Source organism: Candidatus Frackibacter sp. WG13, from assembly GCF_900114655.1.
GTDB lineage: Bacteria > Bacillota > Halanaerobiia > Halobacteroidales > Acetohalobiaceae > Frackibacter.
The window spans coordinates 1-57,671 of record NZ_FOTT01000018.1; the positions used below are offsets into that span (position 1 = coordinate 1).

Below are 57,671 nucleotides of genomic sequence, written 5' to 3' on the forward strand. Positions count from 1 at the left end.
TAAATAGTATTAGAACTATGGATTTGATTTTAACTATTTTAATCGGCTTTATAGCAATATTTTCAGAAAAAAGAAAAACTACTAAGTTAAGCTTATGGATTTCTAAATTATCTAAAAGAATTTATGAAATACCTAAATTTGATTATTATGCAATAACAGATGGTATTTTTACTATTTTGAAGAAAACAAGAAAAGGAATCCAAAGCTTTATAGATAAAAATCTCAAATTTAAAGCATCACAACAGCTCAATCTGCCAAACTTACTATTATGATAAGGTTTAAAGGTAATTGCTATTTTGATTTTGGGGAAACTCTATTAATTAATAAGTATTGACAACTCTTGCTAAGTCTGATATATTTAATACAAAATTAAAGATAAGCTGTGTAGAAGAAGAGGAGTAACTAAAGTTTGATTATCATAGCGAATTAGGGACAGTGGAAGCCTAATATAATCACTTAGTGAACGGCACTTTGGAGCAGCATCGCAAAGAGAATTATCTACTAATAGATAATTAATTAGGGTGGAACCGCGGGAAAACCTCGTCCCTGATAGTAATTGACTGCTATCAGCGACGAGGTTTTTTAGTTGACAATATAAAAGCTTATTCTAACAATTTCTAAGGAGGAATATAAACGATGAATTTCCAAGATATGATTCAAGCACTAAATCAATTCTGGGCAGATCAAAAATGTATTATCCAACAGCCTTATGATATCGAAGTAGGTGCAGGAACGATGAATCCAGCGACTACTTTACGAGCATTAGGACCGGAGGATTGGAATGTAGCCTATGTAGAACCGTCTAGACGACCGACTGATGGTCGTTATGGAGAGAACCCAAACCGATTACAACATTATTATCAATATCAGGTGATTATGAAGCCATCACCAGAAGATATTCAGGAGATCTATTTGGATAGTTTACGAGCATTAGGGATTGAACCTGAAAAGCATGATATTCGTTTTGTAGAAGATAACTGGGAATCACCGACTTTAGGTGCCTGGGGATTAGGCTGGGAAGTATGGTTAGACGGCATGGAGATTACTCAATTTACATATTTTCAGCAGGTAGGAGGCTTTGATGTAAAGCCGGTTTCAGTAGAGATTACTTATGGTTTAGAAAGGATTGCCGTCTATCTACAGGAAGTGGATAGCGTCTTCGATATCGAATGGGTTGATGGTATCTCTTATGGCGATGTACATCATCAAGGCGAGGTTGAACATTCTAAGTATAACTTTGAGGTAGCTGATATAGATACTTTATTGCAGTTATTTAACCTCTATGAAGCAGAAGCTAAGCGAGCAATGGAACATGACTTAGTTCTACCAGCTTATGATTACGTATTGAAATGTTCGCATACCTTTAATCTCTTAGATGCCCGGGGAGCTATCAGTGTAACAGAAAGGACTAGCTACATTAAACGAGTTAGAGATCTTGCTAATCTATGTGCGAAAGGATATGTCGAGCAGCGAGAAGAATTAGGACATCCATTACTTAAGAAGGCAGGAGGGACTGAAGATGAATAAAGAAGATTTATTATTAGAAATAGGAACTGAAGAGATTCCCGCTGGATTTATGAAGCCAGCTTTTGAACAGCTAGAAAGATTAGCTAATAATTTATTCGAACATTATCGGATTGATTTTAATGAGATAGAGACTTATGGTACTCCAAGAAGATTAGTACTCCTTTTAAGAGGGGTTAGTAGTGAACAGCAAGACTTAACCAAAGAAGTAAGAGGTCCTGCTAAGAATATTGCTTTTGATGACGACGGAAATCCTAATCAAGCAGCCAAAGGTTTTGCTAGAGGACAAGGGTTAGATGTTGAAGACTTAGAAGTACGTGACACTGATAACGGAGAATATCTATTTGCAGTCAAGACTGAAGAAGGAGAAGCAACTCAAGGACTATTATCTGAAATTCTAGATAAATTAATTAATGACCTAAGCTTTCCTAAAGCAATGCGCTGGGCTAATAAGGATATGCGCTTTGTCCGACCTATCCAATGGTTATTAGTTCTTTACGGAGAAGAACAGATTGATTTGGAGATAGCAGGCACTAAATCTGATAGATATACCATCGGTCATCGTTTCTTAAGCAAAGGAAAAATTGAAATTGATTCAGTAGATGACTATTTTGATACATTACAAGAAGAGTATGTAATAGTAGATCAGGATAAGAGAAAAGAAATGATCGTTGAGCAGATTACTGAATTAGCAGAAGAAGTTGGAGGAGAAGTCCTAATTGATCAAGGTTTACTGACCGAGGTTAATTATCTTGTTGAATATCCAACTGCTTTAATCGGTAGTTTTGAATCTGAATTCTTAGAGTTGCCACGAGAAGTATTAATTACATCGATGCGTGAGCATCAGCGTTACTTCCCCGTGGAAGATGAAGATGGAAGTTTAATGCCACGGTTCATTACAGTACGAAATGGTTCCGAAGAATATATTGATATCGTTAAAGAAGGTAATGAGAAGGTGCTTAGAGCAAGACTAGCCGATGCTAAATTCTTCTATGATGAAGATCAAAAAGAACATTTATTCGATAAGGTAGATGAATTAAAAGATATTATCTTCCAAGAAGATTTAGGGACTATTTATGAAAAAGTAGAAAGGTTAGTTAAATTAAGTGAAGAATTTGCCCAAACATTAGATTTAGATGCAGCCAAGATTAATCATACTAAACGTGCAGCGTACTTATGTAAAGCAGATTTAGTAACAGAGATGGTAACTGAATTTGCTAAATTACAAGGAGTCATGGGGCGTGAATATGCCAAGTTATCTGGTGAAGAAGAAGCTGTAGCAAATGCTATCTTTGAACATTATCTACCTCGTCATGCAACAGATGAACTGCCAGTAGGTATACTAGGGCAGATAGTTAGTATCGCTGATAAGATAGATAATATCGTAGGGTGTTTCGGTGTCGGATTAATTCCAACCGGTTCTCAAGACCCTTATGCTTTAAGAAGACAGACCCAAGGGATCGTAAAGATTATCTTAGAAAACGAATTAGCACTAAATTTAAATGATCTAATCGATAACTCTCTCAAGCTATTTGCTGACAGCGGTAAGTTAACTCGTGATGCTAAGGAAGTAAAGATAGATGTATTAGACTTCTTTAAACAGAGATTAGAAAGATTATTTAAAGAAGCCGAAATTCGTTATGATGTCTGCGATGCTATCTTAGCAACAGACTTTACAGATATTAACGATGCTTTAGAAAGAGCCCAAGCATTAATGGCATTTAGAGAAAAAGAGCAATTCGAAAATCTAATCACTGCCTATAATCGTGCAGGCAACTTAGCCGAAAAGGCAACAAGCGATGAAATTAATCCAGATCTATTTGTAGATGATTCAGAACAAGAATTATATAATGCTTACTTAGCTACTAAAGAAGAAGTAGAAGCCTTATTAGCAGATAATAACTACGTAGCTGCTTTAAATAAATTAGTAACACTTCAGCAGCCAATTGATCAGTTCTTCGACTCAGTAATGGTCATGGCTGATGATAAAGCAGTAAAAGAGAATCGTTTAGCACTACTAAGAAACATAGTTGACATCTTTACAGAAGTAGCAGACTTATCACAAATTGTAACTGACTAACTTTAATTGATAATGGACAATTGATAATTGACAATTGACAGTTGACAGTTGACAGTTGACAGTTGACAATTAATAATTAATAATTCGGAGTTAAACTTATATTCATAATCATTCATAATTGATTGTTTATAAGTACTTGATTAATTGAACTTCATAATTAGATTTCAAGCATAATTAATTGATGTAAGCCACTTAAAAATGTAGCAGGTTGGAGTAAATAAAAGCATGATTAGGTTGTTTTTTGTTCGACCGTTAGGGAGTTTAAAACAACCCATGCTTTTATTTGCGGAAGCCGTCGCGGAATTTTTGGGCATCAGCAATTAATTATGCAAGCACTCAATATTTCAAATTAATTATGCTAAAACCCGAAATCCTCTTTAGGAGCTGATACTCAAAATGTCCAAAGCAACCGTCTTTATAATTTCAGATTCAATCGGTGAAACTGCACGCCAAGTTGTACAAGCAGCTGTTACTCAATTCAATAGCTCTACTTTAATCAAAACTAAAAGATTTTCTTATGTTACAGAAAATGATGATATTGACGAAATAATTAATGAAGCAAAGGACCAAAAGAGCATCTTAGCCTTTACTCTAATTAACCCAGAACTAAGGAGTTATTTAAGATTACAGGCTGACGAAGCAGAGATTCAATATGTAGATATTATGGGACCAATGATGGATGCTTTAAAGGAGGTATTAGATGTATCTCCCAAATTACAACCTGGGTTAGTAAGAAGGTTAGATGAAGAGTACTTTAAAAGAATAGATGCTATTGAATTCACAGTTAAATATGATGACCGTAATGATACAGCAGGAATTAAGAAGGCAGATATAGTCTTAGTTGGTATCTCTAGAACATCTAAGACGCCATTATCTATCTATCTTTCTTACCGTGGGTATAAAGTAGCCAATATTCCATTAATTCCAGAAGTAGATCCCCCAGATGTTCTATTTGGTAATCCCAATTATAAAGTAATTGGTCTAACTATCTCCCCGAATGCATTGAATGAGATTAGACAAGAAAGATTAAAAGCTTTGGGATTAGATTTAGAATCGGATTATGCTTCTATGCAGCGTATTAATAGAGAATTAAGCTATGCCCATCGAATTATTGATAAGATAGGTTGTCCAGTAGTTGATGTAACTAATAAGTCAGTAGAAGAATCTGCTAATCTTGTATTAAAATTAGTAGAAGAATAATATAATATCTATGACAAATATAAAAACCCTGAGCTATAAATTATGTTCAGGGTTTTTAATTATGTTGCACAAATTAAGAAAAAGTTTATATTAAAGAAGGAGAATCGACCCTTAATCTAGTATATAATAAGTGAAAAGTATAATATGTTACACTTTTTAGTGATTATGAGGTTAATAGTACAACATATAAAAGTAGAGTGACACATATATTAATATTGAGGGGGGATCGAGAATTAATTTAAGCAAAAGACAGAAGAAGATCATTGAGATAGTAAAGAATAATGAACCAATTGCCAGTAAAGATATAGCTAATAAGTTAGATTTGACTCGCAGTGCCCTCCGTTCAGATTTATCGGTTTTAACGATGGCTAATATATTAGAAGCCAAACCAAGAGTTGGATATTTTTATGCACAGGATAATACTTCTTTAGCTAGTTTTTCTGAATTATATGATAGAAAGGTTAGTGAAATTAAATCTGTACCGGTAGTAATTAAAGAAGAGACTTCAGTCTATAACGCAATAGTGACCCTCTTTTTAGAAGATGTAGGTTCATTATTTGTTATAGATGATGAAGATGAGACTTTGATTGGAGTTATCTCTAGAAAAGATCTATTAAAGATTGCCATGGGTGAAGCAGATATTAACCAAGTACCAGTTAGTGTTGCTATGACTCGGATGCCAAATGTAATTACTATTGGTGATGATAATACAGTCTTTCAAGCGGCTAGACGATTAGTAGATTATGAGATTGATGCATTACCAGTAGTAAAGAACTTAACTAATGAATCAGGGGAACCACTAGAGGGCAAATTAAAAGTAATTGGTCGAGTTAGTAAAACTAATATTACTAGAGTCTTTGTTGACTTTGGGTTGGAGATATAGGGAGGTAAAGGAACTTTGCTAAAAGAGACAGTTAAAGACGTTTTAACCGTATTCATCGTATCAGATTCTATTGGTAAAACAGCAGAAACAGTAGTAAATGCAGTAGCCAGTCAATTTAATACTGATAAGATTAAATTAAAGAAGTTTACTAATGTAACCAGCATAGCCAAATTATCAGAAATAATAAATAGAGCAGAATCCAATAATGTAGTCTTAGCTTATACTATTGTTTTACCTGAATTAAATGAATATATAAAAGATGCAGCTAAGCAGTCTGATATTCCAATTATAGATATTATGGGACCAACTATGTCCAAGTTTTCACAAGCATTAGGACAAACGCCCCAATTGGAGCCAGGGTTAAATCGTAAGATTGATCAAGCTTATTTTGAAAGAATAGCTTGTATCGATTTTGCTATTAGATGTGATGATGGAAAAGACTTAACGAAACTAAAAGAAGCAGATATTGTAGTGATCGGGGTCTCGAGAACTTCTAAGACTCCATTAAGTATGTACTTAGCACATCAAGGCTATAAGGTTGCTAATATTCCAATAGTGCCGGAGGTAACTCCGCCCCAAGAAATATTTTCAGTAGAAGCTAAAAAAGTAGTTGGATTAACGATTTCGCCTACTACTTTACAGGATATTAGACAGCAGAGACTAAAAGCAATGCGATTTGATAAGCATGCTGATTATGCAAAAGTCGATAGAATTTTAGAAGAATTAAATTTTGCCGAAAAGATAATGAAGAAGATAGGTTGTATGGTTATTGATGTAACGAATAGGTCTATTGAGGAGACTGCCAGTGAGATATTATCCGAAAGGAGTGGACTATAAATGGAAAGAGAATTAGCTCTAGAATTTGTTAGGGTAACTGAAGCGGCAGCATTAGCGGCTGCGCCGTGGATGGGTAAAGGTGATAAGATTAGTGCCGATCAGGCAGCAGTTGATGCTATGCGAGCTGTCTTTGACACTGTCAATATTAAAGGGACAGTAGTAATTGGTGAGGGTGAGAAGGATGAAGCACCGATGCTATATATTGGTGAAGAGATTGGATGTAGTGAGTCACCGGAATTAGATATAGCAGTTGATCCTGTAGAAGGAACCACTTTAGTTGCTAGGGGATTGCCAAACTCCTTAGCAGTGGTAGCAGCAGCAAAAAAAGGAAACTTACTTAAGACACCAGCTTGGTATATGAAGAAGATTGCCGTAGGTCCACAAGCAAAAGGAGCAATTGACATTCAAGCTACTCCTACTGAGAATTTGAAATCAGTAGCTGCAGCTAAAGGGAAGAAAGTTGAAGACTTGACAATAATTATTCTCGATCGACCACGCCACGAAGAGATTATCAAAGAAATTCGTGAAGCAGGTGCAAGAATTAAACTCATTACTGATGGTGATGTAGCAGGAGGAATTGCTACAGCTCTTGAGCATACTGGAGTTGATATATTAATGGGAATTGGTGGAGCCCCAGAAGGTGTGCTAACTGCAGCAGCCTTAAAATGTTTAGGTGGAGAGATTCAAGCACAGTTACGTCCGCGAGATGATGAAGAATATGAAGAGGCCAAAGCAGAAGGATTAGCCGATCCGAAAAAGATATTGACTACTGATGACTTAGCTAAAGGTGAAGATGTAATGTTTTCAGTAACTGGTATAACTAATGGTGAACTGTTAAAAGGGGTTCAGTACCATGGTAATCAAGCAGAGACTCACTCTATTGTGATGCGTAGTAAAACAGGAACTATCAGAAATATCAAGGCAGAACATAAGATTAATCAAAAGCCATCTTATTTTAAGAAGCAAGTAATTAATAATATTTAGTGGTGTAGATATCTTATTCAATAAAAACTTATAATCTTAAAAAGGAGTTGTTAATAATAATGACCTCGGAAAAGAAGTATATTTATTCGTTTGAAGAAGGTTCTTTAGATCTAAAGCCAATCTTAGGAGGAAAGGGAGCTAGTCTAGGTGAGATGACTGGTTTAGATTTACCAGTACCTCCAGGAATGACATTGACTACAGAAGCTTGTAATCTATATTATGAAAATGATGAGACTTTACCTGAATTTTTAGCCGAAGGAATTAAGGAGTATTTAAAAGAGGTAGAGGAGAAGACTGGTAAGAACTTTGGCGATAATGATAGTCCTTTATTGCTATCAGTTCGTTCGGGAGCAATAATCTCTATGCCTGGTATGATGGATACTATTCTTAACTTAGGCTTAAATGATCAATCAGTAAAAGGGTTGGCTAAAGAAACGAATGATGAACGTTTTGCTTATGATTGTTATCGCCGTTTTATCCAAATGTTCGGTGATGTAGTATTAAAGATCGAAGGCTACAAGTTTGGTAGGACATTAGATGCCTTAAAAGAAGAAGTTGGAGCAGAGGATGATTTAGACTTAACTACTGAGGATTTACAAGAATTAGTTGTTAGATATAAGGCAATTATTAAAGATGAAGCCGGAATTGAATTTCCACAGGATCCTATGGATCAGTTAATTACTGCTGTAGAGGCTGTATTTGGTTCATGGAATAATGAACGAGCTATTATCTACCGAAATGCTCATGATATTGCTCATGATTTAGGTACAGCAGTTAATATCCAGACTATGGTATTTGGGAATATGGGTGATGATTCTGGAACAGGAGTTGTCTTTACAAGGAATCCATCCACAGGAGAGAATGAGTTATACGGAGAATACTTATTAAATGCACAAGGAGAAGATGTAGTAGCCGGAATTAGAACACCGAAATCTATTCAAGCATTAGAAGATTCAAAACCAAACGTCTTTAAGCAATTAGTAGAGGTAACAGAGACTTTAGAAGATCATTATCAGGATATGCAGGACATTGAATTTACTATTGAAAAAGGAAAGTTATACTTATTGCAGACACGAACTGGAAAACGAACTGCAAAAGCAGCGATTAAGATAGCTTCTGACATGGCTGATGAAGGGTTAATTACTAAAGAAGAAGCATTACTTAGAGTAGAGCCGAAGCATGTTGAAAAGGTATTACATAGACAGATAGACCCTGATGCAGAACCAGAAGTGATTGCTAAAGGATTACCAGCATCGCCAGGAGCAGCAGCAGGCCAAGTTGTATTCTGTGCTGATGAAGCTGAAAAGTTAGCTGGAGAAGGAAAGAAAGTAATCTTAGTTAGTTTGGAAACAACGCCAGAAGATATCCACGGAGTTTTAGCTTCCCAAGGAGTGTTAACTACTCGTGGTGGAATGACTAGTCACGCAGCAGTAGTAGCAAGAGGTATGGGTAAACCTTGTGTCTGTGGTTGTGAAGAGATAAGTGTTGACTTTGAAGCAGAAGAGTTCTTAGTTAGTGACCAAAAGATTAGGAAAGGCGATCATATAACAATTAACGGTGGAAATGGCGAAGTAATTGTCGGTAGTGTAGATATGACAGAACCGAAATTGAGCAAGGAGTGCCAACAAATATTAAACTGGGCTGATGAGCTAAGAGAATTAGAGGTAAGAACTAATGCTGATAACGGTCCAGATGCTGCAAAAGCAGATGAATTTGCTGCCCAAGGAATTGGACTCTGTCGAACAGAGCATATGTTTATGGCGGCGGATAGAGTGCCGATAGTACAAAAGTTAATCTTAAGTGAATCAAAAGAAGAAGAAACCGAAGCTTTAGCTCAATTAGAGCCGATGCAAAAAGATGACTTTGAGGAGATCTTCAAAGCAATGAAAGGTAAACCAGTAACAGTTCGTCTATTAGATCCACCATTACATGAGTTCTTGCCTGATTTACCAGAGTTGATTAAAGAAGTAACTGAACTGGAGAATGCAGGAGATGAAGAAGAATTAAAAGAGAAGCGAGAGTTATTAAGAAAAGTAAAAGATATGAGCGAATCTAACCCAATGCTAGGGTTTAGAGGTTGCCGTTTGGGAATCATGATTCCAGAAATCTATGAGATGCAAGTAAGAGCAGTCTTTAAAGCAGCAATCGAATTAGTTGAAGAAGGGGTAGAGGTTAATCCAGAAATCATGCTTCCGTTAGTTACTCATGTTAACGAGTTTAAGATTCTTAGAGAAAAAGTAGAGAATATAGCTGATCAATTATTAGCAGAAGCTAATCTTGACTTAGAATATAAAGTAGGAACTATGATTGAATTACCAAGAGCATGTATGACAGCAGACCAGATTGCCAAAGAAGCAGACTTCTTCTCCTTTGGGACTAATGACCTAACTCAAACTACATTTGGGTTCAGTCGTGATGATGCAGAAAGTAAGTTCCTACATTATTATGTAGACGAGGAAGTCATTGAAGATAATCCATTTATTTCTTTAGATGCTAATGGAGTTGGTAAATTAGTTAATTTAGCAGCAGATTCAGGACGAAAAGTTAATCCTAATTTAAAAGTTGGAATCTGTGGAGAACACGGTGGAGAACCAAAATCGATAGCTTTATGCCACGAATATGGATTAGACTATGTTAGTTGCTCTCCGTATCGAGTACCAGTAGCACGTCTAGCAGCTGCACAAGCTAAGATTAATAGTGAAGAATAAATAGTAATATAACCTAACTAGCAAATGAACAAAAAGATAAGGGGAATTTCCCCTTATCTTTTTGTTTTAAATACTAATTTTTATACTTTTTTCTTTTTAAAAAGTAATTCTTATGACTGTCGTGTAATAATAATATAACAGTTGAAAGGAGTGGTTTTTTAATGTTGATTATTGGTCTTAATGGTAGTCCAAATCAGGACGGAAATACAGAATTATTATTAAATAAAGCATTAGATGCTGCAGAAGAATTAGGAGCAGAAACAGAAATTATTCAGGTTGCCGATAGTTTAGAAGAGTTAGAAGAACCATACTGTACTAGTTGTTCACAGCCATGTGCTAAGGTTTGCTATGAAGGAACTAAATTAGAGGAAGACTATGACTTACTGACTAAAGCTGATGGAGTTATCATTGGTAGTCCGGTCTACTTTGGAACTGTTAGTGCTCAATTAAAAGGTTTTTGGGATATGACTCGTGACTTACGTAAAGAGTTTAGTTTACTTAATACAGTAGGAGGAGGCGTAACTGTTGGAGCAGGTAGATTCGGAGGTCAAGAGACTACTTTAAATGCTATACATGATATGATGTTAGTTCAGGGTATGATAGTTGTAGGTGATGGTGATGATGAAAGTGATGCTGGTCACCAAGGAGCTGCTGCTCAACGTTTAGCTGCCGAAGATGAAAATGGACAGTTAAGAGCAGAGATTATAGGAAGAAGAGTAGCGAAAGTAGCTAATGCTACTAAAAGTTTACGATAGCTAAAAACTAAGGAAGGTGAGTTATAATGACTCACAGAGAGAGACTAGAAAAAATAGAAGTAGAGCGTCTAGCTGATAATGCAGCTTTAAGTATTGAAACGAAAGGAAGACAGTATGAAGAGCCAAAGTGCCAAGTAAGGTCAGCCTTCCAACGAGATAGAGACCGTATTATTCATTCTAAAGCTTTTAGGCGTTTAAAACATAAGACGCAGGTCTTTATTGCGCCTGAAGGAGACCATTATCGTACTCGTTTGACTCATACTTTAGAAGTGTCTCAGATTGCTCGAACCATTGCCAGAGCTTTATATTTAAATGAGGATTTAACTGAGGCAATAGCCCTGGGTCATGACCTGGGGCATACTCCTTTTGGGCATGCTGGGGAAAGTGCTTTAAATGAAGTCTATCCTTTAGGGTTTGAGCATAATAAACAGAGTTTAAGAGTAGTAGAATTATTAGAAGTTAAGTCTGATAATTATTCCGGGCTTAACTTAACTGTCGAAGTTAAAGATGGCATCTTAAATCATACTGGTTCTAAAGAACCTATGACCTTAGAAGGACAGATTGTAAAGATAGCAGATAGAATAGCATATATTAATCATGATATAGATGATGCGTTGCGAGCAGGGGTTATATCCAAAGAAGATTTGCCCCAAAGTCCTTTAGAGGTTTTAGGTCAAAGTAGTGCTGAAAGAATTGATAATATGGTAAAAGATATTATCAAGAATAGTTGGCAGACTGATAAAATAAAGATGAGTAAAGAAGTAAAGGCAGCAACAGATGAGTTAAGGAGTTATCTCTTTGCTCATGTGTATATCGGTTCAATGGCAAAATCAGAAGAAGGAAAAGCGAAGAAATTATTGAAAGAACTATTTATATACTATAATCAATATCCCGAAGAATTAACATCTGAATTTAAAGATAAATTAAATGAATATACTATAGACCGAATAGTTGTTGATTATATTGCGGGGATGACTGATAGATATGCATTAAAGATGGGAGAAGAGTTATTCTTGCCTAATCCATGGCTTGGATAATCCAATGCATAATTTTATAAAAAATGGAAATAATAGACTCAAGCTCTAATTAGAGAGGTATAATATATATTTATTGAAGTTCATAATTGAATGTTAAGTATGCTTAACATTATAAGAGTTTTATACCAATAAATCATAAAATTAGCTATTATAAAGAAGGAATTTAGTGATTTTTATCGAAAAAAGTTTATTGCTGCCTATAATGATTGGAGAATTTAAAATGAAAGTTTTAGTTGATGCAGATGCGTGTCCAGTTAAAGATTTAATTATTAAGTTAGGGACTAAGACTACTTACCAATTGATAATGGTAAGTAGTGTAGCCCACTGGTCTAAACAAACAAAGAATGAAGAAGTAGATTATATTACTGTTGATAATAGGCCAGAGGCTGCGGATATGAAAATTATTAATTTAGCTAATACTAGTGATATAGTAGTAACACAGGATTATGGATTAGCAGCACTATTGTTAGGTAAGGGAGTTAAAGTACTATCACCAAGAGGAAAACTCTTTACAGAAGCTAATATTAATTATCTTTTAAGTAGAAGACATCAAACAGCTAAATTACGAAGAGCTGGCGGAAGAAGTAAAGGGCCTAGCAAATATTCAGAAGCTGATAGGGAACGATTCGAGAATAATTTTAAAAAATTACTTGGACTACTATGATTAAAGGGTGAGTTAGATTGGCTTATATAGATGATAATTTTATAGATCAAGTTAGATTTGGTAACGATATAATAGATGTCATTTCTGAGTATTTGCAACTAGAGCGTTCTGGTAGTGATTATAAAGGCTTATGTCCTTTTCATGATGAAAATACTCCATCATTTATGGTTAGTCCAGATAAACAGCTATATCACTGTTTTGGTTGTGGTGCTGGCGGGAATATATTTAACTTTATAATGGAGATTGAGAATGTAGAATTTATAGAAGCTGTTGAAATCTTAGCCGAAAGAATCGGTTTATCATTACCAGAAAAGGATAATTATAATGATAAAAAACGGTCTAAAAAAGGAGAGATATATGAGATTCATGATTGGGCCGTTAAGTTCTTTAATTATTTGTTGACTGAAACTAAGCAGGGGGAAGAGGCTTATAATTATTTAAAGAATCGTGGTTTCGATGAGGAAATTATAAAAAAATTTCAATTAGGTTATGCGCCTGATAGTTGGGATGCACTCTTTAATTTCTTAAAAAAGAAAGGTTATTCAGTAAAGCGTATTCATCAGTCGGGCTTAATAATTCCTCGTAAAAAAGGTAATGGTTATTATGATCGTTTTCGTAATAGACTTATCTTTACGATCTGTAATCCACGGGGACAGACAATTGGTTTTGGCGGTAGGGTTTTAGATGATTCACAGCCTAAATATCTTAATTCACCAGAAACTATAGTCTTTAACAAGCGAAACAATCTTTATGGTTTACATTTAGCGAAGAAAGCAATTAGAAGGTCAGGTAGTGCTGTTATAGTTGAAGGTTATACAGATATGATTACCGGATATCAATTTGGTATCAAGAATTTAGTAGCGTCACTGGGGACCTCTTTAACTAAGGCGCAAGCTCAATTATTAAAACGCTATGCAGAACGAGTATATATAGCTTATGATGGTGATACTGCTGGTGAAAGTGCTACTTTAAGAGGGCTAGATATCTTGAAAGAAGTTGGGGTTGAGGTTTATGTAGTTAATCTACCTCAGGATTCTGACCCTGATGAAGTGATTAGAGAGAGGGGAAAAGAAAATTTTGATTCTTTATTAGAAGAGGCTGTCTCATTAATTGAATTTAAGATGAACTGTCTATTAGAGGATAAAAGGTCAGGTAAGGTTGAAGATAAAGTAAAAGCAGTTGAACGAATAATACCTATCTTAGCACAAATTGAGAATCAGGTTGAGCGTGAGGAATACATTAAGCAGGCAGCTAATAAGGTTGAAACGAATCCAGGAGCAATTAAAGCTCGGTTAAAGAATTATATTTATCAAAATAATAAAGTTAAGTCTAGAAAACAGGATAGAAATTATAAAGATTGGAATAATAAAGATAAATTTGAAGTAGAATCTGATGATAAAATAAATGATATTGAAGATATTTACTTAAAATCAGCAAAAGATTTATTAAGATTAATGTTAGATAACAGGCAAGTCTTAAATTTGGTAAAAGAAGAGCTTGAATCAGAAGATTTCATTATAGATAAATATAGATTTATTGCAGAGTTAATCTATAATTCTGAGGCTGATAATTTTGATTGGGCAAAGCTTATAGAAGAGGTAGAAGATCAAAAGATAAAAGAGTTAATTACCGAATTAGCATTAGTTACTGATGAGATAGATAATTCTAGCGATTATCAAGAGGATATTGCAAAAGGTTATATTAAAAAAATAAAGGAGTATCAACTTAAGATGAAGAAAAAAGAATTAGAGGAAGAAATACAGAAATATGAAACAAATAATGATTTTTCTAAAGTAAATGATCTTTTACGAGAATATCAAGAATTATGCAAAGAGGAAGTTCTTATTAGGAAGGAGGGAGATTAATGACCGAGGCAACTCGAGATGTGATTGAGAAGGAAGTCAAGAAGTTGATTGAAAAAGGGAAAGAAGATGGGACTTTAAGTTATGAAGAGATAATGGATGCTCTTTCTGAAATTGAGTTGAGTTCAGAACAGATCAATGATATATATGAAACTTTGGCTGAAATGGGGATTGAGGTTACCGATGATAGCGAAGAAGATGAAGCTAGCCAAGAAAAGGGCGAAGATGACGATGATGATTCAGGGAGCAGTTTAGACCTTAGTGTGCCCGATGGTGTAGGGATTGATGATCCAGTAAGAATGTATTTAAAAGAGATTGGCAAGGTCCCTTTATTAACGGCAGAAGAAGAGGTTAAGCTAGCCAAAAGAATGGAAGAAGGCGATGAGGAAGCTAAGCGAATGTTAGCAGAGGCTAATTTGCGTTTAGTAGTAAGTATAGCTAAGAAGTATGTTGGTAGAGGAATGTTATTCTTAGATTTAATTCAAGAAGGAAACTTAGGTTTGATTAAAGCTGTAGAAAAGTTTGATTATACTAAAGGTTATAAGTTCAGCACCTATGCTACTTGGTGGATTAGACAAGCTATTACACGTTCAATAGCTGACCAAGCACGAACAATTAGAATTCCTGTTCACATGGTAGAGACGATTAATAAAGTAATTAGGGTTTCAAGGCATCTCCTGCAGGAACTTGGTAGAGAACCATCTCCGGAAGAGATAGCAGAAGAGATGGATTTGACCGAAGAAAAAGTAAGAGAGATTATGAAGATTGCACAAGAACCGGTTTCATTAGAGACACCGATTGGCGAAGAAGAGGATAGTCATTTAGGAGACTTTATTGAGGATGAGGACGCCCCAGCACCTTCGGCTGCGGCTTCATATATGCTACTCCAAGAGCAGCTTGACGAAGTATTGGATACATTAAGTGACCGTGAAAAGAGAGTATTAGAGTTGAGATTTGGGGTAGAAGATGGACGTTCACGTACTTTAGAAGAGGTTGGTAAAGAATTTGGAGTGACTAGAGAGCGTATTAGACAGATAGAAGCTAAAGCACTTCGCAAATTAAGACACCCAAGCCGAAGTAAAAAGTTAAAAGATTACTTAGATTAAAGTTAAGGGATGGTATATTATTTATGAATAATATTAAGTAATTTGAAGGATATGATAGATAATTAAAGATAATTTTTTCAAATCATCAATTATCTTAATTGACCTTTTAATAGATTTATCATATAATTAATGCTGTTGCAAGTGATGGTCCCCGATAGCTCAGTTGGTAGAGCAGATGGCTGTTAACCATCGAGTCGTAGGTTCGAGTCCTACTCGGGGAGCCATTTAATTTTGTTAGGGTCCATAGCTCAGTTGGTCAGAGCACTCGGCTCATAACCGAGTGGTCCTAGGTTCAAATCCTAGTGGACCCACCATTTAAACTTTAACATTAAGTTACATAAACTATAAATAACAGGCTCTGTCTAATTAATTAGATGGAGTCTTTTTTATATCATTGATTTGCAGGAACATTCCTTCTTCTTCTTGAATATAATATTATGGAAAATAAAAAAATATAATAATTTTTGCCAGTAATGTATATTATATTAATTAGAGCAAAAATTTAAACTATGTGGTGAAAAAGATGCAATTATCAAAGAGATTATTAAAGTTAATTTCATTTGTAGACCAACCCTGTAGTATTGCCGATATTGGTACTGATCACGCTTATTTACCGATCTATTTAGCTAAAAATTTTAGTTGTGATAAGCTAATTGCTACTGATATTAAGCAAGGACCTTATGAGGCTGCTGTAAGCAATATAAAGAAGTTTGGGCTTCAAGATAAAATCGAAGTTAGGATAGGGGCTGGATTAACTGTTTTAAAGCCTAAAGAAGTGAAGAGTATAGTGATAGCTGGAATGGGTGGGAATACTATTATAGATATCTTAACTAATGAAATAGAGGTTACTAATTCATTGGAAAAGCTTATTTTACAGCCGATGAATGCTAGTTATAATTTAAGAGAATGGCTAGTTACTAATCATTGGCAGATAAAAGATGAAGGTTTAGTTAGAGAAGGTGCTAAGTTTTACGAGGTTATTGCTGCTCAACCAGGCCAAGAGATAATCGACAATGATTTTTTATTAGAGGTTGGGCCTAGACTTAGAGAAGAAGAACCTCAAGATTATAAAGAATTTCTATTATCTAAAGCGGAAGGTTGGCAACGAATATTGAATGATTTACCAGAAAAGGAGATACCAGAGCTGATAAATAAACGTAGAGTACTGGAAGAAAAGATAGCTAATATTAGGGAGGTAATTCAATGTCTTTAAGTATTCAGCAAGTAATTCAATTAATTGAAGAATTAGCGCCTAAAAGATTAGCTGAAGATTGGGATAATGTAGGTTTGCAGATTGGCTCATATGACCAGAGAGTTAATAGAGTATTAGTGACTTTAGGTGTCAATAAAGAAGTTATGAAGGAAGCAGTAGATAATAATGTAGACCTAATCATCTCTCATCATCCAGTCATCTTTAAGTCTTTGTCAAAAGTTAGATTTGATCAAGAAGTAGGTAGTATAATTAAGACTGCTATTGAGAATGAGATCAATATTTATGTAGCTCATACTAATTATGATATTGCTAAAGGTGGGCTTAACGATTTATTAGCAGAAAAACTAGGGTTCAATAGCGTAAAAGTTTTAAAACCGACCTATGAAGACGAGCTTAAGAAATTAGTTGTATTTGTTCCTAATCAAGACTTGGACGAAGTAAGAGAAGCAATTACAGAAGCAGGTGCAGGATGGATTGGAAATTATAGAGATTGTACTTTTCAAGCAAATGGCATTGGCACTTTTCGGCCTTTAGCAGATACTAATCCTCACATTGGCCAAGAAGGTCAGTTAGAGAAGGTAGATGAATCACGTTTAGAAACAATTGTACCTAGCAGTAAATTAAAAGAAGTAATTAATAAACTGATAGAGGTTCATCCTTATGAAGAAGTCGCGTATGATCTTTATTCAGTAGAAGCCTTTGGAGAGCGATTAGGATTAGGTCGAATTGGTGAATTAGCAAGTAGTACGAATTTTGAAGAGTTTGTAATGCAAATAAAAGAAAGCTTAAATGTTGATAGATTGAGAGTTGTAGAACCAAAGAAGAATAGAATAAAGAAGGTAGCATTGTGTAGTGGTAGTGGTGCCGATTTGATTAGAACGGCTGCTTTCAAAGGAGCAGATTTATTGCTAACTGGTGATCTAAAGTATCATGATGCCGAACAAGCAGTAGAATTAGGTTTAGGAGTAATAGACGCAGGACATTATGGAACAGAAGTTATTATGCAGGATCAAGTTGTAGATTACTTGCAAAGAAAAATTGAAGAAGAAAACCTAACAGAGATCGATATTATTAGTGCAAAAAGTAATCAAGATTTTATAAAGGTAATTTAGGTAGGTCAACAGTTGCCAAGCTGTTTGGCCTACCTTTTTGTATTGGTGAAATAGTGAAAGGAGGGGGGAATATGGTTGCTTATTTCAAAACATGTCAAGTATGCGGTCGAGCGATAAATAAAGGTAGATTAGAAATACTACCTCAAACAAGGTTATGTATAGATTGTGCTAAAATTTTAGGTTCTGATATTAAAGGAAGCAAGGCAAGGATTGGGATGGATTTAGATACTTATTGTGATTTATTAGGTGCAGTTAGAAGTTGACTTTGTTAAATATCTATTGAGAAAGGGGTAATAGTATGATCCAATTAGAAGAATTATATAGATTACAACAACTCGATGTAGAGATAAATAAATTAGAAGATAGATTGGTTAGTAAGCAAATATTAAAAGAGATAGAGCGTGTTAAAAGAAAGGTCGAAAAGTTAAAACAGGGTATTAATGACCAAGAAATTAAAGAAAAGAAGCTGAAGAAAGAGATCAAGAATGAAGAATTTGCTAATAGTAGATTAAGTAAGCAGGTAGATAATTATCAAGACGAACTCTATAGTGGAGAAGGTAGTGCTAAAGAATTAGAACAACTTCAGGTTAAGATAAGTGAAGTCAAGGCTGAACAATCAGAATTGGAAGATAAGATTTTGAGTTTAATGATGGAACTAGAAGAGACTCAAAACCTTAGAATAAATAAGCAGAATGAATTAGTAGATACTAAAGAAGAGTTGGCAAATTTACATCAAGAATATGAAGAAGAACAGAATGAATTAGAGTTAGAGATAAATGAAGTTAAGGAAAAGAAAGAAGAAGTAATTGGCTGTTTAACTGAGGAAGTAATCATAAAATATAATAGATTAAAAGAAGAAAAATCGGGATTAGTTGTAGTTGAATTAAAAGATAAATACTGCATGGGTTGTGGAGTTGGGTTACCATCACGATTAGTAGAGCAAGTTAGAAATAATGACCAGTTGACTCATTGTCGAAATTGTGGTAGAATTTTATATTGGATGCAAGAAGAACAGCAAGAAGATTAATTAAAAGCTGAAGAATAATTTAAGATATCTACTTGACAATTAATAAATAAGGTGTTATCATATTAGAGCAGTAGAGTTAAACAACTAATTATGTAAGTATTTTAGTTACGTGGCTCTAATTAGAATTTTAATAATGTTAAATATTGAGCTAGTAAGTAGACTGAGTAATCGTAAGTAGAGTATAGACTCTATTTGAGGAAAGTCCGAGCTCTATAGGGCAGGGTGCTGGATAACGTCCAGCCAGAGCAATCTGCGGGAAAGTGCCACAGAGAGTAGACCGCCTACTTTTAGTAGGTAAGGGTGAAAGGGTGCGGTAAGAGCGCACCGGGTTTCTGGTAACAGAAACCGCATGGTAAACCCCACCTGGAGCAAGACCAAATAGGAGGAGGTTAAGGGCTGCTCGTCCATCTTCTCGGGTTAGGTCGCTGGAGGTAGTAGGCAACTACTATCCTAGACAGATGATTACTTTAAACGACAGAACTCGGCTTACAGGTTTGCTTATTTGCTCAATTTTTAAGACTTACTCAATTATAAATGGGTAAGTCTCTTTATTTTACATATAGATAATAATATAGTATTATATAAAAAGTAAGGTAAAAAGAAGAATAGGGCTAAGCTAAATAGAGGGTGACTTACTGATGTTAAATGAAAAGTTTATTGAGAATAGTGAGCAATGGCTAGACTTAATGCGAATAGTTCAAATTGACCTTTCTGTCCCCTCAATTATTAAAGAGATTGAAAGATTATTTTTAGATTTAGACCCAGTAATTGCTGGGGGTGTAGTTTCAGATAGCTATCTATTAAATCAAGAATTGATTAATGAGAGAAAGTTATCAAATCTAGATATATTTATACCTTTAGGCACTGATGATGCTAAAGTAAAAGAAATATTAAATAATAAAGATAAAGTTAAAAATTTGACAGAAGTAAAAGAAGAAAAGATTGATGCTACTTATTCGGAAGAGTTAGTTAATAAGAGGATGAGCTTTACATATGGTAGTTATAAATGTAATTTATTATTTTGTAATAATAGAAAGACTAAAATTTGGGATATAGATATAACCCTGCATCAATTTATGTATTTAGGAGGAAAGGTCTATGCTACTAAATTAGCAATTGCTGATATTAGGGCGAAGTTGTTAAGAATCTTGAATCCAGTTAATGGGATTAAAGCTTGGAAAAGAGTTATTAGAGTTAAAGAAGAATATGAGTTTAATATTGAAGAAGAAGGTGCGAAGTTACTATTTGATTATATTAGGTGGCGTAAAGAAAATTTTACATCTAAAAGTAAATTGAAAGAGTATTATTACCGACTAATTAGTCAAAAGAAAACTTATGGTAGAAGTCTAATAACTTACCTATTACTTAATAATAATTATCAGAATGATTATTTCATTGATTTACTTGGTTCTTATCAGGTTATGTATGATTCAAATCTAAATTACGAAAGATTTATAAATAAAATCAAAGATTTAAAGTTTAAGATTAATACTGAAATTAAAGATAGACAAGAAGTTCTAGATGAGAAAGATAATGAAGCAAATATAGATTTAATGTCCAAAACAGAGTATAAACGCACGATAACTATATTAGAACAAGTGAGTCAATTAGAATTTAAAGAATTTTTAGAAGGGCGGGTTAATAAAAACAGATTAAAAGACTGTTATAAATGGCATTCTCCTAAGATAGGTAAGATCTTAGAGAATTTAAAGAAGTTTATTGATAAGTTAAATTTAAGATACTATCAGAATTACGCTTTAAATCTATGTGACCAACTCTTGAAATTATTCAATACTAGAGGACCCAATAATTTAGAGTTTAAAATTGTCATTTCTCAAGAAGCCAAAGACTTATTAGCTATATCCACTGACCAAAGCTGGACTAGTTGTTTAGAGTTACCCAAACCTGATAGTCAGCGAGTTAGTGCAGCAAGGATAGCAGCAAATTTACAACCTAATACTTTAGTAGTCTACATAACTGAAGTTAATGGGCAGGAATGGTTAGGAAGGATATTAATTAGATTATTGAGAGATGGCAGCTTAAGTTTAGAAAAATATTATGGTGAACCGGTTTTAAAAGAAGTATTAATTGCTAAATTAGAAGAAATTATTCTAGATAATGGCTATCAACTTAAAAAGGGGATGAATGGTAAGAGTTATAATTTTATTGAATGGCAGCCATACTCTGACCAAGGAAGAATAAAAAAATTAGAATCAGAGATATATACAGAGTATTATATTGATTATTCATTACCGTCAGTTATTAAGAAGTTAGATAAATAAAAAGTGGAGTGTGAATAAGATGCAAAGATTAGCCTACTTAGGCCCAGAAGGGACCTTTACTAATGAAGCAGCCAAAAGAGCTACCAATGAAGATGAGGTTGAATTAATTCCTTATCCAGATATTCAGACTTTGATTTTAGCTATTGCTAACCAAGAGGAGAATTGGGGAATAGTACCGATTGAAAATTCATTAGAAGGTTCAGTGAATATGACATTAGATCTTTTAGCTCATAAAGTGGATTTGAAGATTATTAAGGAAGTATTAATGCCAATCAATCATCATTTAATAGGACAGCCTGGAGCAAAACTATCAGAAATAAAGAAGGTATTATCACATCGTCAAGCCTTGGCGCAATGTCGTGATAATTTAAATCAAATTTTAAATGATTTTGAAGCGATAAATACTAATAGTACTGCTGAAGCTGTCTATAGTATAAAGAATAAAGATAATAATTTTGGAGCCATCGGTTCTAAATTAGTTGCAGAAATAAATGGTCTATCTATTTTAGCTAATAATATTCAAGATAATAGATCCAATTGGACACGATTTATAGTCTTAGGCGCTAAAGATAGTCAAGAAGTCAAGCATGCTAAAACATCATTAATCTGTTCTCCAAGTAAAGACCGTCCAGGAATCTTATATGAAATCTTAAAGGAATTTGCTATGCGAGATATTAACTTAACCAAGATTGAATCGCGCCCGGCACGTAAGATGTTAGGAGACTATATCTTTTTTATAGATTTTAAAGGACATCGGAAAGAAGAATCAATTAAAGAAACTTTACTTGCTTTAGAGAAGAAGACTTCATTTATTAAGATTTTAGGGTCATATCCTCAAGTCAAGTTAAAGTAGTAACCGGGAACAAAAATTGAAAACTTAAACTTATTATGTTAAAATAAATAGGAAGGTCTATTGATTTTAAAAGGAGGCATAACGATGGCAGGACATTCAAAATGGGCTAATATAAAACATAAGAAGAAGAAAGAAGATAAAAGAAGGGGGAAACTCTTTTCTAAGTTGAGTAAAAAGATAGCAGTTGCTGCCCGTGAAGGTGGCGGTGACCCAGAGATAAATTCAGACCTTAGAATGGCTATCCAAAAGGCTAAAGATAATAATATGCCTAAGGATAATATTCAACGGGCTATTGACCGCGGAACAGGTAACCTAGAAGGAGTAAATTATGAACGGATTATTTATGAAGGCTATGGTCCATCAGGAGTAGCTCTTTATTTAGATTTGATGAGTGATAATCGTAACAGGACCGCTTCTGAAATTAGACATGTCCTTTCGAAGCATGACGGGAACTTAGGTGAAGAAGGATGCGTTGCTTGGATGTTTGAACGTAAAGGACAATTAATTATTGACAGAACAGAAACAGAAGTTGATGAAGATGAAGTAATGATGTCAGCTTTAGAAGCTGGAGCTGAGGATATTTCAATTGAAGATGAAGTAGTAGAGATCATAACAGTTCCTAGTGACTTAGAGGATACTCGAAATAATATGGAAGAAGACGGTTATGATTTTTCCTCTGGAGATATAGTTATGCTCCCTCAAAACACTGTAAAGATAGAAGATAAGAAGTCAGCAAAGAAGATAATTAGACTGATGGACGACTTAGAAGACCATGATGATGTGCAAGATGTTTATGCTAACTTCGATATTCCAGATGAAATCATGGCAGAGATAGAAGACGAAGAATAAACTTTAAGGCATCGAGGTTCACCTTGGTGTCTTTTTTAATATTATTCTTTTTAGAGTATATTACCACCTTCATTAGCAAATAATAGACATTAAAACAAGTTATGATTTAAATAGACTTATATTTGTTATTTAATAAAGACTTGGAAGGTGGTAATATGTTTAAAAGAAGAAAGATTATTTTAGGTTCTTTTATATTGTTCATCTTAATGGCTAGCATTACTTATTTAATGTGGGAAGTAGCAGATGTAACTAAAGATAAAAAGAATTATAAAGGTCAGAGTTCCAAAAAAACAGATGAAATGAAAGAAGGACAGGAAAGCAGTTTGGCAGAATTGATTAAGAAGAAAGAAGAGGAGTTTAAGAAAAAGTTGAATAGAACAGAGTACCAATTAAAGGGTAATTGGGAATTAAAACCTACCTTAGTCTTAAAGACTTATTATAAAAAGTGTGGAGATATAGTAATAGAGAAGAAAGACTTAGATTCTAAATTAGCAGGTTTGAGAAGTGATAACCTTATTAATGGAGATACAGGTTGGAAAGTTGTCAAACGAAGTGCAAGACAGGTTGTATTAGAAAAAGAATTAAATGAAGCTTGTCCAGAACATAAAGATGAAATGTATTTAGGAATTAAAGATGGTGTAGTCGCTATCTTTTATGGTAATCCTCAGGATGAAGAGAAGGTTTTAAAGCGAAAGACTAATATTTCTGCGGAAGTATTACCGGATAAGGAAATACAGAATTTAGAAGTGGGTATCGAAGTTAAATCGCAACGACAATTGTTAATACTATTAGAGGGTTTGGCTAGTATTCAAGATGAAAAGATAGAGTAGATTTTACCGACAGCCATTTAAGTGGCTGTTTCTTTGTTTAAGAAAGGAAAAAGAAGCTCTATCTAGAAATTAAACTTAGGTAAGGTATGCTTGAAGGTTTAGATATTAAATTTCATATCGGGAGGCGAGAAGATGATAGCGCATTTACAAGGAGAATTGACTTTGAAAAGAGAATCATATATTATAATTGATATTCAAGGAGTAGGTTATAAGGTTAATATCCCTCTTTCGTTACAAATGGAGTTACCAGACCTTGGCGAAGAGGTTAAGGTATATACTTATACTTATGTTCGAGAGGATAAATTACGACTATATGGTTTTTTAAAGATGAGTGATTTAGAGCTCTTTGAAGAGTTATTAGGGGTATCTAAGATAGGCCCGAAAGGAGCAATTAATACTCTCTCTACATTGAGCGCTAAGGAGTTTAAATTAGCAGTTGCTAAAGAAGAGATAGAGACATTAAAGAGGGTGAAAGGAATTGGTAAGAAGACAGCCCAAAGGCTAATCTTAGAGATGAAAGGTAAGATAGATTTAGAAAAGGTATTGGCTGAAGGAGATGATGATTCAAGTGTAATCATTAATCCAGAAAAAGAAGAAGCAGTAGAAGGGTTATTGAGTTTGGGTTATAGTAGAAGTGAAGCTAGAAAAGCAGTTGAAATGGCTTGTAAGGAAGAAGAAATTACTAATGTAGAAGAGATAATTAGATTATCATTACAAAATTTAGGATAATTGATAAAGGATAAATTATTATAATCCTTGGGAGGAAATAGTATGGAAGAGAGGATTGTTTCGCCAGATGGAAAAGTGGCTGATATGGAGTTAGATTTAAATTTAAGACCGAGTGGCTTCGATGAATATATTGGACAAAAGAAGGTAAAGAATAACCTTGAGATATTTATCGAGGCAGCTAAAGCTAGAGGCGAATCTTTAGACCATGTCTTATTATATGGACCGCCGGGACTAGGGAAGACCACTTTAGCTAATATTATTGCTAATGAAATGGGGGTTAATATTAAGACTACTTCTGGTCCTGCTATTGAAAGGCCAGGCGACTTAGCTGCTATCCTAACTAATTTAAGATCTAATGATGTCCTATTTATTGATGAAATACATAGGTTAAATAGAATGGTAGAAGAAGTCTTATATCCGGCTATGGAAGATTTTGCTTTGGATATTATGATTGGCGAGGGACCTAATGCTCGCTCAGTACGTTTAGACCTGCCAGAGTTTACTTTAGTAGGTGCTACTACTAAGGCTGGTTTATTAACTTCACCGCTACGAGATAGATTTGGTATTATTAGTCGGTTAGAGTTTTATACTAATGATGAACTACAACAGATAGTTCATCGTTCTGCAAGAGTATTAGCAGTAGAAATAGATGATTTAGGAGCTATGGAATTATCGCGAAGGGCAAGAGGTACGCCAAGAATTGCTAATAGATTATTAAAGAGAGTTAGAGATTATGCTCAAGTAAAAGCAGACGGAGTAATTACTCAAGAGGTAGCTCAGCAAGGATTAAAGCTCTTAGAAGTAGATGAATTGGGATTAGATCGAATAGATCGTAAGATACTACTAACGATTATTGAAAAGTTTGCTGGTGGGCCAGTAGGTTTAAGTACATTAGCAGCATCTATCGGTGAAGAAGAAGATACTTTAGAAGATGTTTATGAACCATATTTATTACAAATCGGTTATTTAAATCGAACTCCTCGTGGCAGAGTCGCTACTAAGTTAGCGTATGAACACTTTGATATTGATTATAAGGAGGAGTAATTATTTAGTATTATTTTATCTTTACTTATGAAGTTATTTAAATAATAAAAAGGAGAATACTATGGATAAAATATTAAAGGTGATTATGTAGCATTCAAATAGAGATATGATGGAGGAATTAAGAATGAAAGTAGCAGATTTTGACTATCATTTACCAGAAGAATTAATTGCACAAGAGCCAATGAATCCTAGAGATGAATCAAGATTAATGATTGTAGATCGAAATTCTGATGAAATTGAAGAGAGAGTATTCAAAGAAATAATAGATTTTTTTGAATCAGGAGATACTATTGTATTAAATAATACGAAAGTAATTCCAGCTCGTTTATATGGTTTTAAAGAAGAGACCGGAGGAAAGGTTGAATTCTTATTATTAACAGAAGTAGGCTTAGACACTTGGGAGGTCTTAGTTAGGCCTGGAAAGAAAGTTAAGATTGGAACAAGAGTGGTCTTTGGTGATAGAGATTTAATTGCTGAAGTAAAAGAAAGAACTGAGTTTGGTGGACGAGTTGTAAAATTTGAGTATGACGGTGTCTTTGCTGAAATATTAGATAAATTAGGAGAGATGCCTTTACCTCCTTATATTACAAAAGAACTAGAAGAGCGAGAACAGTATCAGACGGTTTTTGCTAAAAAGAGAGGAGCAGCTGCCGCACCAACAGCTGGACTTCATTTTACAGAAGAAGTATTAAGTAAGCTAGAAGAAAAAGGAGTTAATATCGTCTATATTACTCTTCATGTCGGTTTAGGTACCTTTAGACCAGTTCGGGCAGAGAAAGTAGAAGAACATGATATGCATGCTGAGTACTATGAAGTTTCACAAGAAACAGCAGAAATAATCAATAAGACTAAAGAAGAAGGTAAGAGAGTTTTTGCTGTAGGTACTACTGTGACTAGAACGTTAGAGACTGTAGGTAATGAAGGAGGCTATGTTAAAGCTGATAAAGGATGGACTGATATCTTTATTTATCCTGGATATGAATATAGAGTAGTTGATGCTCTATTGACTAATTTCCATTTACCTAAATCAACTTTAATTATGCTAGTTAGTGCTTTTTGTGGTCAAGACTTAGTCATGGAAGCATATCAAAAAGCAGTAGAAGACGAATATAGATTTTATAGTTTTGGTGATGCAATGTTAATTATTTAGAGGGGGTAGAATTAATGTCATTTGAATATACTTTACATAAAGAATCTAGTGATACGAAAGCAAGATTAGGAGAGTTCAATACACCACATGGTAAGGTAGAGACACCAATCTTTATGCCGGTAGGTACTCAAGCTACAGTTAAGGCGATGACTCCGGAGGAGTTAAAAGAGCTTGGATCTCAGATTATTTTGAGTAATACATATCATTTATATTTACGACCTGGTCATGATTTGATTGAAGAAGCTGGGGGATTACATGAATTTATGAATTGGGATCGACCAATCCTAACAGATAGCGGTGGGTTTCAGGTCTTTAGTTTGGCTGATATGAGAGATATTACTGAAAAAGGAGTAGAGTTTCAGTCTCATTTAGATGGGTCCAAACACTTTATTACACCAGAAAAGGCGACGGAGATTCAGATGGCTTTAGGTGCCGATATTATTATGGCTTTTGATGAATGTCCTCCTTATCCGGCAGAGAAAGACTATGTAAAAGAGTCTTTAGAAAGAACGACTCGCTGGGCCAAGCGATGTAAAGAAGCTCATACAAGAGAGGACCAAGCATTATTTGGGATTATCCAAGGAGGAATGCATCAAGATTTACGAGAACAGAGCGCGAAAGAGATTACGGAGCTTGACTTTCCTGGCTATGCTATAGGTGGTTTAAGTGTAGGTGAAGCTAATGAATTAATGTATGAAGTATTAGATTATGCACCTGAATTATTACCTAAAGATAAACCGAGATACTTAATGGGAGTAGGGACGCCAGAAGACTTATTTGAAGGAGTTATCCGAGGAGTAGATATGTTTGACTGTGTCTTTCCAACTAGGATTGCTAGAAATGGAGCTGTATTTACTAGTCAAGGGCGGATTACGATTCGAAATGCAACTTATAAGCGACAATTCACTACTTTAGACCCAGAATGTGATTGTTATGTCTGTCGTAATTATACTCGTGCTTATATTCGTCATTTGATTAAAAGAAACGAAATCTTGGGCTTGCGTTTAACTACTTATCATAATCTTTATTTTTTATGTAATCTAATGACTAATATTAGAAAAGCTATTGAAGAAGATAGATTATTAGAATATAGAGCAGAGTTTTATCAGAAATATGGTTTAGAAGTGACTGACTTTAATATTTAAAGTTAAAATAGAGGAATTAAGTTGTTAGTATTGAAATATAAAATAGTAGTGACTAAATTTTACAAGGAGGAGTTTACATATGGAAAACTATCTACCATGGATAACCTGGATAGCAATTTTTGGTATATTTTGGTTTTTGTTTATTAGACCACAACGTAAGCAACAGAAAGAACATCAAGAAATGGTGAATAATCTTAAGGTAGGTGATGAAGTAACGACTATTGGAGGTCTTAAAGGAGAAATAGTAGAAATTGAAGAAGATGATTTAACTTTAGAACTCCTTCCTAATGAGGTAAGGGTTACTGTACTTAGAAGGGCTATTCATCATTCTAGTAGTGCTGACGAAGAAAATTAATATTAATTTTCTTCGTTTAAATCTGTTTCAATAATAGGAGGATATTTTATGCAGGTTACAAGAAAAGAAGTTAAAGAGTTAGTAGAGTCAGTAGTAATTGCTGGTATTTTAGCATTTTTTATTATTACTTTTATTGCTCAATCGTTTGTAGTACAAGGGCAATCTATGGAGCCGACCTTACATAACGGAGAACGTTTATTTGTTGATAAACTTTCTTATCGTTTCTCAGAACCGGCGAGAGGAGATATAATAGTCTTTACTCCTAAAGGTGCTCCTGGTAGAAAGTATATTAAACGCGTAATCGGTTTGCCAGGAGATAGAGTAAAGATTCGGAATAAGAAAGTATATATTAACGGCAAACAGATTAAAGAGAATTATATTTTAGAAGCAACTTTAGGTAACTTTGGACCTTATAAAGTACCAAAGAATCATCTATTTGTCTTAGGAGATAATCGGAATAATAGTGCTGATAGTAGATATAGTTCATTAGTTGGCTTTGTTTCTTATGATAGTATTTCCGGCAAGGCATTTTGGGTCTATTGGCCATTAACTAATATGAGAGTTATTGATCATCAAAGTTATGAGCATTTGAATTAATTATAATTTATTATTTATTGTTTAGATAAACTAATATAAGGCTATCATCTGGATTTCATAGATGATGGCCTTTCTTATAGTATTAAAATAATAATAAGATGAAAGAATAGTAATCATACTAAAGAAGGAAGTGGAAGTAGGTATGGAAGTCAAGATTGAAATTGCCAAAAGAGCTAAATATGGTGTTTCTGGTAGTGGAGACACTGTTGAAGTAGTTGAAAGACCTCAAGGAGGCTTTTCAGTTATTCTAGCAGATGGGCAAGGAAGTGGAAGAAAAGCGAAGACGATTAGTAATCTAGTAGTTAATAAGGCGATCTCTCTAATAGGTGATGGAGCAAGAGACGGTGCAGTTGGGAGAGCAGTTCATGATTATCTATATACATTGCGACATGGCAAAGTATCTTCTACTTTGAATATTCTATCTGTAGATTTAGATACCGATTCAATCGTTCTTTCTAGAAATAGTAATACCCCTATTATGTTAATTGATGATGACAAAGAGGTCATCTTTGATAAGAAAGTTAAGACGATTGGGTTTCATAAAGAAGTCAAACCAATAATCAATGAAGTAAAGTTAAAGCCAAGAATGAAATTTTTAGCTTTTTCTGATGGTATTTTACATGCTGGGAGACGATTTGACCAGCAAGTAAAGCTTAGTGATATAATTGAAATCTGCAAAAATAACTCTAGTAATGAACCCCAAAGCTTAGCGAAACGAATTTTGACTCATGCTTTAGAGTTAGATAAGAATAGACCTCAAGATGATATGACGGTAGTGGTTTTAGGATTAGTAGAAAATATTAATCAAAAGGAGATTAAAGAGTATAATCTTTCGCTACCGATCTAATAGAAGGTGGTGTAGTCCCTTGAATAAAGAAGACCTTAATATTTTAATTGTAGGGATTTGTGCTTCTGGTAAGTCATCAGTTGTAGAGAGATTAAAAGATTTAGGTTTTAATGCTAAAACTTGTGCTCAGGAGCATTCTTATAGTAAGTCATTGTGGACTAGACTAAATCCAGACGTATTAGTAGTTTTAGATTGTAGTTATGAAACTATTAAAGAGAGACGAAATGTTGGTTGGGGTGTAGAAAGAATTAAGATACAGAAAGAAAGGTTGCAAGGTGCATTACAGAATTGTGATTTATATTTAAAGACTGATAATTTGACTATAGAAGAGACTATAGAGAAGATTATTAATTATTTAGTTAACGAAAAACTAATAGATGATCGAAATGTGATATTAAAAGGAGGAAGAAGCGATAATGAGCTCGATTACTCTACAGGAAGTTAAAGAAAATCCACAGATAACTGCTTACATAAAGAAAGCTGATGAACATTTAAGGTCGCTAGGATTTACAGAACATAGCTTTCGTCATGCTAGTTTAGTTGCTGATATTGCTAGAGATATTTTGCAAAGGTTAGAATATCCTAGACATACTACAGAATTAGCAGCGGTTGCCGGTTATTTACATGATATAGGTAACGTTGTCAATCGTCAAAATCATGGACATACTTCGGCTATATTAGTTTCACGAATTTTAACAGAATTAGAGGTTAATTATGAAGATATAGCGACTATAATTGGCGCCATAGGCAATCATGATGAAGGCACAGGAGAACCAGTTAATGTTGTAGCTGCTGCTTTAATTATTTCTGATAAATCAGATGTTCATTGGACAAGGGTCAGAAATAATGACTATGCTACTTTTGACATTCATGATCGGGTCAATTATGCAGCTAAACAGTCCTTCATTGAAGTAAATAATGATGATAAGATAATTACATTAGAATTAGAAATTGATACAGAAATTAGTACAGTTATGGAATACTTTGAAATCTTTTTAACCCGAATGATTATGTGTCGGCGGGCAGCTGAGGCTTTAAGTTGTGATTTCCAATTGATTATCAATGAGGTTGAATTATTGTAGATATAATTAATTGCGCCTGGCTTTTAACTTTTTAGAGTAAATTTTCACAAATCTTCTTTAGTTAAAATTGACAAGCTATATTGAAAGAGATATAATATAAGTTGTTGGTTTAGAATATGTTATTACTTAGTTTTAAAGTATAGGAAGGAGAGTATTTGTAATGACTCGGAGTCAAAAGAGAACATTTAAATTAATCGGAATAGTAGTTTTACTTGCAGCAGCGGTCTACTTCTTATTTCCGATTAATCAGAGCATTAATTTAGGTTTAGATTTACAAGGGGGAACCCATGTAGTTTTAGAAGCCCAGGAAACGCCAGAAAGTCCTGTAACTAACGATGCTATGCGTAGAGTAACTAGTGTTATTAGTCGGAGAGTAAATCAGATGGGATTAACAGAACCGGTAATTCAAAGGCAGGGAGATAAGAGAATTATTGTAGAACTACCGGGGATTAAGAATCCAAATCAAGCAATCAATACTATAGGTAAGACTGCACAATTAAAGTTTAAGAATCCGGCGGGAGAGGTTGTTATGACCGGAGAAACTTTAATTGATGCTCAAGCAGATTATGGTGGACAGTTTGGAAGACCGGTGATTAGATTTAGGTTGAATGATGAAGGTGCAGATAAATTTGCTAAACTAACTAAAAAGTATGTAGGGCAGCGAATTGCTATTTACTTAGATAATGACTTATTGACTAATCCAATGGTGCAGAACCCAATTACTGGTGGTCAAGGTATAATTACAGGTTATAAGACATTAGAAGAAGCTCAAAAGGATGCACTATTATTAAGAGCAGGTGCATTGCCGGTTCCAGTTAAAGTAATAGAGAATAGAACTGTAGGACCAACATTGGGTAAAATATCAATCAATAAAAGTATTAATGCTGGCGCAATTGGCTTAGTATTAGTGGCTTTATTAATGATTATCTTATATCGTGTTTCAGGTTTAATCGCTACTTTAGCTTTAGGTATCTATGGCATTATTGTTTTAGGAACGTTAGCCGGATTAGGTGCCACCTTAACTCTACCTGGAATTGCAGGTCTTATTCTTTCAGTAGGTATGGCTGTAGATGCTAATATTATCATCTTTGAACGTATCAAGGAAGAGTTAGGACAAGGTAAGACTACACGAGCAGCTATTAGAGCCGGATTTGAACGTGCATTTAAGACTATTTTAGATTCAAATGTAACTACTTTAATTACAGCAGCAATCCTTGCTTACTTTGGCACGGGAACGGTTAGAGGGTTTGCTATTACTTTAAGTATAGGTATTTTAGCTAGTATGTTTACTGCAATTGTAGTAACTAGAACTATTATAGATTTAGCGTTAGATGCTAATTTATTAAAGGGTCAAAGTTCATTTGGCCGAGCAAGGAGGTAATTCTTTTGGATATTATCGGTAAACGTAAGGTTTGGTTTATTATTTCTAGTTTGATAATTATTGCTGGTTTAATTTCGATGGTAGTTCAAGGAATGAACTGGGGTATTGATTTTACTGGTGGAACTTTGATGGAGTTTTCATTTGATAAATCAGTATCGACTAAGCAAGTAAGGGGAGTATTTGATGAGTTTGGTTTAGGAAAGGAAAGTATCATTCAAGAGACTGGCGATAAAGGTATCTTTATCAGAACAGTTAGTCTTAATCAAGATAAGATTACTAATATTCAAGAAAGAATCAAAGAAGAATTCCCATCAGCTAAGATGTTAAGAACAGAGATGGTAGGTCCAACAATTGGGGCAGAATTAAAGAAAAAGGCTTTATTAGCTCTATTAGCAGCGGCTATTGCTATTGTTATCTATATCAGTGTTAGATTTGAATTTAAGTTTGCTATGGCAGCAATCATTGCCTTATTACATGATACGTTAATTGTGGTTGGACTCTTTTCTATTCTAGGACAAGAGATTAATAGTCCATTTATTGCGGCTTTATTAACAATTATCGGTTATTCTATTAATGATACCATAGTTATCTTCGATAGAATCCGAGAAAAGATTAACTATAAGAAGAAAGAGACCTTTGCTGAACTAAATAATAAAGCTATTTTAGATACATTGCCTCGTTCAATCAATACTTCGTTAACTACTTTAGTTTCTGTTGTTGCTATCTTAGTATTTGGAGGAGCCACAATCCAGAACTTTATGTTAGCTCTGTTAATCGGTATTATGGCAGGAACTTATTCTTCTATCTTTGTTGCTAGTCCTGTTTTAGTAGAATGGGATGCTTGGCAAAAAAGAAAGGCTTAAATGCTGTAATAATATAGAGTATTATTAACCACCCTAAGGTAAATTAAGGGTGGTTTTATCTATTTAGGGATAAATAGATGATCAGTTAAGTAGAATAATAATATGTTTAGGACACAAAAATTTATTCTATCACGAAATATGACCTTTTTGTGGTTAAACCATAATATGATTTGAGAATAAAAAGAATATATTACCTTACCGAATTATAGTCAAGAAAGCCTCACCCTTGAATTAGGGTGGGGATGAATTGGCTATTTTAATTTTTAGTCAATCTGAAAATTAAAATTATTCTTGTACTTCTTGTATAAATCCTTAATAGCTTCGTTAAATAATTTAGTTTCAGGAATAATTAAACATATTATTTATGGGAACAACGTCTATGGGAACAACGTCTATGGGAACAACTTCCAATACCTATGTGTTTGTGATATAATGTAATTAAGTTAAAGGGAGGTGTCAATGATGGATAAAACTTATATACTACCTATTGAACAACAAGATTTAGCACATAGATTATCTAGGTTAAGTGGTCGTATATACTCTAAAACTGTATCAACTACCTTTAAGTTAAAGCAATCTAAAGATATATGGTTATCTAAAAACGATATGGAGAAATTAATTAAATTATATGCTAGCGAGTTTGGAATGCACTCACAATCTAAACAAGGTTCGGTACAACAATACTATACTAATCTTAAATCTTTCTTTAAATCTATGAATAAAGCAGGTAATCCCAAACCACCATATCGGACTAGAAAGTTTAATAAAGTAATCTATAAAAAGTCTGCTATTAAATTAAAAGATAATGGTATATTAAGGTTATCTAATGGTAGAGGTGCAATTCCATTAAAGGTTAAAACTTCTAGTTTAAATCAGAGACCTAAATATGCTGAAATAATCTATCATCATCAAGAAAATAAATACAAACTCCATATTGTAGTTGATGTTGAAAATAAACAAATAGATTATAATACTAATAAAACTTTATCTATTGACCTCGGTCAAATTCATCCTATGGTAACTTTTGATGGAGAACAGAGTTTAATTTATAATGGTGGAAAACTCAACTCTTTTATTAGATTTAGGAATAAAGAGTTAGCTAAATTGCAAACTAAAATCTCTAAGTGTCAAAAATTCTCTAATCGTTGGAAGAGACTCAATCGTGGTAAAAAGAAACTTATGCTTAAAAGTAGAAATAAGATTAATGACCTATTGCAAAAATATAGCAGTCATCTTATTTCATACTGTATTAAGAATAAAGTTTCTATTATTGTGATTGGTGATATTAAAGGTATTAGAGAAAAGATCAATTTTGGCACTAAAACTAATCAAAGCTTGCACCAATGGGTATATAAGCAATTAACAGATATGCTTGAATATAAAGCAAAATCAGTAGGAATAGAAGTTGACTATCAAGAAGAATCTTATACAAGTCAAACCTGCCCTAAATGTAATAAAAGACATAAACCTACTAATAGAAATTATATCTGTCAATGTGGTTTTGAATATCATAGAGATAGCATTGGTGCTATTAACATTTATAAAAAGTATACTAGGGGCAATTTAGATAAGTCCTCTAGGTTAGAAGGCGAATTGACCTCGCCCTATGGAGTAAGATATGATTCTAACTCCATTAGTTGCCAAGTTGAATGGAACTCTAGACCGTTTAGTAGTCAGGGAGTTTCAGCGTAACATCAGTTTGGAAGATGGTCTTGAACTATCAAGAATCCTCGTTCATGAACGTAGTGAATGGGTGGGGAGTAGGTCAAAAAATTAATATTAAGTCATATTTGGCATGAGTTCTTACCTGTGTTATAATTAAAGCTAAGGATTATCTAACTGAGGAGGGATGCTTATGTTTGAATTATTTAAAAAGACACTTGCTACTGGTTTAGGGGCGATGTTATTTACTAAGGAAAAAGCCGAGGAATTAGTGGAGGAATTAGTTGAACAGGGCAGACTTAACCGCGAAGAAGCTGAAGTAATAATTGATGATCTAATGGAAATGTTTGAAAAAGAAAGAGATGAAACTAAAGATAAGGTAAAGAAAGAATTTGAAGAATTATTAGAAAAAGCTGGTCTTAAAAGAGATAATGAGATAGATAACTTAAAAGATAAAGTTAGAAATTTAGAATTAGAAATTGTAGCTTTACGAGAAGAGATTGAAGGTTTGAAAGAAGGAGAAAATGAAGATTCTGAATTAATCTCAGAAGTTAATGATTAAAGCCATAATTCTTATTATGGCTTTAATCGGAGTAATTGGGACTTTATTGCCTGGTTTGCCAGGAACTCCTGTTATAGTCATAGGAGCACTTATTTATGGTTTATTAGAAGGGTTTCATTTGGTATCTATAAAATTTCTTTTAATACTAACCGGATTAAGTATAGTAGCAGAAGTGTTAGAATACATAGTTAGTGGAATTGGTGCTAAAAAGTTTGGTGGTAGTAAGTATGGGATAATAGGTGCAATAGTAGGTGGCTTGATTGGTATTATATTTGGTGGCCCATTAGGAGTTTTAGTGGGGATGTTAAGTGGAAGCATAATTGTAGAATTGATTACAGGAAAAGATTTAATTGCAGCAGGCAAGATAGGGGTAGGTGCTTTATTAGGAGCACTAGGAGGTTCTATATTCTCATTTTTAATAGCATTATTAATGACTGGTTTACTATTAAGTAGAGTTTTTTAATCTAGGATGGTGACTTAAATGGCTTTTTGGAGTTTAAACCGACATTATCGTCATATCCAACGTTATCGAAGGATAGCAGAAGTCTTAATTAAGAATGGCTTTGGTTATTTGATTGATAGTTTGGATTTATATCAGTTTTTACCTTTAAGAAAGAGATTTAATATAGAACCTCAGGAGTCTAATGAACTATCTAGAGCTAAGAGATTACGTTTAGTTTTAGAAGAATTAGGGCCTACATTTATTAAATTAGGCCAACTATTGAGTACTAGACCCGATTTGATTCCGCAGAATTATATTGAAGAATTAACTAAACTGCAAGATGAGGTCCCTTCTTTTGAGTTCGAATCAGTAATTGAACAAGTAGAAAAGGAGTTAGACTGTAGTTATCGTGAATTATTTACAGAGATAGAAAAAGAACCTTTAGCAGCAGCATCGATTGGTCAAGTTCATAAAGCATATCTAAAAGGTGGTCAGAAAGTAGTAATTAAGGTTCAACGACCTAATATTAGAAATATGATTCAGACTGACCTGGATATTATATTTAATTTAGCTAAAGTATTAAAACAAAGAGTATTTACAGATGAATTTTTAAATCCAGTAGAGATTGCAAAAGAATTTGATCGGCTGATTAAGAAAGAATTAAATTATGAGATTGAAGGTAAGAATACAGATAAATTTCGAGAGAATTTTGCAGATGATAAAAAAGTAAAGATTCCAAAAGTACATTGGGATTTTAGTACTAAGAAGTTGTTAGTATTAGAATATATTGATGGAGTTAAGTTAAGTAAAGTTTGTAAGGGAGAGACTAAGTTTAACCGTAAAAAGTTAGCTAAAATTGGTGCTGAATCATTTATGAAGCAGATATTAATAGATGGTTACTTTCATGGTGACCCACATCCAGGGAATATGTTAGTAACTGATAAAGAACAATTGGCATATTTAGACTTTGGTATTGTAGGTCGTATAGATCAAAAAACAATGGAAGAGATCGCTAATATATTTTTAGCTGTTATTAGACAAGATGAAGATAAGATGCTTGATGGGTTACTGAATTTAGGAGTCCTAACTCAACAGATTGATGAAAGGTCACTAAAGAGAGATATAAATGAACTATTAGATGAATACTATGGGGTTAGTCTTCAAGATGTTGAATTGAGTAGAATAATTAATCAAATGTTGCAATTAGCATATGAATATCGTGTGGAACTTCCATCTGATTTTATCTTGCTTGGGAAATCTTTGATTACTCTTGAAGGAGTAGGGACAGATTTAGATCCTGAGTTTAACGCAATTAAAACTGCTAAACCTTTTGCTTATAAGTTATTAAGAGAACGTTTAGAGCCTAAACGTCTGATTAAAGATTTATTTGATGATATTAGAGAGTTTTATGATTTTATAATTAATTTTCCTGAAAAGTTGGACAAGGTGTTAAGGTTATTGGAAAACAGGAATTTAAGAATAGAATTGAAGCATTTAGGTTTAGATGAGTTGATTTCTAAATTAGATATAGTTACTAATCGTTTATCAATCTCAGTAATTATTGCAGCATTAATTGTCGGGTCATCCTTGGTTATGCAGATAGATAAGGGGCCTTCATTTTTAGGTCTACCAATGATTGGGTTAAGCGGTTATTTGATAGCAGGCTTTTTTGGAATCTTATTAATTATTTCTATTATTAAATCTGGTAGATTTTAATGGGAGAAGAATCAAATAAGCAGGAAGATTGATATAAATCTAGAATAATAAAAGTGTTTGAGCAAGAATATTTTTAAAGCTTGTAGAATTTGGAGGCTATAAAAGGTGATATTGGATAAAAAATGGCAACTACCTAAACAAAAAGAAGAACTTAGTAAAAATTTAAGTGAAAGACTTAATTTATCGAAGGTTATGGCAGAAATTTTAGTAAATCGTGGCTTGCAAACTGAGGAAGAGATTGAAGAGTTCTTGCATGTTGATTTAAATGACCTTCATTCTCCTTTTTTATTTAGAGGGATGAAAGAGGCGGTAGAAAGAATTTTACAGGCTATCTCTTTTGAAGAAACGATTGCTATTTATGGAGATTATGATGTAGATGGAATTACTAGTACTAGTTTGTTGATTAACTTCTTTAGGAGATTAAATGCTGAACCTAAGCACCATATTCCTAATCGGATAGAAGAAGGTTATGGTCTCAATAAAGGGGCAATTAAAGAGCTAGCAGACCAAGGGGTAGAACTTTTAATTACTGTTGACTGTGGAATTAGTGATTATGATGAAGTTGAATATGCTAACGAATTAGGAATTGATGTGATTATTACTGATCATCATGAAGTACCCGATCAAGTTCCTAATGCCAAAGCAGTAATTAATGCTAAGCAGGATGACTGTAACTATCCGTTTCCTGAATTATGTGGGGTAGGAGTTGCTTTTAAGTTAATTCATGGACTAGCTATTATGGAGCATACTCTACAAGTAGATGAAGTTATTAATGAATATCTAGATTTGGTTACTTTAGGAACTATAGCAGATATTGTGCCTTTACAAGGAGAGAATAGAATTATTGTTAAGCATGGCTTAGATTTATTAAGAAACCCTAATAATCTAGGAGTAGAAGCGTTAATTGAAGTTTCAGATTTAGAAGGCAAAGAAATTAGTACTGGACGTGTTGGCTATATCTTAGCGCCTAAGATTAATGCTGCTGGCCGGATTGGGGACCCTGATTTAGCCTTGAGTTTATTGATAACAGAAAGACCTTCGGAGGCTAGAGAAGTTGCTCAGAAGTTAGATGAATTGAATCGTGAGCGAAAAGATATTCAAGATAAGATTTTGCATGAAGCGGAATTGATGGTTGAAGGAATTGATTTAGATAAAACTAAAGTATTAGTCTTAGCATCTGAAGGATGGCATTCAGGAATTGTAGGGATAGTTGCTTCTGAAATTGTTGAAAAGTATTACCGACCGACAATTATGATTGCTATTGAAGAAGATGGGATTGGGAAAGGTTCTGCTCGCAGTATAAAAGGATTAAATATTTACCAGGCAATAAAGAATTCAAAAGATCTATTACCTAATTATGGCGGGCATGAACAGGCAGCTGGATTAAGTATTGCTCAAGAAGATATTGTTCAATTTAGAAAAGAAATTAATCAATATGCTGAAGAAGCTCTAACTGAAGAAGACTTAGTACCGAAACTTAGACTAGATGCAGAGGTAGAATTATCAGATTTAGATATGGATTTAGTTGAAGAAATAAACTCCTTAGCTCCATTTGGTCTAAAGAATCCGCGACCTAAACTAGCAATTAAGGATGTGAATGTAGCTAACTTTAGAATAGTAGGCAATTCTAAAAAGCATCTAAAGTTAATGGTTAGTGATGATAAGGATAATAAGTTAGACTGCATAGGTTTTAATTTAGCTGACTTTCGTGAGAAATTGATTACCCAAAGAGAAGGAATAGCTATCGCAGGCTCTTTAGAGATTAATGAATGGAAAGGTAATAAAAAAATACAACTAAATTTGCGGGATATAAATCTTCCAGAGGTATCTTTTGTCGATAGACTATTTGCTAGATCTGATGAGATTATTGCTAATGATTATTATCGTGGTATTGGAGATGCTGATAAATTTTATACTAAAGTAGTAGGAGTAACCTTTGAAAATCGGCAAGAGATAATTACAGAACTAAGGGCTGGTGAAAAATTAAAGTTAGTTAGAGAGCCAGATAATGAATATGATGAATCGGCAATAAAAGTAGAGAATAATGCTGGAAAGCAGATTGGTTATTTAAATGCTAATTTAGCCCAGTATTTAGCGCCATATTTAGATTTAGGATTCTATTATCAAGTAAACGTTTCTGAAGTTACCGGTGGAGGAGAACAGAACTTAGGAGTCAATATCTTTATTCGCAAAGAAGGATGTGAAGCCGGAGAGGTTGAAGTTAACACTAGAGCCCAAAGAGCTAGATTGCAAAGTTTAAGTCAAGCCGAAATATTAGAGGAGATACGGAGTTCGTTAATTGGAGAATACGACTTTAGACCTAAACAGCAAGAAGCTCTAAATAGCCTATTTAATAAGAAGAATACATTGGCTATCTTTGGTACAGGACGAGGCAAATCAGCTATTTTTCAAAGTTTTGCAGCCTTGAAAGCCTTAGATCAAGGTGAAATAACTATTGTATTATATCCATTACGAGCCTTGGTCAATGATCAGTTTGAAATTTTACAGAACAAATTAAATCCTTTAGGTTTGCAAGTTTATAAAGCAAATGGCTCATTAAGTGTTAGTGAGAGAGAAGAGTTAATGACTGCTCTACAACAAGGAGATTTAGATATCTTATTAACAACTCCCGAATTTCTTGAATATCATTTAGATAAATTTCTAAACTTAAGAGAAGAGATAGGGTTTTTAGTTGTTGATGAAAGCCATCATATTGGTTTAGCTACTAATTCTTTTCGGTCAACTTATAAGCGTTTAGGAAGATTGATTACAAAATTAGATGATCCGTTAACATTAGCAGTTACAGCAACTGCTAATGATCAAGTTGCACAAGAGATTAGTCAAACTTTATCTATTGATCAAATTATAGTTGATCCTCATATCCGTAGTAACTTAAAGATAGTCGATCAAAGAAATTGTAATGACAAAGATAGTTATCTGCGGAACTTATTAAAAAGTGGTGAAAAGAGCATTATATATGTAAATAGTAGAGAAAAGAGTGTGGAAATTGCTAGTAAATTAAGAGAAGAAATACCGGCATTAGCTGACAAAATAGCCTTTTATAATGCTGGTTTAACCAATAAAGAGCGTAATACAGTAGAAAATATGTTTAGAAATGGAGAATTAAAGATAATAGTTTCGACTAGTGCTTTTGGTGAAGGAATAAATATTCCTGATATTCGTAATGTTATCTTATATCATCTTAATTTCAACCTTACTGAATTTAATCAACAGAGTGGTCGAGTTGGTAGAGATGGTGAAGAAGCTAAAGTTCATCTTTTGTTTGAAGATAGAGATGTAAGAATTAATGAATTTATCTTAGATAGTATGGCACCTGAACGAGATATATTAGCTGAACTTTATCGAGTATTAAAGATGGTAGAAGATGATGATCAAGAGGTTAGACTAACTAATCAGCAATTAGCTGATGAGGTAAGTAAATTAGTTAAACATAAAGTTAGAGATAATACTATTTCTGCCGGTTTAGGGATTTTAGAAGAACTAAACCTATTAACTAGGATTCAGGAGGTAGGAAAGAGAATAATTCAATTAGAACAAGCTCCTGCTGATAAATTAGATTTAAATGATTCATTAAGATATCAAGAAGGGCAGGAAGATAAAGATGCTTTCAAGAAATTTAAAAAGATGGCCCTCAATGAATCGGCTGAAAAGTTATTATCATTAATTAATAAACCTATTTATCCAACAAAATTAGTAAAAATTAAGGAGGAAGATTAAAAGTGGATTTAAATGAAAAGATAAGAGTGATTAAGGACTTTCCAGAGGAAGGAATTGAATTTAAGGATATTACTACCTTATTAAAGGACCCTGAGGCTTATCAATATGCAATTCAACAATTTGTAGAACAGTATAAAGATATGGAAATAGATGTAATTGTCGGTATTGAGGCAAGAGGATTCTTGGTAGGGGCGCCTTTAGCTTTAGAATTAGACAAGAGCTTTGTGCCAGCAAGAAAAGAGGGCAAGTTACCGGCAGAAGTAGCTAGAGCTGAATATGATTTAGAGTATGGAAGTAATGTGCTTGAGATTCATAGGGATGCCGTTGAAGAAGGGCAGAAGGTGTTGATTATAGATGATCTGTTAGCTACAGGAGGTACTGTAAAGGCAACTGCTGAGTTAATTGAAGAAATCGGTGGTGAAGTAGTAGGATTAGGTTTTTTATTAGAATTATCTTTCTTAAAGGGAAGAGAAAAATTGCAGGATTATGATTTATATACTATAATTAGAGAATAAGTTTGATCTTAACTAAGAAATTAATGCTAATTGGAGTAAAGGGGCAAAAATAATGGCTATTAAGGAATTAACAGACAAGATAAAATCTTATACAAGTGATCCTAACTTAGAATTAGTTCATCAAGCTTACGAATTTGCTAAAGAAGCCCATAAGGGTCAGTATCGTGTTTCTGGAGAGCCTTTTGTTAAACATCCTTTAGGGGTAGCATTAATTATGGCCGAATTAGAGTTAGATGTTATTTCAATTGCTGGAGCTTTATTACATGATGTAGTTGAGGATACTGAGGTGTCTTTCGCTCAATTAAGAAATGAATTTGGTGAAGAGATTACTCTGCTAGTTAACGGGGTTACTAAGCTAAGTAAAATTGCTTTTAAATCTCGAGAAGAGCAACAAGCAGAGAGCCTAAGGAAGATGTTCTTAGCTATGGCTAAGGATATTCGAGTAATCTTAATTAAATTATCTGATCGTTTACATAATATGCGTACCTTAGAATATTTACCTAAGGAGAAACAAAAGCGGAAAGCTACCGAAACAATAGAAATTTATGCTCCTTTAGCTCATAGATTAGGTATTTCCAGACTGAAATGGGAATTAGAAGATTTAAGTTTTAAACATTTAGAACCTAATAAATATCATGAACTGACTAATTCAGTAGCAAAGAATCGAGACGAAAGAGAAGAATATATAGATAGCTGTATTGATAAAATAGAAGAGAGATTAGAGCGTTCAGGAGTTAATGCTCATATTTATGGGCGTCCTAAACACTTATATAGCATCTATCAAAAGATGGTGCGACAGGATAAAGACTTCACTGAGATTTATGATTTAATTGCATTAAGGGTAATTGTTAATACAATTAAAGAATGCTATCAAGTCTTAGGAATTATTCACGAAATATGGAGTCCAATGCCAGGGCGAATTAAAGATTATGTAGCTATGCCAAAGTCTAATATGTATCAGTCACTCCATACCACAGTAATTGGCCCTAAGGGAGAGCCGTTAGAGATTCAAATTAGAACTTGGGAGATGCATAGAACTGCTGAATACGGTATTGCTGCTCACTGGCGTTATAAAGAGGGAAATCAGAATAATGAAGAGTTTGAAAAGAAGATTTCATGGTTAAGGCAGTTATTAGAATGGCAGAAGGATTTACAAGATGCTACTGAATTTATGGAGACGCTTAAAATTGATCTCTTTGAAGATGAAGTCTTTGTTTTTACACCTAAAGGCGATGTAGTATCACTACCTCGTGATGCAACACCGGTAGACTTTGCTTATAATATTCATACTGATGTTGGACATACGTGTGTAGGAGCTAAAGTTAACGGCAAGATAGTACCATTAGAGTATAAGTTAGAGAATGGTGATATAATTGAAGTCTTAACCTCTAAGAATAGTAATGGTCCTAGCCGTGATTGGCTAAATTTCGTTAAGACATCTAAAGCTAAAAGCAAGATAAAGCGTTGGTTTAAGAAGCAGAGACAAGAAGAAGCTATAGATAAAGGAAAGGATAGTTTAGAGCGTAAGATACGGAAGTATAATATTAATTTAAAAGAAGGAGAAAAAGAAGCTAAGTTAGAAGAAATAGCACGTAAGTTAGGTCGCTCTAGTGCTCAGGATTTGTATGCGGCTATAGGATATAATAAGATTACTACTTCTCAGGTGATTAAGAAATTACGACCAGAAGAAGAAAAACAGAAGGATAAGTCGCCAGAAAAAATATTAAAGAAATTAAAAGAGAAGACTAAATCCCGAAGAAAGAGTAGTGCTGATAAAGGTGTTAGAGTTAAAGGAATGGAAGGTCTATTAGTGCGAATTGCTAAGTGTTGTAATCCAGTACCCGGAGATAGAATTATCGGTTATATCACTAGAGGACGAGGGGTTTCAGTCCATCGCCATGATTGTGTCAATATTAATAACTTATTAGAAAAGGATGCTGATCGTAGAATTGATGTAGAATGGAATGTCAAACAAGAAGCATCTTATGAAGTAGCTCTAGAGATTGAAGCATTGAATCAACATTCTCTACTAAACGATTTAACAACAGTCATCTCTGATGCTCAACTAAATATTACAGCTATCAATGCCCAGACGACTGATGATGGATTAGCTTATATTCGGATCGTCTTACAGATTAGTAGTTTAGAGCATATGACCGATATTATGAATAAATTAGAAAGAATCCAAGGAGTATTGGATGTTCAGAGAGCTACACCTAATTAGAGTAAAGTATAATTTAGAATGAACGAAAGGAGTCTGTTATGAGAGTAATAATTCAGCGTGTTAAGGAAGCTTCGGTAAGAGTAGATGGAGAAGTTATAGGTGAGATTAATAAAGGGCTACTTGTCTTATTAGGCGTAGGTGAAGGTGATAATGAAACTGATATAAATTATTTAGCTGATAAGACAGTTCATCTTAGAATTTTTGCTAATGAAGAAGGAAAGATGGATTTAGCGGCTAGAGACTTAGATTTAGACATTCTAATTGTGCCGCAATTTACTCTATACGGTGATTGTCACGAAGGCAAAAGACCAAACTTCACCTCAGCAGCACCACCTAAAGAGGCTAAGGATTTATACCAGCGTTATGTGAAGGCTGTTAAAGAATATCCTTTAAAAGTTGAAACCGGTGAATTTGGAGCGATGATGGAGGTTAATCTAATTAATGATGGACCAGTAACGATTATGTTAGACAGTAATAAGGAGTTTTAATAGCAATAAAGAATTTAAATAAAAGCAAAGATGAAGAAGGTGGGGATAGCATGATCTTAAGAGAATTAAAAGTTAGCTCATTAGACACGAACTGTTATATCTTAGGTGACGAAGAAGTTGGAGAAGCCATTGTAATTGATCCTGGTGATGATGGAGAGGAGATTATGAATTTATTAGATGAATTAAATCTAGACCTAAAGTACATACTTGATACCCATGGGCATCATGACCATATAAGTGCTAATCGGTATTTGGCAGAGAATAGTGATGCAGAGTTATTGATTCATGAAGCTGATGCTGAGTATCTAACTAATCCACGCTATAATTTAAGTTTTTTCCATAAAAGTGATGCTATAGAAGGGCCAGCAGCCGATAGGCTATTAGTTGAAGGTGATAGAGTTAAATGTGGAGAATGGGATTTAGAAGTAATCCATACTCCTGGACATACTCCGGGCGGAATTGTATTATTAGGAAATGGGAAGCTATTTAGCGGCGATACTTTATTTTCGATGGGTGTTGGTAGGACTGATCTACCAAATGGTTCGCGAGAAGATTTGATGGCTTCGATAGAAGAAAAACTTATGTCCTTAGATGATGATTTAGAAGTATATCCCGGTCACGGTCCAAGTGGCAAGTTAGGTGAAATTAAAGCAGTTAATCCATTTCTTTAGTGAGGGATAAGTTAATGAAAGTTAAAAAAGAGGGGTTGCAAATAAAGCTTGAATTGACCAGAGAAGATTATTACTCATCAGTTAAAAGAATGCTAAATATCTTAATACCGGATATAGAAGTGGTTAATGATGATTCAGCTGAAGTAGTGATTACAAGCAATTTAAAAGTAGATACTGATAAGATTAAATTAAAGACTAAATTAGTTAGTTCAGATACGGAATTAATGAAAAAAGATATAGATACAGAGATTAGAGATGCTAGATATACAGATGGAGATATCGAGCGAAGGTGTAGGAGTAAAGTTAAATTTCATATTTATCAGCTACTAGTTAAGTTTTTAGACCTTACACCTAGTCCCTGGGGGATTTTAATTGGGGTTCGTCCAACTAAGATTGGACATTTTTTAATGGATAAAGGCTTTAATTATAACGAAATCAAGAATAATTTGCAGTCAACATATGGAGTTAGTAATGAAAAGGCTGACCTATTATTACGGGTAGTTAAAAAAGAGAGAATATATCTCCCAACAAAAGAAGAAGTTAAGGATAGAGTAAGTATTTATATAGGAATACCTTTTTGTCCATCGAGATGTGGTTACTGTTCATTTCCAGCTTATGGTCTGAAGGATGCTGCAAAGTATATTTCTCCTTTTTTGAAGAGCCTTCATTATGAAATTCGAGAAGTAGGTAGTTGGCTAGCTAAGAATGGAATTACTGTGGATACTATTTATTTAGGTGGTGGTACACCTACTACCTTAAATGAAGAACAATTAAAAGAACTACTAGCAATAATTAAAGAAAGTTTCTACCATTTAGAAGTAAGAGAATTTAATGTAGAAGCCGGAAGACCAGACACAATTACTAAGAAGAAATTAGAACTATTGAAAGAATACAATGTTAATCGAATTAGTATTAATCCTCAGACTATGAATCAAGGTACTTTAAAAGCCATAGGAAGAGACCATACTATTAGGGAAGTTAAAGATGCTTTTAAATTAGCACGCCAGGTTGGATTTAATAATATTAATATGGATTTGATTATTGGATTACCAGGAGAAGATGAAGAATCTTTTACTAAAACGGTTCAAGATATAGAAGAATTAAATCCAGATAATTTAACAGTACATACAATGGCGATGAAGAGAGCATCAAGGTGGAAGCAAAACTCTAATAAATTAGATTTTCCGCAAAGCGAAGAAGTAAGAAGAATGTTAGCACTTTCAAAGCAGCTAGCAATAAACTTAGGGGTGGAGCCTTATTACATGTATCGGCAGAAGTATATGTTAGGCAATCTTGAAAATATAGGTTATGCGAAACCAGGTTTAGAGTCGATATATAATATAATAATGATGGAAGAACGTGAAACAGTAATTGGCTTAGGAGGAGGGGCAATAACTAAGTTAGTCAATCCAGAAGATTGGACGATAGCTAGATTAAATAATCCTAAACAGCCTCAAGATTATATTAGAGAAGTAGAAGAGAGGACCACTAGCAAATTACAAAGGTTGACATCTTTATTCAGATAAGTTACAATGTGAAAGTAAAGTTGACTTAATAGTTTTATTCTATTATTAGAGGGAGGATAAAGTGATGATTTTTGATAGTTTACGGGATAACTCAAAGATACTGATCTATATAGTAGTTATTGCTTTTGCAGCTGGTGGTCTATTGGTAGGAGTTAGCGGTCTATTTACTAATTCTAAAACTCAACGCCAACCGGCATCGTATAATCAGGTAACGGAAAGAAATATCGCAGTAGTCAATGGGAAAGGCATCTCTTATCAGGAGTATTTGCAAGTATTACAAGGTATGAGTCAACAATATTTAGGACAGATTGGGAGCACTCAGCTCTTAGCGTTAAAAAGTAAGGTCTTAGATGAGATGATTAATCAAGAATTACTATTACAAAAAGCAAAGGAAAAAGACTTTAATGTAGAAGTATCTAATGAAGAGGTTCAGACTCAGATTGATAAATTAATTAATAATTATGCTAATTCTAAAGCTGATTTTGAAAAAATACTAGAATCTAGAGGGTTAACACTAGCTGATGTTAAGGCAGATTTAAAAGAAAGAATTAAACAACAGAAGATGTTACAGAAGTTAGCAACTGAATTAAAGTCAGGTATTAAAGTAACTGACCAAGAAATAAAGACAGCATACAAGAAGCAGACAAACAAAGAAGAGTTAGATGATAACTTTGCTAAACAGAAGTCCGAAATTAAGAAGCAATTAATGCAACAGAAGACAAACCAAGCATTAACAAAATTAATAGAAGACTATAAAGCAAAGGCAGAGATTAAGATTAATTCTCCAGAGCTAAGAGGTTTTAAAGCAGCACAGAACAAAAAGTTTGATAAAGCGATTAAGAATTATAAGGAAGCTTTAAAACAGAGTGGTGGAAGAATTTATTTATATATGAATTTAGCTGATGTATATCAGAAACAGGGTAATAACGACTTAGCTTTAGAGACCTATCAAAAGGCTTTGGATAAGGCACCAGAAAACGCTGAATTGAGGTTTGCACTTGGTAACTTCTATTATCAAACTGGTGCTAAGAAGAAAGCAGTTAAGCAATTTGATAAAGCTTCTAAATTAGCCGGTGATGATCTTTTGATGCATTATAGATTATTATCAATTTATCAAAAGATGGGTTATAAAGAAAAATCTCAAGCAGAACTAAGTAAGATTGAAGCTATTCAAAAGAAAGCAGCTAAAGAAAGACAAAAAGCTATTCAAAAAGAAGCTAAGACTAAAACAGGTGGTAAGAAGAAGGCAGAGAATAATAGTCAACAAAAAGATAATTAAGTAGTAATTAAACATGCATAATCAATTGATAATGCCTAAAAGTTATCTTTGAAGTTGTGCTATCAATTGATTATGCTTGAAATTTAATTGTAGAATAAGATAAGCTTATTCTTAGTAAAATTGTGGATTAGTTTTAATATTAGGAGGTTTAAAGATGGGAATTACAGGACCAAGAGGAACGAATGATATTCTACCTGAGGAGAGTCTAAAATGGCAATATGTTGAGGAGACTGCTCAGGATATCTTTAAAAGATATAATTATCAAGAAATTCGAACGCCAATCTTTGAAGATACCAATCTATTTCAAAGAGGAATTGGCGAAACTACAGATATTGTAGAAAAAGAGATGTATACCTTTGATGATAAAGGGGGACGGAGTATTACTCTTCGACCGGAAGGTACAGCTTCTGTAGTAAGATCATTTTTAGAACATAAGGTTTATGGACAGGCTCAACCGACTAAGTATTACTACTTTGGGCCGATGTTTAGGTATGAAAGACCCCAATCAGGGCGTTATCGTCAATTTCATCAGCTAGGTGTTGAGGTGTTGGGTGCAGATAATCCGGCTATTGATGCTGAGGTTATAGCTTTAGGTCTGCAGATCTTAACTGAATTAGGTCTATCTGATTTAGAGGTGCACTTAAATAGTGTTGGTTGTCCCGATTGTAGAGATGAATATCGCGAAGCATTAATGGATTACTTTGCCCCTAATTTAGATGATTTATGTTCTGATTGTCAATCTAGATATGAACGTAACCCATTAAGAATTCTTGATTGCAAGAATGAAAATTGTAAAGAATATACTGATGATGCACCAGAAATCTATGATTCATTGTGTGATGAATGTGCAGATCACTTTGATATGGTTGAAAAGTACTTAGAAGAGTTAGAAATAGACTATATTTTAGATCCGAGGTTAGTTAGAGGTTTGGATTACTATACGAAAACAGCATTTGAGATTATTTATACAGGCTTAGGAGCTCAAGACACTATCTTTGGTGGAGGGCGTTATGATGGTTTAGCAGAAGAAGTAGGTGGTCGTGAAATTCCTGGTATTGGTTTTGCAATGGGAATGGAGCGAATTATCCTTGCTTTAGAAGAACAAGAAGTTGATTTGCCATTAACAACAGATTTAGATCTATTTATAACGACTATCGGACAACCAGCTCAAGAAGCAGCATTTAAATATCTATATCAATTAAGAAAAGCTGGTTTGAGAGTAGAGATGGATCATTTAGATAGAAGTGTAAAAGGGCAGATGAAGTGTGCTGACCGAAATAATGCACAATATAGTATCATTTTAGGTGGCAACGAATTAGAAAAAGGCGTAGCTACTATAAGAGAGATGAAGACTGGAGAGCAAGAAGAGATTGAATTAGACAACTTAATTACAGTAATGAAAGAAAAGGTAGAATAGGTTAGGAGGTAATTTGACGAATGGCAACTATGAAAGAGTTAAAGAGAAATTATTATTGTGGAGCATTAGGTGAAGACCAAGTAGGAGAAGAAGTGACCTTAATGGGCTGGGTACAACGTCGTCGTGATCATGGAGGGTTAATCTTTGCAGATCTAAGAGATCGTTTTGGCATGGTACAGGTGGTATTTAATCCAGAAGATTCTGAGGCTGCATTTGAAAAAGCCGAAGAATTACGAAAAGAGTATGTAATTGCTGTTGTGGGTGAAGTAGTAGCAAGACCAGAAGGAACAGTTAATCCTGATTTGGCAACGGGAAAGGTAGAAGTTCATGTTAAAAAATTAGAGATTTTAGATGCTGCTGAAACGCCACCACTACAGATTGCTGAAGAGTCAGAAGTAGGAGAAGATTTAAGGTTAAGATATAGATATTTAGACCTGCGACGGCCAACTATGCAGCAGAATTTAATCTTAAGACATAAAGTAAAGAAGTTAGTTCGAAATTACTTAGATAAACATGATTTCTTAGAGATTGAAACACCAATGCTGACTAAGAGTACTCCTGAGGGGGCTAGAGATTATTTAGTAGCTAGCCGAGTTAATCCTGGTAAGTTTTATGCGTTACCACAGTCACCTCAATTGTTTAAACAGTTATTAATGGTTTCTGGTATGGAAAGGTACTATCAGATTGTAAGATGTTTTAGAGATGAAGATTTACGGGCCGATAGACAGCCAGAATTTACTCAGATAGATTTAGAGATGTCCTTTATAAGTCAAAAAGATATTATGTCATTAATGGAAGGTATGATGCAGGAAATCTTTGCTCTTGCTGATGTTGAAGTTGTTGATGAATTTCCAAGGATGAGTTATCAAGAAGCCATAGAGAAGTATGGTAGTGATCGACCAGACTTGCGATTTGACTTGGAATTGATCGATATTTCTGGTATAGTAGCAGATGCAGAATTTAAAGTCTTTAGCGGAACCGTTGCTAATGGTGGTCAAGTAAAAGGAATTAATGCTAAAGGTTGTGCAGACTTTTCTCGTAAAGACCTAGATGATTTAACTGACTATGTAGGTATCTATGGAGCTAAAGGACTGGCTTGGATTGCACTTAAAGAAGATGGCATTAATTCTCCAATTACTAAATTCTTAAGTGAAGGGGAATTAGAAAAGATCTTAGATAAGATGGGAGCAGAAGAAGGAGACTTATTATTATTTGTAGCTGACAAGCCAAAAGTTGTAGCAGCTGCTTTAGGTAACTTAAGACAGAGATTAGCACGAAAATTAGATTTGATTGATAAAGATGAGTTTAACTTTGTCTGGATTACTGACTTCCCATTATTAGAAGAGGATGAAGATGAAGGCAGATTAATATCTTTACATCATCCATTTACAGCGCCACAAGATGAGGATATCGATCTATTAGATGATCAGCCTACGGAAGTTAGGGCTAAAGCTTATGACTTAGTCTTAAATGGAGTAGAAATTGGCGGAGGTAGTGTGAGAATTCATAATCGCGATTTACAAGAGAAGATATTTAAAATTCTTGACTTAGATGAAGAAGAGATTGATGAAAAGTTTGGGTTCTTATTAGAAGCTTTTGAATATGGTACTCCACCGCATGGCGGAATTGCTTTTGGATTAGACAGATTAGTGATGTTATTAGGAGGATTAGAATCTATTCGTGATGTAATTGCTTTTCCTAAAACGCAGAATGCAACTTGTCTACTAACTGAAGCCCCTTCTAATGTAGAAGAGAGACAGTTAGAAGAGCTACACTTAGAGATTGAAGAAGAGGATGAAATCGAACTTGAATAATTTATTTCTTTTGAAGATGATTCTTTAATCCAGATGAGATATCATGAATAGCATGAGAACCACGAGAAATAATAATCCCAGTGATAATATAATCGATAACATCATAATAGATATCGACATCTAATTTATGCAAGATGCCAATTTGAGTACTAATACAGACTGTTATACCAATCATTACGGCAATCATTTTGCTACGACTACCTTTAATAGAAAAGATTGATTTGAATGTATTAGTAACCATTTCTACTAAGATAGCAAGTAAAAGAACTGTAGATAGCGATTCTAAAACCATAGTAGTCACCTCTCATTTATTAGTCTTTCAATACATAATATGTGAGGGGGCAGGAATATATGCTATACGATATAATGAAATTACATTTTTTGGTGTTTGCAATTTAGGTTGGGTTATGATATTATTTAATTAAGTTAAAAAACAGCAAAAACCAATCTTGTTCTGCCGTGTACGTGGGGATATTATATTTTGCCCAACACCAACACACAGGGAGCCTGGACTCCATCTGTGGCGTATATGCCTCCATAGAGTGGACATACAAATCAGGTGGGAGGGCACCCACTTTGTAGACAGGGAGCAAAATCATAAGTCCATACGGCATGGTGGGACATTCTATTTTTAAAACTGGTTCTAAAATGAGAACCAGTTTTTTTATTGACAACTACTTTTAAAATTTGATATGATAAATGTAGATTGACTTCCAAATTAAGCCAACAAGGAGTGGTATGATGTCTGATAAGAAGGTACAAGAAGCAAAAGCAGAACAGAGAGAGAAGGTATTAAATTATCGACAAAGATTAACTGATAGAGAGTTATTGGGTAAAAGTATGGAGATCAAAAAGAAGCTATTTGAATTAAAAGAGTTTCAGGAAGCAGAAGTAATTATGTTTTACATAGATTTTAGAAATGAAGTGAAGACTGAGTTTATGATTAAAGAAGCATTAAAGTTGGGTAAGAGAGTACTTGTACCCATTAGCCAAGTAGAAGATAGGTCATTATTATTATCTGAACTAAAAGACTATGACCAAGAATTAGAATTAGGTACATATGACATTTTAGAACCGAAAAAAGAGTATATTAGACCAGTAAAATACAAGAAACTTGACTTTGTTGTAGTTCCTGGGGTTGCCTTTGATGAAGAATGTAACCGTTTAGGCTACGGTGGAGGCTACTATGATCGATTTTCAGCTAAGCTAGATGATAATGTAATGAGAGCGGCATTAGCTTTTGAAATCCAAATTGTAGATGAAGTTATTACTGGTGAATATGACTTACCAGTTGATAAAGTCTTAACAGAAGAAAGAGTTATAGGGTGACTATAATGGATCTATTTACTCATAGTGCACAAGATGAAATAGCAGCTACATCTCCTTTGGCCGATAGGATGCGACCACGAAGTTTAGATGAATTTATTGGTCAAAGTAAGATTGTGGGTGAAGGCAAGTTATTACGGAGGGCTATTCAAGCTGATCGTTTGCAGTCTTTAATCTTCTATGGTCCACCGGGCACAGGAAAAACTACCTTAGCTATGATTATTGCTAATACTACTAGTTCTGAATTTGAAAAACTGAATGCTGTTACTTCCGGGGTTAAAGATATTAGACGAGTAATTAAACAAGCTAGAGAGAGGAAAGGTATGTATCAGCAACAGACGATCCTCTTTATCGATGAGATTCACCGATTCAATAAATCACAACAAGATGCTCTTTTGCCAGCAGTTGAAAAAGGGACGATTATCTTAATTGGAGCTACTACTGAGAATCCTTATTTTGAAGTTAATTCACCTTTAGTTTCTAGGTCAAGGATATTTCAATTAGAACTACTTAAAAGAGAAGACTTGAAGCAAATTTTATTAAATGCACTAAAAGATGAAACTAGAGGTCTAGGTGAATATAAAGTTCATTTAAAAGAAGAAGCATTAGAACATATTATAGATGTAGCCGGAGGGGATGCCAGATCGGCTCTAAATGCCTTAGAATTAGCAGTCTTAACTACACCAACTAAGAAAGATGGAGTTAAAGATATTACAATAGAAGTAGCAGAAGAATCTATTCAGCAACGATCTTTAGATTATGACCAAGCAGGAGATAATCATTATGATACAGTCTCAGCTTTTATCAAAAGCATGCGTGGTTCAGATCCTGATGCTACATTATATTGGTTAGCCAAAATGTTAGAAGCCGGTGAAGACCCTAGATTTATTGCTCGGCGAATGATTGTACACGCTGCTGAAGATGTAGGTATAGCAGACCCGCAAGCATTAGTAATTGCTAATGCTGCCGCTGACGCTGTAGAGTATGTGGGGCTACCAGAAGCTCGTATTCCCTTAGCCGAGGCAGCAGTCTACATTGCGACTGCTCCGAAGAGTAATGCTATTATCAGAGGAATAGATAAAGCGATAAGTACTGTTCGCAATCAGAATTCCTCAGGAATACCTGACCACCTTCGTGATGCTCATTATAAAGGTGCTAAGAAATTAGGTCATGGTAAAGGATATAAGTATCCTTATCATTATCAGGATAATTATGTAGAACAGCAGTACTTACCAGATGAATTAGTTAAAGAAGAATTTTATCATCCTGGAGACCAGGGCTACGAAGAAGAGATTAAGCAATTTTGGCTAAAGGTAGGGAATAAGAAAAAAGATTAGGTAACGACAGTATGTAACTAAACTTCAATAATTTACAGGCATTATCCTATGATTGAGGTGAATCAACATGAGCGATAATTATAAAACAATAGCTAAGGATTACAGAATACAACGGACTATCAAAAAATGCAAATTTATAACTTCAGCAGCTAATGTTAAAAGCGTAAAAGAAGCTGAAGATTTTATAAATAAAGTTTCAGAGGAATTTGCTGATGCTACTCATAATGTTTATGCATTTAAGATTGGTTTAGGAGATCAAGCAATTAAAAGAGCAAATGACGATGGAGAACCGGCGGGATCATCGGGCCCTCCGGTTTTGAAGGCAATTGAGGGAGAAGAAGTGATTAATATAGTAATTGTAGTCACTCGTTACTTTGGCGGAGTTAAACATGGGATTGGAGGTTTGATTCGTGCCTATGGGCAAAGCGGACGCGAGGTAATTAGAGAAGCGGGAATAATAGAAAAAGAACGTTATTTAACTATCGGTATTTCTGTATCATATGATGCTATGGGACAGGTGATTAATGACTTATCAGGAAAGCAAGGCAAAGTTAAAGATACTAATTATACTAACGATGGAGTAGAGATTATAGCGGCAATGAAACCAAGCTATTTAGAGGCATTTAAAGATAGAATGGTAGAAGCTACTAGAGGTCAAGCTAGATTTCGTACTATAGGAGAGGAGTTTAGATAATGCAAAAGATAAAGAAGTGGTCTATATTTGTAATTGGCTTATTTATAGTTAGTATTGGGATTGTATTAACTATTAAAGCAGATTTAGGAGTATCTCCGTGGGATGTATTTCATATTGGTTTAACAAAATATTTTGATGTATTGACGGTAGGTAGGGCGAGTCAGTTAACTGGTTTAATAGTCATTACTCTTAGTTATATACTAGGACAGATCAAACCCAATATAGGTACTGTAATTAATATGCTTTTAGTTGGTTTTATGATTGATTTTGTAATGACAGTTATTCCTGAACCAACAATTTTAGGTTATCGGTATATTTATTTAATAGCAGGAACGATTCTTTTTGGTTTAGGTGCCGGGATTTATATATCATCCCATTGTGGAACTGGACCACGAGATAGTTTGATGATGGCTTTAGATAGAAAATTAGATATAAACATTCAATGGGTAAGAAGTGGAATGGAATTAGCAATTTTGATTCTAGGCTACTTTTTAGGAGGTCCAGTTGGAATCGGAACTGTCTGTATTGCGATAGGAATTGGACCAGTAGTTGGTTTTTCATTAGACTTAATGGAGAATCTCTCTAGAAAGTCAGCTATCCGGGCTAATTTATAATGAAAATAAATTTTTTGAAAATAGTAAATAATATAGATGTAGTTTAACTAAATTAGAAGTTAATGCTTTATTGCAAATAAAGCATTAACTTTTTTATAATTTTATTTTAAGTTATTGACAAACTATAATTCTTATGTTAATATTATGCTAGAAAACCAACAAAAATAGTCGGGATTAAAAGGAGGAATTAAATGAAGCTATCTACTAAAGGGCGTTATGGGGTGCGAGCGATGTTTGATTTGGCTCTACATTATGGCGAAGGAACTACTCCATTGCGTAGTATAGCTGAAAGACAGAATATTTCTGAACATTACTTAGAACAGTTAATAGCTGTGCTTCGTAAATCAGGTTTAGTGAATAGTGTCCGTGGTGCTCATGGTGGATACTTGTTAGCTAAGGAACCACCAGAGATTACTATTGGGGATATTATTAGAGCATTAGAAGGGCCTATTGCACCATCTGATTGTGTAGCTGAAGATGTAGAAAAGGATTGTGAAAATATAGAAGAGTGCATAACTCGTTTGATCTGGAAACAACTGCAAGAGAGTATTAATGAAGTTCTAGATTCAATTAGTTTAGAAGATTTGCGTCAAGAAGCTATTAATGCTAAACAGAAGGATGGACATCACGGTTATTTATACCATATTTAAAACTAATCAAGGGGGAATTGCAAAGATGAAGCGGGTCTATTTAGATAATGCTGCTACAACTCCTACTGCATCTGAAGTTGTAGAGGCAATGGAACCATATTTCAATGAAAATTTCGGAAATCCTTCTAGTATCTATTCATTCGGTAGAGAAGCTAAGAATACTGTTGAGGATGCTAGAGAAAAGGTTGCTCAATTAATTGGAGCTGATGATGCAGCAGAGATTGTGTTTACTAGTGGAGGTACAGAAGCTGATAATTTAGCTATTAAAGGAGTAGCAATGAAGAACAAAGAACAAGGGAACCACATTATTACCTCAGCTGTAGAACACCATGCTGTACTACATACTTGTGAATATTTAGAGGAGTATCATGATTTTGAAGTAACATATCTACCAGTTGATGAAAATGGTTTAGTTAACCCAATTGATGTAGCAGAAGCAATTACTGATGATACGATATTAATTAGTATTATGTTAGCAAATAATGAAGTAGGAAGTATTCAACCGATTGCAGAAATAGGACAAATTGCTCAGAAAAATGATATTTATTTTCATACTGATGCTGTTCAGGCAGTGGGCTCAATTCCTGTGGATGTCAATGAACTGAATGCGGACTTACTTGCTTTGTCAGGCCATAAATTTAATGGGCCAAAAGGCATAGGAGCACTTTATATCAGAAAGGGCACTCAACTTACTTCCTTTATGCATGGGGGTGCGCAAGAAAGGGGTAGGAGAGCTAGTACTGAAAATGTACCGGCTATTGTCGGTTTAGGTAAAGCAGCCGAGATAGCATTAGAAGAGTTAGATGAAAAGAGAGAAAAGATGATTAAGTTGCGGGATAAGTTAATTAACGGGATTAAAGCAGAGATTGATGAAGTAATTTTGAATGGACATCCAACTAAGCGTTTACCGAATAATGTTAACTTTAGTATTCGTTACATTGAGGGAGAATCATTATTACTTAATTTAGATTTAGAAGATATAGCCGCTTCAAGTGGTTCAGCTTGCACTTCAGGCTCATTAGACCCATCCCATGTATTATTAGCTATGGGATTATCTCACGAAGTGGCACATGGGTCATTGCGCCTAAGTTTAGGTAAGTATAATACAGAAGAAGACGTTGATTATGTCTTGGAGAAGTTACCAGCAATAGTTGATAAGTTAAGAGCTATGTCTCCAATCTATAATCAGAAGTAATAAGAATAATAAATTAATTGTGTGAAAGACTAAAGAGGAGTTGATAGATATGTATTCTGATAAGGTTATGGATCATTTTCAAAATCCGCGCAATGTAGGAGAGATTGAAGCAGCTGATGGTATAGGGGAAGTAGGTAATCCTACTTGTGGAGATATAATGAAAATTTATATTAAAGTAAATGAAAATGAAGAGATTAAAGATATAAAATTTAAGACCTTTGGATGTGGTGCAGCGGTAGCTACTAGTAGTATTACGACAGAAATTGTTAAAGGAAAATCGATTGAAGAAGCAAGAGAATTAACTAATAAAAGAGTAGCAGAAGCTCTAGATGGTTTACCACCAGAAAAGATGCACTGTTCTAACTTAGCTGCTGATGCATTACAAAAAGCAATTGATAATTACTTAGGAATAGAAGAAAATAATGTTTGTGATGATTGTGAGGACATGCCAGGTTAAAATTTATAGATAGTGTTGAAATAGAAAAGGTGATTTAAAGATGGCAACACAAAAGAGAGTAGTAGTGGCAATGAGTGGTGGTGTAGATAGTTCTTTAACTGCTGCTTTGTTAAAAGATAGAGGATATGATGTAATAGGAATTACGATGCAGATATGGCCTTCAGATCAACCATCTCCAGATGATGGAGGTTGTTGTTCGTTATCGGCTGTAGAGGATGCTAGAAGAGTAGCATATAAATTAGATATTCCATTTTATGTAGTTAATTTTGAAGATGTATTTGCTAATAAGGTAATTGACTACTTTGTTGATGAATATGCTAAAGCTAGAACACCTAATCCTTGTAT

53 protein-coding genes, 2 tRNA genes, 2 other RNA genes, 1 pseudogene and 1 other annotated feature (1 of these 59 running past the window's edge) are annotated in these 57,671 nt (G+C 34.2%); of the genes and pseudogenes, 57 read left to right on the forward strand and 1 reads right to left on the reverse strand.

Going from position 1 to position 57,671, the window contains the following annotated elements:
• The 48 genes and pseudogenes from BM077_RS09725 to aspS all read left to right on the forward strand — a co-directional run.
• Positions 1-272, forward strand: a pseudogene (locus BM077_RS09725) (transposase); the annotation flags it as partial.
• A gap of 104 nt (positions 273-376) precedes the next feature.
• Positions 377-551 (forward strand) — a binding site (T-box leader).
• An 85-nt stretch (positions 552-636) separates the two neighbouring features.
• Complete coding sequence (glyQ, locus tag BM077_RS09730; protein WP_090003520.1) at positions 637-1,527, forward strand: glycine--tRNA ligase subunit alpha; 891 nt, start codon at positions 637-639, stop codon at positions 1,525-1,527.
• The gene (glyS, locus tag BM077_RS09735) at positions 1,520-3,604 is read left to right on the forward strand and encodes a glycine--tRNA ligase subunit beta (protein WP_089749822.1); all 2,085 of its coding nucleotides are present in this window, start codon (positions 1,520-1,522) and stop codon (positions 3,602-3,604) included. Before glyQ ends, glyS begins: the two co-directional genes overlap by 8 nt.
• Before the next feature lie 396 nt (positions 3,605-4,000).
• Positions 4,001-4,804 (forward strand): pyruvate, water dikinase regulatory protein, encoded by an 804-nt coding sequence (locus BM077_RS09740; protein ID WP_089749824.1) that lies wholly within the window; start codon positions 4,001-4,003, stop codon positions 4,802-4,804.
• 259 nt (positions 4,805-5,063) lie between these two features.
• Positions 5,064-5,687: a CBS domain-containing protein gene (locus tag BM077_RS09745; RefSeq protein WP_338140368.1), complete on the forward strand. Its 624-nt coding sequence runs from the start codon at positions 5,064-5,066 to the stop codon at positions 5,685-5,687.
• A 15-nt stretch (positions 5,688-5,702) separates the two neighbouring features.
• Entirely contained in the window at positions 5,703-6,524 is an 822-nt protein-coding gene (locus BM077_RS09750) for a pyruvate, water dikinase regulatory protein (RefSeq protein WP_089749828.1), read from the forward strand.
• On the forward strand, positions 6,525-7,508 hold the full coding sequence (gene glpX, locus BM077_RS09755; protein ID WP_089749831.1) for a class II fructose-bisphosphatase: 984 nt from the start codon (positions 6,525-6,527) through the stop codon (positions 7,506-7,508). It begins immediately after the preceding gene.
• A gap of 59 nt (positions 7,509-7,567) precedes the next feature.
• Positions 7,568-10,216 carry a pyruvate, phosphate dikinase gene (gene ppdK / locus BM077_RS09760; protein ID WP_089749834.1) on the forward strand — a complete coding sequence of 883 codons (2,649 nt, stop codon included), beginning with the start codon at positions 7,568-7,570 and terminating at the stop codon, positions 10,214-10,216.
• A gap of 161 nt (positions 10,217-10,377) precedes the next feature.
• Positions 10,378-10,971 carry a flavodoxin family protein gene (locus tag BM077_RS09765; RefSeq protein WP_089749836.1) on the forward strand — a complete coding sequence of 198 codons (594 nt, stop codon included), beginning with the start codon at positions 10,378-10,380 and terminating at the stop codon, positions 10,969-10,971.
• Positions 10,972-10,997: 26 nt separating this feature from the next.
• Positions 10,998-12,008, forward strand: coding sequence for a deoxyguanosinetriphosphate triphosphohydrolase (locus BM077_RS09770; protein ID WP_089749839.1), 1,011 nt, complete (start codon positions 10,998-11,000; stop codon positions 12,006-12,008).
• A 220-nt stretch (positions 12,009-12,228) separates the two neighbouring features.
• Positions 12,229-12,672, forward strand: a complete 444-nt coding sequence (locus BM077_RS09775; protein ID WP_089749925.1) for a YaiI/YqxD family protein — start codon at positions 12,229-12,231, stop codon at positions 12,670-12,672.
• Positions 12,673-12,689: 17 nt separating this feature from the next.
• Positions 12,690-14,537 (forward strand): DNA primase, encoded by a 1,848-nt coding sequence (dnaG, locus tag BM077_RS09780; protein ID WP_089749841.1) that lies wholly within the window; start codon positions 12,690-12,692, stop codon positions 14,535-14,537.
• Positions 14,537-15,640 carry an RNA polymerase sigma factor RpoD gene (gene rpoD, locus BM077_RS09785; protein ID WP_089749842.1) on the forward strand — a complete coding sequence of 368 codons (1,104 nt, stop codon included), beginning with the start codon at positions 14,537-14,539 and terminating at the stop codon, positions 15,638-15,640. Before dnaG ends, rpoD begins: the two co-directional genes overlap by 1 nt.
• 148 nt (positions 15,641-15,788) lie before the next feature.
• Positions 15,789-15,864, forward strand: a tRNA-Asn gene (locus tag BM077_RS09790).
• A gap of 13 nt (positions 15,865-15,877) precedes the next feature.
• Positions 15,878-15,954, forward strand: a tRNA-Ile gene (locus BM077_RS09795).
• A 209-nt stretch (positions 15,955-16,163) separates the two neighbouring features.
• Positions 16,164-16,853, forward strand: coding sequence for a tRNA (adenine(22)-N(1))-methyltransferase (locus BM077_RS09800; protein WP_089749845.1), 690 nt, complete (start codon positions 16,164-16,166; stop codon positions 16,851-16,853).
• Complete coding sequence (locus tag BM077_RS09805; protein ID WP_090095242.1) at positions 16,844-17,965, forward strand: Nif3-like dinuclear metal center hexameric protein; 1,122 nt, start codon at positions 16,844-16,846, stop codon at positions 17,963-17,965. The genes BM077_RS09800 and BM077_RS09805 overlap by 10 nt, the downstream gene beginning before the upstream one ends.
• A gap of 71 nt (positions 17,966-18,036) precedes the next feature.
• Entirely contained in the window at positions 18,037-18,228 is a 192-nt protein-coding gene (locus tag BM077_RS09810; protein ID WP_089749849.1) for a TraR/DksA family transcriptional regulator, read from the forward strand.
• A gap of 35 nt (positions 18,229-18,263) precedes the next feature.
• Positions 18,264-18,992, forward strand: a complete 729-nt coding sequence (locus BM077_RS09815) for a zinc ribbon domain-containing protein (RefSeq protein WP_089749851.1) — start codon at positions 18,264-18,266, stop codon at positions 18,990-18,992.
• Between the two features lie 152 nt (positions 18,993-19,144).
• An RNA gene (gene rnpB, locus BM077_RS09820) (RNase P RNA component class A) lies at positions 19,145-19,497 on the forward strand.
• 133 nt (positions 19,498-19,630) lie between these two features.
• Positions 19,631-21,274: a hypothetical protein gene (locus BM077_RS09825; protein WP_089749853.1), complete on the forward strand. Its 1,644-nt coding sequence runs from the start codon at positions 19,631-19,633 to the stop codon at positions 21,272-21,274.
• A gap of 19 nt (positions 21,275-21,293) precedes the next feature.
• On the forward strand, positions 21,294-22,127 hold the full coding sequence (gene pheA / locus BM077_RS09830) for a prephenate dehydratase (protein ID WP_089749855.1): 834 nt from the start codon (positions 21,294-21,296) through the stop codon (positions 22,125-22,127).
• An 84-nt stretch (positions 22,128-22,211) separates the two neighbouring features.
• Positions 22,212-22,976, forward strand: coding sequence for a YebC/PmpR family DNA-binding transcriptional regulator (locus BM077_RS09835; RefSeq protein WP_089749857.1), 765 nt, complete (start codon positions 22,212-22,214; stop codon positions 22,974-22,976).
• A 155-nt stretch (positions 22,977-23,131) separates the two neighbouring features.
• On the forward strand, positions 23,132-23,806 hold the full coding sequence (locus BM077_RS09840) for a BofC C-terminal domain-containing protein (RefSeq protein ID WP_089749859.1): 675 nt from the start codon (positions 23,132-23,134) through the stop codon (positions 23,804-23,806).
• Between the two features lie 132 nt (positions 23,807-23,938).
• On the forward strand, positions 23,939-24,535 hold the full coding sequence (gene ruvA, locus BM077_RS09845) for a Holliday junction branch migration protein RuvA (protein ID WP_089749861.1): 597 nt from the start codon (positions 23,939-23,941) through the stop codon (positions 24,533-24,535).
• Positions 24,536-24,577: 42 nt separating this feature from the next.
• On the forward strand, positions 24,578-25,579 hold the full coding sequence (gene ruvB, locus BM077_RS09850) for a Holliday junction branch migration DNA helicase RuvB (protein ID WP_089749863.1): 1,002 nt from the start codon (positions 24,578-24,580) through the stop codon (positions 25,577-25,579).
• A gap of 124 nt (positions 25,580-25,703) precedes the next feature.
• Complete coding sequence (queA, locus tag BM077_RS09855) at positions 25,704-26,729, forward strand: tRNA preQ1(34) S-adenosylmethionine ribosyltransferase-isomerase QueA (RefSeq protein WP_089749865.1); 1,026 nt, start codon at positions 25,704-25,706, stop codon at positions 26,727-26,729.
• Between the two features lie 14 nt (positions 26,730-26,743).
• A complete protein-coding gene (tgt, locus tag BM077_RS09860) occupies positions 26,744-27,874 on the forward strand; it encodes a tRNA guanosine(34) transglycosylase Tgt (RefSeq protein ID WP_089749868.1) in 1,131 nt (376 codons plus the stop codon).
• A gap of 79 nt (positions 27,875-27,953) precedes the next feature.
• Positions 27,954-28,229, forward strand: a complete 276-nt coding sequence (gene yajC, locus BM077_RS09865; protein WP_089749870.1) for a preprotein translocase subunit YajC — start codon at positions 27,954-27,956, stop codon at positions 28,227-28,229.
• A gap of 48 nt (positions 28,230-28,277) precedes the next feature.
• Positions 28,278-28,826 (forward strand): signal peptidase I, encoded by a 549-nt coding sequence (lepB, locus tag BM077_RS09870; RefSeq protein ID WP_089749872.1) that lies wholly within the window; start codon positions 28,278-28,280, stop codon positions 28,824-28,826.
• Positions 28,827-28,968: 142 nt separating this feature from the next.
• Positions 28,969-29,673, forward strand: coding sequence for a SpoIIE family protein phosphatase (locus tag BM077_RS09875; protein WP_089749873.1), 705 nt, complete (start codon positions 28,969-28,971; stop codon positions 29,671-29,673).
• A gap of 19 nt (positions 29,674-29,692) precedes the next feature.
• Positions 29,693-30,118, forward strand: coding sequence for a hypothetical protein (locus tag BM077_RS09880; protein WP_089749875.1), 426 nt, complete (start codon positions 29,693-29,695; stop codon positions 30,116-30,118).
• Positions 30,090-30,755 (forward strand): HD domain-containing protein, encoded by a 666-nt coding sequence (locus BM077_RS09885; RefSeq protein WP_089749876.1) that lies wholly within the window; start codon positions 30,090-30,092, stop codon positions 30,753-30,755. The genes BM077_RS09880 and BM077_RS09885 overlap by 29 nt, the downstream gene beginning before the upstream one ends.
• Positions 30,756-30,915: 160 nt before the next feature.
• Entirely contained in the window at positions 30,916-32,136 is a 1,221-nt protein-coding gene (gene secD, locus BM077_RS09890; protein WP_089749879.1) for a protein translocase subunit SecD, read from the forward strand.
• Between the two features lie 5 nt (positions 32,137-32,141).
• Entirely contained in the window at positions 32,142-32,999 is an 858-nt protein-coding gene (secF, locus tag BM077_RS09895) for a protein translocase subunit SecF (protein WP_089749881.1), read from the forward strand.
• Positions 33,000-33,461: 462 nt separating this feature from the next.
• Positions 33,462-34,691 carry an RNA-guided endonuclease InsQ/TnpB family protein gene (locus BM077_RS09900; RefSeq protein ID WP_176941694.1) on the forward strand — a complete coding sequence of 410 codons (1,230 nt, stop codon included), beginning with the start codon at positions 33,462-33,464 and terminating at the stop codon, positions 34,689-34,691.
• A gap of 163 nt (positions 34,692-34,854) precedes the next feature.
• The gene (locus BM077_RS09905; protein ID WP_089749884.1) at positions 34,855-35,223 is read left to right on the forward strand and encodes a phasin family protein; all 369 of its coding nucleotides are present in this window, start codon (positions 34,855-34,857) and stop codon (positions 35,221-35,223) included.
• On the forward strand, positions 35,216-35,686 hold the full coding sequence (locus BM077_RS09910) for a DUF456 domain-containing protein (RefSeq protein ID WP_089749886.1): 471 nt from the start codon (positions 35,216-35,218) through the stop codon (positions 35,684-35,686). Before BM077_RS09905 ends, BM077_RS09910 begins: the two co-directional genes overlap by 8 nt.
• Positions 35,687-35,704: 18 nt before the next feature.
• Positions 35,705-37,381: an ABC1 kinase family protein gene (locus tag BM077_RS09915; protein WP_089749887.1), complete on the forward strand. Its 1,677-nt coding sequence runs from the start codon at positions 35,705-35,707 to the stop codon at positions 37,379-37,381.
• Positions 37,382-37,486: 105 nt separating this feature from the next.
• Positions 37,487-41,119: a single-stranded-DNA-specific exonuclease RecJ gene (gene recJ, locus BM077_RS09920; protein WP_089749889.1), complete on the forward strand. Its 3,633-nt coding sequence runs from the start codon at positions 37,487-37,489 to the stop codon at positions 41,117-41,119.
• Between the two features lie 2 nt (positions 41,120-41,121).
• Positions 41,122-41,634 carry an adenine phosphoribosyltransferase gene (locus tag BM077_RS09925; RefSeq protein ID WP_089749891.1) on the forward strand — a complete coding sequence of 171 codons (513 nt, stop codon included), beginning with the start codon at positions 41,122-41,124 and terminating at the stop codon, positions 41,632-41,634.
• A 52-nt stretch (positions 41,635-41,686) separates the two neighbouring features.
• Complete coding sequence (locus tag BM077_RS09930) at positions 41,687-43,858, forward strand: RelA/SpoT family protein (protein ID WP_090003519.1); 2,172 nt, start codon at positions 41,687-41,689, stop codon at positions 43,856-43,858.
• A gap of 38 nt (positions 43,859-43,896) precedes the next feature.
• Positions 43,897-44,346, forward strand: a complete 450-nt coding sequence (gene dtd / locus BM077_RS09935) for a D-aminoacyl-tRNA deacylase (RefSeq protein WP_089749893.1) — start codon at positions 43,897-43,899, stop codon at positions 44,344-44,346.
• A gap of 50 nt (positions 44,347-44,396) precedes the next feature.
• A complete protein-coding gene (locus tag BM077_RS09940) occupies positions 44,397-45,017 on the forward strand; it encodes an MBL fold metallo-hydrolase (RefSeq protein WP_089749895.1) in 621 nt (206 codons plus the stop codon).
• Between the two features lie 14 nt (positions 45,018-45,031).
• Entirely contained in the window at positions 45,032-46,543 is a 1,512-nt protein-coding gene (gene hemZ, locus BM077_RS09945) for a coproporphyrinogen dehydrogenase HemZ (RefSeq protein WP_089749897.1), read from the forward strand.
• Between the two features lie 64 nt (positions 46,544-46,607).
• A complete protein-coding gene (locus tag BM077_RS09950; RefSeq protein WP_089749899.1) occupies positions 46,608-47,822 on the forward strand; it encodes a SurA N-terminal domain-containing protein in 1,215 nt (404 codons plus the stop codon).
• A gap of 154 nt (positions 47,823-47,976) precedes the next feature.
• Entirely contained in the window at positions 47,977-49,239 is a 1,263-nt protein-coding gene (gene hisS / locus BM077_RS09955) for a histidine--tRNA ligase (RefSeq protein ID WP_089749901.1), read from the forward strand.
• Positions 49,240-49,259: 20 nt separating this feature from the next.
• Entirely contained in the window at positions 49,260-51,053 is a 1,794-nt protein-coding gene (aspS, locus tag BM077_RS09960) for an aspartate--tRNA ligase (RefSeq protein WP_089749903.1), read from the forward strand.
• A gap of 1 nt (position 51,054) precedes the next feature.
• Here the strand turns inward: aspS and BM077_RS09965 are convergent, their stop codons facing one another.
• A complete protein-coding gene (locus BM077_RS09965; RefSeq protein WP_089749906.1) occupies positions 51,055-51,345 on the reverse strand; it encodes a hypothetical protein in 291 nt (96 codons plus the stop codon).
• Positions 51,346-51,501: 156 nt separating this feature from the next.
• On the opposite strand from BM077_RS09965, the gene ssrS reads away from it, so the two are divergent.
• The 9 genes from ssrS to mnmA form a co-directional block, all read left to right on the forward strand.
• Positions 51,502-51,679, forward strand: a non-coding RNA gene (gene ssrS / locus BM077_RS09970) — 6S RNA.
• A 115-nt stretch (positions 51,680-51,794) separates the two neighbouring features.
• Entirely contained in the window at positions 51,795-52,382 is a 588-nt protein-coding gene (locus tag BM077_RS09975) for a 5-formyltetrahydrofolate cyclo-ligase (protein WP_089749909.1), read from the forward strand.
• A gap of 5 nt (positions 52,383-52,387) precedes the next feature.
• Positions 52,388-53,716 (forward strand): AAA family ATPase, encoded by a 1,329-nt coding sequence (locus tag BM077_RS09980; protein ID WP_089749911.1) that lies wholly within the window; start codon positions 52,388-52,390, stop codon positions 53,714-53,716.
• Positions 53,717-53,783: 67 nt separating this feature from the next.
• A complete protein-coding gene (locus BM077_RS09985; RefSeq protein WP_089749914.1) occupies positions 53,784-54,410 on the forward strand; it encodes an IMPACT family protein in 627 nt (208 codons plus the stop codon).
• Positions 54,410-55,024: a YczE/YyaS/YitT family protein gene (locus tag BM077_RS09990; RefSeq protein ID WP_089749916.1), complete on the forward strand. Its 615-nt coding sequence runs from the start codon at positions 54,410-54,412 to the stop codon at positions 55,022-55,024. The genes BM077_RS09985 and BM077_RS09990 overlap by 1 nt, the downstream gene beginning before the upstream one ends.
• A 191-nt stretch (positions 55,025-55,215) precedes the next feature.
• On the forward strand, positions 55,216-55,674 hold the full coding sequence (locus tag BM077_RS09995; RefSeq protein WP_089749918.1) for an RrF2 family transcriptional regulator: 459 nt from the start codon (positions 55,216-55,218) through the stop codon (positions 55,672-55,674).
• 25 nt (positions 55,675-55,699) lie between these two features.
• The gene (nifS, locus tag BM077_RS10000) at positions 55,700-56,869 is read left to right on the forward strand and encodes a cysteine desulfurase NifS (RefSeq protein ID WP_176941695.1); all 1,170 of its coding nucleotides are present in this window, start codon (positions 55,700-55,702) and stop codon (positions 56,867-56,869) included.
• A gap of 49 nt (positions 56,870-56,918) precedes the next feature.
• Positions 56,919-57,326: a Fe-S cluster assembly scaffold protein NifU gene (gene nifU / locus BM077_RS10005; protein WP_089749919.1), complete on the forward strand. Its 408-nt coding sequence runs from the start codon at positions 56,919-56,921 to the stop codon at positions 57,324-57,326.
• Positions 57,327-57,366: 40 nt separating this feature from the next.
• Positions 57,367-57,671, forward strand: the 5' end (the start) of a protein-coding gene (mnmA, locus tag BM077_RS10010) for a tRNA 2-thiouridine(34) synthase MnmA (protein ID WP_089749921.1). It continues 781 nt past the right edge of the window; 305 of the gene's 1,086 nt are visible here — the first part of the coding sequence; its start codon is at positions 57,367-57,369; the stop codon falls past the right edge of the window.

What these genes read in the sequence shown, in the direction of transcription:
- glyQ (WP_090003520.1), top strand. Translation starts at nt 637, where the DNA reads ATGAATTTCCAAGATATGATTCAAGCACTAAATCAATTCTGGGCAGAT.
- glyS (WP_089749822.1), top strand. Translation starts at nt 1,520, where the DNA reads ATGAATAAAGAAGATTTATTATTAGAAATAGGAACTGAAGAGATTCCC.
- BM077_RS09740 (WP_089749824.1), top strand. Translation starts at nt 4,001, where the DNA reads ATGTCCAAAGCAACCGTCTTTATAATTTCAGATTCAATCGGTGAAACT.
- glpX (WP_089749831.1), top strand. Translation starts at nt 6,525, where the DNA reads ATGGAAAGAGAATTAGCTCTAGAATTTGTTAGGGTAACTGAAGCGGCA.
- ppdK (WP_089749834.1), top strand. Translation starts at nt 7,568, where the DNA reads ATGACCTCGGAAAAGAAGTATATTTATTCGTTTGAAGAAGGTTCTTTA.
- BM077_RS09765 (WP_089749836.1), top strand. Translation starts at nt 10,378, where the DNA reads ATGTTGATTATTGGTCTTAATGGTAGTCCAAATCAGGACGGAAATACA.
- BM077_RS09770 (WP_089749839.1), top strand. Translation starts at nt 10,998, where the DNA reads ATGACTCACAGAGAGAGACTAGAAAAAATAGAAGTAGAGCGTCTAGCT.
- BM077_RS09775 (WP_089749925.1), top strand. Translation starts at nt 12,229, where the DNA reads ATGAAAGTTTTAGTTGATGCAGATGCGTGTCCAGTTAAAGATTTAATT.
- rpoD (WP_089749842.1), top strand. Translation starts at nt 14,537, where the DNA reads ATGACCGAGGCAACTCGAGATGTGATTGAGAAGGAAGTCAAGAAGTTG.
- BM077_RS09800 (WP_089749845.1), top strand. Translation starts at nt 16,164, where the DNA reads ATGCAATTATCAAAGAGATTATTAAAGTTAATTTCATTTGTAGACCAA.
- BM077_RS09805 (WP_090095242.1), top strand. Translation starts at nt 16,844, where the DNA reads ATGTCTTTAAGTATTCAGCAAGTAATTCAATTAATTGAAGAATTAGCG.
- BM077_RS09810 (WP_089749849.1), top strand. Translation starts at nt 18,037, where the DNA reads ATGGTTGCTTATTTCAAAACATGTCAAGTATGCGGTCGAGCGATAAAT.
- BM077_RS09815 (WP_089749851.1), top strand. Translation starts at nt 18,264, where the DNA reads ATGATCCAATTAGAAGAATTATATAGATTACAACAACTCGATGTAGAG.
- BM077_RS09825 (WP_089749853.1), top strand. Translation starts at nt 19,631, where the DNA reads ATGTTAAATGAAAAGTTTATTGAGAATAGTGAGCAATGGCTAGACTTA.
- pheA (WP_089749855.1), top strand. Translation starts at nt 21,294, where the DNA reads ATGCAAAGATTAGCCTACTTAGGCCCAGAAGGGACCTTTACTAATGAA.
- BM077_RS09835 (WP_089749857.1), top strand. Translation starts at nt 22,212, where the DNA reads ATGGCAGGACATTCAAAATGGGCTAATATAAAACATAAGAAGAAGAAA.
- BM077_RS09840 (WP_089749859.1), top strand. Translation starts at nt 23,132, where the DNA reads ATGTTTAAAAGAAGAAAGATTATTTTAGGTTCTTTTATATTGTTCATC.
- ruvA (WP_089749861.1), top strand. Translation starts at nt 23,939, where the DNA reads ATGATAGCGCATTTACAAGGAGAATTGACTTTGAAAAGAGAATCATAT.
- ruvB (WP_089749863.1), top strand. Translation starts at nt 24,578, where the DNA reads ATGGAAGAGAGGATTGTTTCGCCAGATGGAAAAGTGGCTGATATGGAG.
- queA (WP_089749865.1), top strand. Translation starts at nt 25,704, where the DNA reads ATGAAAGTAGCAGATTTTGACTATCATTTACCAGAAGAATTAATTGCA.
- tgt (WP_089749868.1), top strand. Translation starts at nt 26,744, where the DNA reads ATGTCATTTGAATATACTTTACATAAAGAATCTAGTGATACGAAAGCA.
- yajC (WP_089749870.1), top strand. Translation starts at nt 27,954, where the DNA reads ATGGAAAACTATCTACCATGGATAACCTGGATAGCAATTTTTGGTATA.
- lepB (WP_089749872.1), top strand. Translation starts at nt 28,278, where the DNA reads ATGCAGGTTACAAGAAAAGAAGTTAAAGAGTTAGTAGAGTCAGTAGTA.
- BM077_RS09875 (WP_089749873.1), top strand. Translation starts at nt 28,969, where the DNA reads ATGGAAGTCAAGATTGAAATTGCCAAAAGAGCTAAATATGGTGTTTCT.
- BM077_RS09885 (WP_089749876.1), top strand. Translation starts at nt 30,090, where the DNA reads ATGAGCTCGATTACTCTACAGGAAGTTAAAGAAAATCCACAGATAACT.
- secD (WP_089749879.1), top strand. Translation starts at nt 30,916, where the DNA reads ATGACTCGGAGTCAAAAGAGAACATTTAAATTAATCGGAATAGTAGTT.
- BM077_RS09900 (WP_176941694.1), top strand. Translation starts at nt 33,462, where the DNA reads ATGGATAAAACTTATATACTACCTATTGAACAACAAGATTTAGCACAT.
- BM077_RS09905 (WP_089749884.1), top strand. Translation starts at nt 34,855, where the DNA reads ATGTTTGAATTATTTAAAAAGACACTTGCTACTGGTTTAGGGGCGATG.
- BM077_RS09910 (WP_089749886.1), top strand. Translation starts at nt 35,216, where the DNA reads ATGATTAAAGCCATAATTCTTATTATGGCTTTAATCGGAGTAATTGGG.
- BM077_RS09915 (WP_089749887.1), top strand. Translation starts at nt 35,705, where the DNA reads ATGGCTTTTTGGAGTTTAAACCGACATTATCGTCATATCCAACGTTAT.
- BM077_RS09930 (WP_090003519.1), top strand. Translation starts at nt 41,687, where the DNA reads ATGGCTATTAAGGAATTAACAGACAAGATAAAATCTTATACAAGTGAT.
- dtd (WP_089749893.1), top strand. Translation starts at nt 43,897, where the DNA reads ATGAGAGTAATAATTCAGCGTGTTAAGGAAGCTTCGGTAAGAGTAGAT.
- BM077_RS09940 (WP_089749895.1), top strand. Translation starts at nt 44,397, where the DNA reads ATGATCTTAAGAGAATTAAAAGTTAGCTCATTAGACACGAACTGTTAT.
- hemZ (WP_089749897.1), top strand. Translation starts at nt 45,032, where the DNA reads ATGAAAGTTAAAAAAGAGGGGTTGCAAATAAAGCTTGAATTGACCAGA.
- BM077_RS09950 (WP_089749899.1), top strand. Translation starts at nt 46,608, where the DNA reads ATGATTTTTGATAGTTTACGGGATAACTCAAAGATACTGATCTATATA.
- hisS (WP_089749901.1), top strand. Translation starts at nt 47,977, where the DNA reads ATGGGAATTACAGGACCAAGAGGAACGAATGATATTCTACCTGAGGAG.
- aspS (WP_089749903.1), top strand. Translation starts at nt 49,260, where the DNA reads ATGGCAACTATGAAAGAGTTAAAGAGAAATTATTATTGTGGAGCATTA.
- BM077_RS09965 (WP_089749906.1), bottom strand. Translation starts at nt 51,345, where the DNA reads ATGGTTTTAGAATCGCTATCTACAGTTCTTTTACTTGCTATCTTAGTA.
- BM077_RS09975 (WP_089749909.1), top strand. Translation starts at nt 51,795, where the DNA reads ATGTCTGATAAGAAGGTACAAGAAGCAAAAGCAGAACAGAGAGAGAAG.
- BM077_RS09980 (WP_089749911.1), top strand. Translation starts at nt 52,388, where the DNA reads ATGGATCTATTTACTCATAGTGCACAAGATGAAATAGCAGCTACATCT.
- BM077_RS09985 (WP_089749914.1), top strand. Translation starts at nt 53,784, where the DNA reads ATGAGCGATAATTATAAAACAATAGCTAAGGATTACAGAATACAACGG.
- BM077_RS09990 (WP_089749916.1), top strand. Translation starts at nt 54,410, where the DNA reads ATGCAAAAGATAAAGAAGTGGTCTATATTTGTAATTGGCTTATTTATA.
- BM077_RS09995 (WP_089749918.1), top strand. Translation starts at nt 55,216, where the DNA reads ATGAAGCTATCTACTAAAGGGCGTTATGGGGTGCGAGCGATGTTTGAT.
- nifS (WP_176941695.1), top strand. Translation starts at nt 55,700, where the DNA reads ATGAAGCGGGTCTATTTAGATAATGCTGCTACAACTCCTACTGCATCT.
- nifU (WP_089749919.1), top strand. Translation starts at nt 56,919, where the DNA reads ATGTATTCTGATAAGGTTATGGATCATTTTCAAAATCCGCGCAATGTA.